Annotated in this window: 56 protein-coding genes and 3 tRNA genes (1 of these 59 cut by a window edge); 21 read left to right on the plus strand and 38 right to left on the minus strand. The window is 68.8% G+C overall.

Annotated elements, in window-relative coordinates; all coding sequences use genetic code 11:
• The first annotated feature begins 624 nt into the window (after positions 1-624).
• Entirely contained in the window at positions 625-849 is a 225-nt protein-coding gene (locus ABZ406_RS04410) for a hypothetical protein (protein WP_357755930.1), read from the plus strand.
• Between the two features lie 4 nt (positions 850-853).
• Here ABZ406_RS04410 and ABZ406_RS04415 read toward each other — a convergent pair whose 3' ends face one another.
• The 6 genes from ABZ406_RS04415 to ABZ406_RS04440 form a co-directional block, all read right to left on the minus strand.
• Positions 854-1,651, minus strand: coding sequence for a carbon-nitrogen hydrolase family protein (locus ABZ406_RS04415; protein ID WP_357755931.1), 798 nt, complete (start codon positions 1,649-1,651; stop codon positions 854-856).
• A gap of 137 nt (positions 1,652-1,788) precedes the next feature.
• Positions 1,789-3,084, minus strand: coding sequence for an ATP-dependent Clp protease ATP-binding subunit ClpX (gene clpX / locus ABZ406_RS04420; RefSeq protein ID WP_030333537.1), 1,296 nt, complete (start codon positions 3,082-3,084; stop codon positions 1,789-1,791).
• Positions 3,085-3,293: 209 nt separating this feature from the next.
• Positions 3,294-3,956 (minus strand): ATP-dependent Clp protease proteolytic subunit, encoded by a 663-nt coding sequence (locus ABZ406_RS04425; protein ID WP_357755932.1) that lies wholly within the window; start codon positions 3,954-3,956, stop codon positions 3,294-3,296.
• 10 nt (positions 3,957-3,966) lie between these two features.
• The gene (locus tag ABZ406_RS04430) at positions 3,967-4,608 is read right to left on the minus strand and encodes an ATP-dependent Clp protease proteolytic subunit (protein WP_007464111.1); all 642 of its coding nucleotides are present in this window, start codon (positions 4,606-4,608) and stop codon (positions 3,967-3,969) included.
• 247 nt (positions 4,609-4,855) lie between these two features.
• Complete coding sequence (gene tig / locus ABZ406_RS04435) at positions 4,856-6,202, minus strand: trigger factor (RefSeq protein ID WP_357755933.1); 1,347 nt, start codon at positions 6,200-6,202, stop codon at positions 4,856-4,858.
• Positions 6,203-6,340: 138 nt separating this feature from the next.
• Positions 6,341-6,414: transfer RNA gene (locus tag ABZ406_RS04440), tRNA-Pro, on the minus strand.
• Between the two features lie 181 nt (positions 6,415-6,595).
• Here ABZ406_RS04440 and ABZ406_RS04445 point away from each other — a divergent pair.
• Complete coding sequence (locus ABZ406_RS04445; RefSeq protein WP_357755934.1) at positions 6,596-7,039, plus strand: hypothetical protein; 444 nt, start codon at positions 6,596-6,598, stop codon at positions 7,037-7,039.
• Between the two features lie 135 nt (positions 7,040-7,174).
• Positions 7,175-7,248: transfer RNA gene (locus ABZ406_RS04450), tRNA-Gly, on the plus strand.
• A 100-nt stretch (positions 7,249-7,348) separates the two neighbouring features.
• Here ABZ406_RS04450 and ABZ406_RS04455 read toward each other — a convergent pair.
• Entirely contained in the window at positions 7,349-8,251 is a 903-nt protein-coding gene (locus ABZ406_RS04455) for a site-specific integrase (protein WP_357755935.1), read from the minus strand.
• A gap of 122 nt (positions 8,252-8,373) precedes the next feature.
• Between ABZ406_RS04455 and ABZ406_RS04460 the strand changes: the two genes are divergently transcribed.
• Positions 8,374-9,216: an IS5 family transposase gene (locus ABZ406_RS04460; protein ID WP_357755936.1), complete on the plus strand. Its 843-nt coding sequence runs from the start codon at positions 8,374-8,376 to the stop codon at positions 9,214-9,216.
• On the plus strand, positions 9,213-9,632 hold the full coding sequence (locus ABZ406_RS04465; protein WP_357755937.1) for a hypothetical protein: 420 nt from the start codon (positions 9,213-9,215) through the stop codon (positions 9,630-9,632). The genes ABZ406_RS04460 and ABZ406_RS04465 overlap by 4 nt, the downstream gene beginning before the upstream one ends.
• A gap of 120 nt (positions 9,633-9,752) precedes the next feature.
• Here ABZ406_RS04465 and ABZ406_RS04470 read toward each other — a convergent pair whose 3' ends face one another.
• On the minus strand, positions 9,753-10,007 hold the full coding sequence (locus ABZ406_RS04470; RefSeq protein ID WP_357755938.1) for a hypothetical protein: 255 nt from the start codon (positions 10,005-10,007) through the stop codon (positions 9,753-9,755).
• Positions 10,008-10,745: 738 nt separating this feature from the next.
• Between ABZ406_RS04470 and ABZ406_RS04475 the strand changes: the two genes are divergently transcribed.
• Genes ABZ406_RS04475 through ABZ406_RS04485 form a run of 3 tightly spaced genes read left to right on the plus strand, consistent with a single transcriptional unit; the run spans position 10,746 to position 16,908 of the window.
• A complete protein-coding gene (locus tag ABZ406_RS04475; RefSeq protein WP_357755939.1) occupies positions 10,746-12,257 on the plus strand; it encodes a class I SAM-dependent DNA methyltransferase in 1,512 nt (503 codons plus the stop codon).
• Positions 12,257-13,438: a restriction endonuclease subunit S gene (locus tag ABZ406_RS04480; protein ID WP_357755940.1), complete on the plus strand. Its 1,182-nt coding sequence runs from the start codon at positions 12,257-12,259 to the stop codon at positions 13,436-13,438. Before ABZ406_RS04475 ends, ABZ406_RS04480 begins: the two co-directional genes overlap by 1 nt.
• A 41-nt stretch (positions 13,439-13,479) precedes the next feature.
• Positions 13,480-16,908 carry a DEAD/DEAH box helicase family protein gene (locus ABZ406_RS04485; protein WP_357755941.1) on the plus strand — a complete coding sequence of 1,143 codons (3,429 nt, stop codon included), beginning with the start codon at positions 13,480-13,482 and terminating at the stop codon, positions 16,906-16,908.
• Positions 16,909-17,435: 527 nt separating this feature from the next.
• Here ABZ406_RS04485 and ABZ406_RS04490 read toward each other — a convergent pair.
• Entirely contained in the window at positions 17,436-18,926 is a 1,491-nt protein-coding gene (locus ABZ406_RS04490) for a hypothetical protein (protein ID WP_357755942.1), read from the minus strand.
• Entirely contained in the window at positions 18,923-19,312 is a 390-nt protein-coding gene (locus ABZ406_RS04495) for a hypothetical protein (protein ID WP_357755943.1), read from the minus strand. The genes ABZ406_RS04490 and ABZ406_RS04495 overlap by 4 nt, the downstream gene beginning before the upstream one ends.
• A gap of 341 nt (positions 19,313-19,653) precedes the next feature.
• Between ABZ406_RS04495 and ABZ406_RS04500 the strand changes: the two genes are divergently transcribed.
• Entirely contained in the window at positions 19,654-20,745 is a 1,092-nt protein-coding gene (locus ABZ406_RS04500) for a hypothetical protein (protein ID WP_357755944.1), read from the plus strand.
• 243 nt (positions 20,746-20,988) lie between these two features.
• Positions 20,989-21,067: transfer RNA gene (locus tag ABZ406_RS04505), tRNA-OTHER, on the plus strand.
• Here the strand turns inward: ABZ406_RS04505 and ABZ406_RS04510 are convergent.
• Positions 21,036-21,827, minus strand: coding sequence for a hypothetical protein (locus ABZ406_RS04510; protein WP_357755945.1), 792 nt, complete (start codon positions 21,825-21,827; stop codon positions 21,036-21,038). The two genes, ABZ406_RS04505 and ABZ406_RS04510, sit on opposite strands and share 32 nt — an antisense overlap.
• A gap of 210 nt (positions 21,828-22,037) precedes the next feature.
• On the opposite strand from ABZ406_RS04510, the gene ABZ406_RS04515 reads away from it, so the two are divergent.
• Entirely contained in the window at positions 22,038-24,191 is a 2,154-nt protein-coding gene (locus ABZ406_RS04515) for a M14 family zinc carboxypeptidase (RefSeq protein WP_357755946.1), read from the plus strand.
• 154 nt (positions 24,192-24,345) lie between these two features.
• Here the strand turns inward: ABZ406_RS04515 and ABZ406_RS04520 are convergent, their stop codons facing one another.
• Positions 24,346-24,891 carry a hypothetical protein gene (locus tag ABZ406_RS04520; protein ID WP_357755947.1) on the minus strand — a complete coding sequence of 182 codons (546 nt, stop codon included), beginning with the start codon at positions 24,889-24,891 and terminating at the stop codon, positions 24,346-24,348.
• A 139-nt stretch (positions 24,892-25,030) separates the two neighbouring features.
• Between ABZ406_RS04520 and ABZ406_RS04525 the strand changes: the two genes are divergently transcribed.
• Positions 25,031-25,369: a hypothetical protein gene (locus ABZ406_RS04525; RefSeq protein ID WP_357755948.1), complete on the plus strand. Its 339-nt coding sequence runs from the start codon at positions 25,031-25,033 to the stop codon at positions 25,367-25,369.
• Between the two features lie 11 nt (positions 25,370-25,380).
• Here ABZ406_RS04525 and ABZ406_RS04530 read toward each other — a convergent pair whose 3' ends face one another.
• The 4 genes from ABZ406_RS04530 to ABZ406_RS04545 all read right to left on the minus strand — a co-directional run bounded on the left by ABZ406_RS04530 (position 25,381) and on the right by ABZ406_RS04545 (position 28,539).
• Positions 25,381-25,848 carry a ribose-5-phosphate isomerase gene (locus tag ABZ406_RS04530; protein ID WP_357755949.1) on the minus strand — a complete coding sequence of 156 codons (468 nt, stop codon included), beginning with the start codon at positions 25,846-25,848 and terminating at the stop codon, positions 25,381-25,383.
• An 87-nt stretch (positions 25,849-25,935) separates the two neighbouring features.
• Complete coding sequence (locus ABZ406_RS04535; RefSeq protein ID WP_357755950.1) at positions 25,936-27,135, minus strand: DUF1015 family protein; 1,200 nt, start codon at positions 27,133-27,135, stop codon at positions 25,936-25,938.
• 79 nt (positions 27,136-27,214) lie between these two features.
• A complete protein-coding gene (locus tag ABZ406_RS04540) occupies positions 27,215-27,730 on the minus strand; it encodes a hypothetical protein (protein WP_357755951.1) in 516 nt (171 codons plus the stop codon).
• 182 nt (positions 27,731-27,912) lie between these two features.
• Positions 27,913-28,539, minus strand: a complete 627-nt coding sequence (locus ABZ406_RS04545) for a DsbA family protein (RefSeq protein WP_357755952.1) — start codon at positions 28,537-28,539, stop codon at positions 27,913-27,915.
• Positions 28,540-28,762: 223 nt separating this feature from the next.
• Between ABZ406_RS04545 and pepN the strand changes: the two genes are divergently transcribed.
• Both pepN and ABZ406_RS04555 read left to right on the plus strand, forming a co-directional pair.
• Positions 28,763-31,312, plus strand: coding sequence for an aminopeptidase N (gene pepN, locus ABZ406_RS04550; RefSeq protein ID WP_357755953.1), 2,550 nt, complete (start codon positions 28,763-28,765; stop codon positions 31,310-31,312).
• An 83-nt stretch (positions 31,313-31,395) separates the two neighbouring features.
• Positions 31,396-31,959 (plus strand): Uma2 family endonuclease, encoded by a 564-nt coding sequence (locus tag ABZ406_RS04555; protein WP_357755954.1) that lies wholly within the window; start codon positions 31,396-31,398, stop codon positions 31,957-31,959.
• Positions 31,960-32,022: 63 nt separating this feature from the next.
• Here ABZ406_RS04555 and ABZ406_RS04560 read toward each other — a convergent pair whose 3' ends face one another.
• From ABZ406_RS04560 to ABZ406_RS04635, 16 genes are all read right to left on the minus strand, one after another.
• A complete protein-coding gene (locus tag ABZ406_RS04560) occupies positions 32,023-32,430 on the minus strand; it encodes a DUF5130 family protein (RefSeq protein ID WP_357755955.1) in 408 nt (135 codons plus the stop codon).
• The gene (locus tag ABZ406_RS04565; protein ID WP_112584149.1) at positions 32,417-32,713 is read right to left on the minus strand and encodes a hypothetical protein; all 297 of its coding nucleotides are present in this window, start codon (positions 32,711-32,713) and stop codon (positions 32,417-32,419) included. Before ABZ406_RS04565 ends, ABZ406_RS04560 begins: the two co-directional genes overlap by 14 nt.
• Before the next feature lie 75 nt (positions 32,714-32,788).
• A complete protein-coding gene (locus ABZ406_RS04570; RefSeq protein ID WP_357755956.1) occupies positions 32,789-34,252 on the minus strand; it encodes an amidase in 1,464 nt (487 codons plus the stop codon).
• Between the two features lie 56 nt (positions 34,253-34,308).
• Entirely contained in the window at positions 34,309-34,737 is a 429-nt protein-coding gene (locus tag ABZ406_RS04575) for a PIN domain-containing protein (RefSeq protein ID WP_357755957.1), read from the minus strand.
• Positions 34,734-34,952, minus strand: a complete 219-nt coding sequence (locus tag ABZ406_RS04580; RefSeq protein ID WP_357755958.1) for a type II toxin-antitoxin system VapB family antitoxin — start codon at positions 34,950-34,952, stop codon at positions 34,734-34,736. Before ABZ406_RS04580 ends, ABZ406_RS04575 begins: the two co-directional genes overlap by 4 nt.
• A 28-nt stretch (positions 34,953-34,980) precedes the next feature.
• Positions 34,981-35,991: an amidohydrolase family protein gene (locus ABZ406_RS04585; protein ID WP_357755959.1), complete on the minus strand. Its 1,011-nt coding sequence runs from the start codon at positions 35,989-35,991 to the stop codon at positions 34,981-34,983.
• Positions 35,991-36,515, minus strand: a complete 525-nt coding sequence (locus ABZ406_RS04590) for a 3-hydroxyanthranilate 3,4-dioxygenase (protein WP_357755960.1) — start codon at positions 36,513-36,515, stop codon at positions 35,991-35,993. The genes ABZ406_RS04585 and ABZ406_RS04590 overlap by 1 nt, the downstream gene beginning before the upstream one ends.
• Positions 36,512-36,934 carry a RidA family protein gene (locus ABZ406_RS04595; protein WP_357755961.1) on the minus strand — a complete coding sequence of 141 codons (423 nt, stop codon included), beginning with the start codon at positions 36,932-36,934 and terminating at the stop codon, positions 36,512-36,514. Before ABZ406_RS04595 ends, ABZ406_RS04590 begins: the two co-directional genes overlap by 4 nt.
• Entirely contained in the window at positions 36,931-37,704 is a 774-nt protein-coding gene (locus ABZ406_RS04600; protein WP_357755962.1) for a fumarylacetoacetate hydrolase family protein, read from the minus strand. The genes ABZ406_RS04595 and ABZ406_RS04600 overlap by 4 nt, the downstream gene beginning before the upstream one ends.
• Positions 37,701-38,765 (minus strand): 4-hydroxy-2-oxovalerate aldolase, encoded by a 1,065-nt coding sequence (gene dmpG / locus ABZ406_RS04605; RefSeq protein WP_357755963.1) that lies wholly within the window; start codon positions 38,763-38,765, stop codon positions 37,701-37,703. The genes ABZ406_RS04600 and dmpG overlap by 4 nt, the downstream gene beginning before the upstream one ends.
• A complete protein-coding gene (locus tag ABZ406_RS04610) occupies positions 38,762-39,697 on the minus strand; it encodes an acetaldehyde dehydrogenase (acetylating) (RefSeq protein ID WP_357755964.1) in 936 nt (311 codons plus the stop codon). The genes dmpG and ABZ406_RS04610 overlap by 4 nt, the downstream gene beginning before the upstream one ends.
• A gap of 76 nt (positions 39,698-39,773) precedes the next feature.
• Entirely contained in the window at positions 39,774-40,571 is a 798-nt protein-coding gene (locus ABZ406_RS04615; RefSeq protein WP_357755965.1) for a fumarylacetoacetate hydrolase family protein, read from the minus strand.
• A 20-nt stretch (positions 40,572-40,591) separates the two neighbouring features.
• Positions 40,592-42,073, minus strand: a complete 1,482-nt coding sequence (locus ABZ406_RS04620) for a 2-hydroxymuconic semialdehyde dehydrogenase (RefSeq protein ID WP_357756288.1) — start codon at positions 42,071-42,073, stop codon at positions 40,592-40,594.
• 23 nt (positions 42,074-42,096) lie between these two features.
• Positions 42,097-43,434 (minus strand): NAD(P)/FAD-dependent oxidoreductase, encoded by a 1,338-nt coding sequence (locus tag ABZ406_RS04625; protein WP_357755966.1) that lies wholly within the window; start codon positions 43,432-43,434, stop codon positions 42,097-42,099.
• Positions 43,431-44,741, minus strand: a complete 1,311-nt coding sequence (gene kynU / locus ABZ406_RS04630) for a kynureninase (RefSeq protein WP_357755967.1) — start codon at positions 44,739-44,741, stop codon at positions 43,431-43,433. The genes ABZ406_RS04625 and kynU overlap by 4 nt, the downstream gene beginning before the upstream one ends.
• Positions 44,742-44,755: 14 nt before the next feature.
• The gene (locus ABZ406_RS04635) at positions 44,756-45,658 is read right to left on the minus strand and encodes a tryptophan 2,3-dioxygenase family protein (protein WP_357756290.1); all 903 of its coding nucleotides are present in this window, start codon (positions 45,656-45,658) and stop codon (positions 44,756-44,758) included.
• Positions 45,659-45,806: 148 nt separating this feature from the next.
• Between ABZ406_RS04635 and ABZ406_RS04640 the strand changes: the two genes are divergently transcribed.
• The 3 genes from ABZ406_RS04640 (at position 45,807) to ABZ406_RS04650 (ending at position 47,742) form a co-directional block, all read left to right on the plus strand.
• Entirely contained in the window at positions 45,807-46,271 is a 465-nt protein-coding gene (locus ABZ406_RS04640) for an Lrp/AsnC family transcriptional regulator (RefSeq protein ID WP_357755968.1), read from the plus strand.
• 97 nt (positions 46,272-46,368) lie between these two features.
• A complete protein-coding gene (locus ABZ406_RS04645; RefSeq protein WP_357755969.1) occupies positions 46,369-46,893 on the plus strand; it encodes a hypothetical protein in 525 nt (174 codons plus the stop codon).
• Between the two features lie 75 nt (positions 46,894-46,968).
• Positions 46,969-47,742 (plus strand): class F sortase, encoded by a 774-nt coding sequence (locus tag ABZ406_RS04650; RefSeq protein WP_357756292.1) that lies wholly within the window; start codon positions 46,969-46,971, stop codon positions 47,740-47,742.
• Positions 47,743-47,765: 23 nt separating this feature from the next.
• Here the strand turns inward: ABZ406_RS04650 and ABZ406_RS04655 are convergent, their stop codons facing one another.
• From ABZ406_RS04655 to ABZ406_RS04665, 3 genes are all read right to left on the minus strand, one after another.
• Complete coding sequence (locus tag ABZ406_RS04655; protein ID WP_357755970.1) at positions 47,766-48,176, minus strand: type II toxin-antitoxin system VapC family toxin; 411 nt, start codon at positions 48,174-48,176, stop codon at positions 47,766-47,768.
• A complete protein-coding gene (locus tag ABZ406_RS04660; RefSeq protein ID WP_357755971.1) occupies positions 48,173-48,451 on the minus strand; it encodes a type II toxin-antitoxin system prevent-host-death family antitoxin in 279 nt (92 codons plus the stop codon). The genes ABZ406_RS04655 and ABZ406_RS04660 overlap by 4 nt, the downstream gene beginning before the upstream one ends.
• Before the next feature lie 89 nt (positions 48,452-48,540).
• Positions 48,541-49,272 (minus strand): TioE family transcriptional regulator, encoded by a 732-nt coding sequence (locus tag ABZ406_RS04665; protein ID WP_357755972.1) that lies wholly within the window; start codon positions 49,270-49,272, stop codon positions 48,541-48,543.
• A 96-nt stretch (positions 49,273-49,368) separates the two neighbouring features.
• Here ABZ406_RS04665 and ABZ406_RS04670 point away from each other — a divergent pair, with 96 nt between their 5' ends.
• Complete coding sequence (locus ABZ406_RS04670) at positions 49,369-50,946, plus strand: DUF6194 family protein (protein WP_357755973.1); 1,578 nt, start codon at positions 49,369-49,371, stop codon at positions 50,944-50,946.
• Between the two features lie 6 nt (positions 50,947-50,952).
• Here the strand turns inward: ABZ406_RS04670 and ABZ406_RS04675 are convergent, their stop codons facing one another.
• Positions 50,953-51,489: an HNH endonuclease gene (locus tag ABZ406_RS04675; protein ID WP_357755974.1), complete on the minus strand. Its 537-nt coding sequence runs from the start codon at positions 51,487-51,489 to the stop codon at positions 50,953-50,955.
• A gap of 274 nt (positions 51,490-51,763) precedes the next feature.
• Positions 51,764-52,414 (minus strand): hypothetical protein, encoded by a 651-nt coding sequence (locus tag ABZ406_RS04680; RefSeq protein WP_357755975.1) that lies wholly within the window; start codon positions 52,412-52,414, stop codon positions 51,764-51,766.
• 151 nt (positions 52,415-52,565) lie between these two features.
• Between ABZ406_RS04680 and ABZ406_RS04685 the strand changes: the two genes are divergently transcribed.
• The 3 genes from ABZ406_RS04685 to ABZ406_RS04695 all read left to right on the plus strand — a co-directional run bounded on the left by ABZ406_RS04685 (position 52,566) and on the right by ABZ406_RS04695 (position 55,720).
• The gene (locus ABZ406_RS04685; protein ID WP_357756293.1) at positions 52,566-53,576 is read left to right on the plus strand and encodes a mechanosensitive ion channel family protein; all 1,011 of its coding nucleotides are present in this window, start codon (positions 52,566-52,568) and stop codon (positions 53,574-53,576) included.
• 232 nt (positions 53,577-53,808) lie between these two features.
• Complete coding sequence (locus tag ABZ406_RS04690) at positions 53,809-55,194, plus strand: MFS transporter (protein ID WP_357755976.1); 1,386 nt, start codon at positions 53,809-53,811, stop codon at positions 55,192-55,194.
• 106 nt (positions 55,195-55,300) lie between these two features.
• Complete coding sequence (locus tag ABZ406_RS04695; RefSeq protein WP_357755977.1) at positions 55,301-55,720, plus strand: globin; 420 nt, start codon at positions 55,301-55,303, stop codon at positions 55,718-55,720.
• Between the two features lie 21 nt (positions 55,721-55,741).
• On the opposite strand, the gene ABZ406_RS04700 is transcribed toward ABZ406_RS04695, so the two are convergent.
• Positions 55,742-56,014: the 3' end of a YbjN domain-containing protein gene (locus ABZ406_RS04700; RefSeq protein WP_357755978.1), read on the minus strand. It continues 312 nt past the right edge of the window; the window shows 273 of its 585 coding nt (coding positions 313-585); its start codon lies off the right edge, out of view; it ends in the stop codon at positions 55,742-55,744.

Genomic DNA, 56,014 nt, shown 5'->3' on the forward strand with positions numbered 1-56,014 from the left:
TGACCAGTCCGGGGTATAAATCATAATTGGCACTGGCTTTACAAGCACCCTGTTGAGTTCTCAAAGAACAACCACACACCAACCAGAAACCCCACCACCGCAGGGCCCCGACCGGGGCTTTTCCGCACCCATGACCAGCGCTATCAGCGCCAGGCACTCTTACTACGTTACCCGCTCGTTTCCGCCGTGTCAAACCGATATTTCGCGGTTCGTCGTGCTTCACCCGGCAATGCGGATAGTATTGCTCGCTCAACTCCACGATGACGCACGTCGTTGCCGACGTTCGTTTCTGTCGTGGGAAGCCGCAGACCGGCCGATCGCCGCTTCGCGGCTTTCCGCCCGGCTCCTGCCGGCTTCGAAACTCTACCCGGTCGGCTTCGCGTTCGCAACCCCGTTTCCGGAGTGTTTCGCACCGCCCGATCCTCAGTCTCGCTCGGCGTTCCCGCCACGAGCCTGGCGCCCGTTCTCGGCCGGTTTGTCCGGCCTCCCCCGTGCAGAGAGAAAGTTACGCGGACGGCCCGAAGAAGGCAAATCAGGGTTCATCACTGGTTCGGACGAAGAGCGTTCGCCGGTCCCCGGCACAGCCGAGGACGCGGGATGCCTCGACGTGCCAGAGTGTCAGTCATGGATGAGTCCAGGCACGGTGCCAGAGTGTTCGCCGAGCAGGCGCTGCTCGGCCTCGTCGGGCCGTTCTGGCAGGTGGTGATCGGTGCGGTCGTGCTTGTCGTCCTCGTGCTCTCGGTGGGACGACTGGCCCGACGAGGCAGGTCCCGGATGACCACGGCGCTGCTGGTGACGGCGGCGGCCATCGCCGGGTTCGCGGTGATCGGCGTCCTACTGGAAGGCTGACAGGTCAGAGCCGGCGATTCGCCAGGCTCGGCAGCTCGGCGCGGATCGTGGCCAGCCGTTCCAGGTCCAGGTCGACGACAGAGACACCCGGGCCGTCCGGCACCTGGCCGATGATCGTCCCCCACGGGTCGACCACCATGCTGCGGCCGAAGCAGGTGCGACCCGGCTCGTGGTCGCCGGTCTGGCCGGCCGCCGCCACGAAACACTGGTTCTCGATCGCCCGTGCCCGCAGCAGGACCTCCCAGTGATCCCTGCCGGTGTGCATCATGAACGCGGCCGGAACCACGAGAAGCTGCGCACCCCCGTCGGACGCGAGCAGCCGGTACAGCTCCGGGAACCGCAGGTCGTAGCAGATCGACAGGCCGACCCGCAGCCCTTCGACGTCGACCACCACCGGTTGAACCCCGGGGGCGACAGTCGCCGACTCCAGGTAGGAGACACGACCGGGGATCTCCACGTCGTACAGGTGAATCTTGCGATAGCTCGCGGCCAGGCTGCCGGCGCGGTCGAAGACCAGCGAGGTGTTCCAGGTGTGGTCAGGGTCCGGGCCGGCCTCGTGGAACGAGCCGGCCACCAGCCAGATCCCGAGCCTCCGGGCGACCTCGGCGAAGAAGCTGCCCACCTCCCCGTCGACCGGCTCCGGGTCGGGCAGCCCCGCGGCAGGACCCAGGTAGTCCACGTACTCCGGCAGGACGGCGAGATCCGCGCCGTCGGCGGCGGCCCGCTCCAGCAGGGCCTCCGCGGCCTCCAGATTGGTCTTACGGTCGTCCCGGGCGTTGAGCTGGCAGACGGCGACACGCATGAGCAAAGAGTACGGCTGGAGCCCGCTGACGGACAGCGTCACGGTCTGGCGAACGCCGCCGTGGTCACGGGCGGGCGCGGCCGGACACGATCACGCCGGCCGCTCAGGATCGAACGGCCGGCGTGATGCGGGAGAGATCAGGCGGACTTTTCCTCGCGGTCGCGCCGGGCCCGGCGGCCGGTGAACTCACGCGGCACGATCGTCGGGTTGACGTTCTCCAGGACGACCTCGCGGGTGATCAGCACGCGGGCGGCGTCGGGGTTGCTCGGCACCTCGTACATCGCGGAGAGCAGAACCTCCTCGATGATGGCCCGCAGACCACGGGCACCGGTGCCCCGCAGCATCGCCTGGTCGGCGATCGCCTCCAGTGCCGGCTCGTCGAACTCCAGCTCGACACCGTCCAGCTCGAACAGACGCTGGTACTGCCGGACCAGGGCGTTGCGCGGCTCGGTGAGGATTCGCACCAGGGCGCTGCGGTCCAGGCTGCGCACGTTCGTGATGACCGGCAGTCGGCCGACGAACTCGGGGATCAACCCGAACTTGAGCATGTCTTCCGGCATGACCTGGCTGAAGATGTCATCGGTCGACCGCTCGGACACCGACCGGAGCCGGGCGCCGAAGCCGGTGCCACCCTGCCCGGTGCGGGACTCGATGATCTGGTCGAGACCGGCGAACGCGCCACCACAGATGAACAGCACGTTCGTGGTGTCGATCTGGATGAACTCCTGGTGTGGGTGCTTGCGCCCGCCCTGCGGCGGCACGTTCGCCACCGTGCCCTCGAGCATCTTGAGCAGTGCCTGCTGCACGCCCTCACCGGAGACGTCCCGCGTGATCGACGGATTTTCCGACTTGCGGGCGATCTTGTCGACCTCGTCGATGTAGATGATCCCGGTCTCGGCACGCTTGATGTCGTAGTCGGCGGCCTGGATCAGCTTGAGGAGGATGTTCTCCACGTCCTCGCCCACGTAGCCCGCCTCGGTGAGCGCGGTGGCGTCGGCGATGGCGAACGGGACGTTCAACATCCGGGCCAGGGTCTGCGCCAGGTGGGTCTTGCCGCACCCCGTGGGGCCGAGGAGCAGGATGTTGGACTTGGCCAGCTCGACGGCATCACTGCCGGAGCCTGGCGCGCCAGCCGCCTCGGCCTGGATCCGCTTGTAGTGGTTGTAGACCGCGACGGCGAGTGCCTTCTTGGCCTGATCCTGACCCACGACGTAGGTGTCGAGGAACTGGCAGATCTCCATCGGCTTGGGAAGCTCTTCCCACTTCACCTCGCCGGACTCGGCCAACTCCTCTTCGATGATCTCGTTGCAGAGATCGATGCACTCGTCGCAGATGTAGACCCCAGGGCCCGCGATGAGCTTCTTGACCTGCTTCTGCGACTTACCGCAGAAGGAGCATTTCAGTAGGTCGCCGCCGTCACCGATCCGTGCCACCTACGTTCTCCCTGCACTCATCGGCCGGAGACCCGGCCCTGACCTGCGGACGTTGCGCGCCGCCCGACTTTCGTTCGCGCCGCCGGCCAACCGGCGAAGCGGTACGGACCCGACGTTACCCGCTGGCGGGGCATTCTCCGACCCCCAAAACGGGTGTGTCAGAGGTCGGCCGGGAACGGAGCCCCGGCCAACCTCTGACCCGGTACAGCTCAGCGGGCGGCGTTGGCCGCCAGCAGACCCTTCTTGCGACTGGTCAGGATCGTGTCGACCAGCCCGTACTCCTTGGACTCCTCGGCCGTCATGATCTTGTCACGGTCGATGTCCTTGCGAACCTGCTCGGCCGGGCGGTTGCAGTGGCGGGACAGCATGTCCTCCAACTGCGTCCGCATCCGCAGGATCTCCCGGGCCTGGATCTCAATGTCCGAGCCCTGCCCGTAGCCGCCCTCGGTGGCCGGCTGGTGGATGATGATCCGCGAGTTCGGCAGGGCCATCCGCTTACCCGGGGTGCCCGCCGAGAGCAGCACCGCCGCCGCGCTCGCCGCCTGCCCGAGGCAGACCGTCGAAATGTCCGGACGGACGTACTGCATGGTGTCGTAGATCGCCGTCATGGCCGTGAACGACCCACCCGGCGAGTTGATGTACATGATGATGTCGCGGTCCGGATCGGTGCCCTCGAGCGTCAGCAGCTGGGCCATCACGTCGTTGGCCGACGCGTCGTCCACCTGGACGCCGAGGAAGATGATCCGGTCCTCGAAGAGCTTGTTGTACGGGTTCGACTCCTTGACCCCGTACGACGTGCGCTCGACGAACGACGGCAGCACGTAGCGGTTGTGCACGGCCGCGAACTGGGGCGGCAGGCTCAGATCGGTCATCGTCAGCTCCTCAGCTCAGGGTCCCGGCGCCATCCGGAACCTGTGCGGCCCCGATGATCACCTTGTCGATGAAGCCGTAGTCCATGGCCTCCTGGGCGGTGAACCAACGGTCCCGGTCCGAGTCGGCCTCGATCTGCGACTGGCTCTGGCCGGTGTGGTGCGCGACCCGCTCCTGGAACATCCGCTTCGTGTAGAGCATCTGCTCCGCCTGGATGGCGATGTCGGACGCCGTGCCGCCCAGACCACCGGACGGCTGGTGCATCATGATCCGTGCGTGGGGCAGGGCGTACCGCTTGCCCTTGGTGCCCGCGCAGAGCAGCAGCTGACCCATCGAGGCAGCCATGCCCATCGCCACGGTCGACACGTCGTTGTCGATGAACTGCATGGTGTCGTAGATCGCCATGCCGGAGTAGACCGAGCCACCCGGCGAGTTGATCCACAGGTTGATGTCGCGGTCCGGGTCCTCCGCGGCGAGCAGCAGCAGCTGCGCGCAGATGCGGTTGGCGACCTGGTCGGTCACCTCACTGCCCAGGAAGATGATGCGTTCCTTGAGCAACCGGTTGTAGACCGAGTCGTCGAGGTTGCCAATGGAGTCGCCACCGCGCGCGTCAATCGCCCGGAGCGACTTCTTGGGGATGTGCATGTCGGTCATGGCAGCCCTTCGCTCTCCGTACCGTCTTTCCCGACACTAACCGCTGTGCGGGGCGGCAGAGTCCCGGTCGGGGCACTGTTCGCTCTCAGCGCAGCAGTGTCGGGGTACCCGCGGCGCGGGCTTCCGGGCGTACCTCGGCAGCTCCTGCTGCCCGGCGTACCCGGCAGTGCCAGGTGCCCGGGCGTACCCGGGAAGGGAAACGGCCGCCGTCCACCGCTGAGCGGCGGACGGCGGCCGCACCCGACGATCAGTGGTCGTGGTTGTGCTCCGCCTCGTTGGCGGCGCGCAGGGCGTCGAGGGTGATCCCGTTGCCGGCCGCGTCCTTGATCGTGATCCGCTCCATGACGGCCGCGAGCGCCTTGCCCCGCCGCACGTCGCCGAAGACCGCGGCGGCCGCGCCGGAACGCACCAGCTGGTCGTAGTACTGCTGCGGGGCCATGCCGGCGCGCTGCGCCCGGTGCACGATCTCGTGCCCGAACTCGTCGTCGGAGACCTGCACGTCCTCCGCGTCAGCGAGCGTGTCCAGCAGGAGCTGGACCTTGACGCCCTCGGTCGCCGCCTCGGTCAGCTCGGCGTCGATCTGCTCCTCGGTCTTGTCCTCGGCCGCGAGGTACTCCTCCATCGAGGCGCCGATCCGCTCCAGCTGGTCGACCATCGCCTGCTTGCGGCTCTCGACCTCCTCGCGGACGACACCCTCCGGGGCCGGGATCTCGGCGGCCTCGACCAGCTGGGCGAGGGCCTTGTCCCGAGCGGCGTAGATCTGCTCGACCTGCTTGCCCTGGGTGACCCGGTTACGCAGGTCGCCGCGCAGCTCCTCGATCGTGTCGAACTCGCTCGCCATCTGGGCGAACTCGTCGTTCAGCTCGGGCAGCTCCTTCTCCTTGACCGTCCGCACGGTCACCGCCACGTCGGCGTCCCGACCGGCGAAGTCGCCGCCGACAAGCTGGGTGGTGAAGGTGGTGTCGTCGCCGGCGGCGAGGCCGACCACTGCCTCGTCCAGGCCCGGCAGGAGCTGCTTGCTGCCCACCTCGTGGGAGATGTTGCTCGCCTGGCCGCCCGGCACGTCCTCGCCGTCGACGGTGGCGTTGAGGTCGATCTGGACGTAGTCGCCCTCGGCGGCGGCCCGCTCGACGGTCTTGAGGGTCGCGAAACGCTCCCGCAGGTTCTTCACCTGCTCGTCGATCTCACTCTCGTCGATCTGAAGCTCGTCGACGGTCACCTCGATGGTGCTCGCGTCCGGGATGGTGATCTCCGGGCGGACGTCGACCTCGGCCGTGAAGTTCAGCGAGTCACCGTCGTTGAACTCGGTGATCTCGACCTCCGGGCGCCCCAGCGTCTTCAGGTCGTGCTCACGCACCGCGGCGAGGATGTTCTCCGGGATGGCCTCCTGGACCGCCTCGTTGAGGACGGTGCCCCGGCCCACCCGCTGGTCGATCACCGCGGTCGGGACCTTGCCCCGGCGGAAGCCCGGAACCTGGACCTGCGAACCGATCTCCCGGTACGCCTTCTTGAGGCTCGGCTCGAGCTCGACGAACGGCACCTCGATGGCGAGCCGCACGCGCGTCGGGCTCAGAGTCTCGACGGTGCTCTTCACAGGCGTACTCCTTGACGGATCTCAGTTGAGTCTGGGCGTGATTCAGCCCATCGAGTGTAGGCGAGCCGGCCTGACGCTCCGGCATCGCCCGGGAGCCGCACTGGGCGGCACCCGGGGCGGCCCGGCCGCGGACGACAGTCGGGGTGGCGGGATTTGAACCCACGGCCCCTCGCTCCCAAAGCGAGTGCGCTACCAAGCTGCGCCACACCCCGTGGCGACGTGCAGTCTATGCCGTCGCCACGCCTCAGTCGGTGCCGGGGCATCAGCCACCCGGACAGAACCCTCAAAACTTACCATTCCACCCGGCGTGCGCGCCGCCGTGCTCCCACACCATCACGCTGTCCGACCCCACGGGTACCGCCACACAACCAGGCATGGGATAGCGTCGATGGGATGGCGACGACCCTTCATGCTGATCCGCGCCCGTCCGCCTCGCGCCGGTCGGCACGACAGTGGTTACTGGTCGCCGTCGCCGGATTGACCGGCGCCGCACTCGGTGCCCTCGCCTGTTACGCCCTGTTGACGCCCCGCTGGGGGGTACCGCACGCGGTCGCGGGCACCGTCGTAGCGGTCAACGCCGACGCCAACACGTTCGTGCTCCGGCCCGAAGGGCGGCAACCGTCGGCGAACAAGGCCGACGAAGGCGGCCAGGGCTATCGACTGGGCCCGGTGGAGTGGGTCGACTACGCCGGTCAGACCCACCACGAAGGAACACCCGTCTGCCTGGCTCCGCTCTCCGACGGGGCCAAGGTCGAGCTGATGGTGGTGGATGTGCGCGGAAACACCGGTGGGCCGGACGCGCTGATCATCCGGGTCCGTTGCCTGAGCGCCGGATGATCGACCGACCGCTGACCCTGGGACGCCTCGCTGCCGGGTCGCGGGCGACGCGGCATCGCGGAGCGGTGGCGCGGTTACGCGTCAGGCTTCGGCATTGGGTACGCTAGGGGCGCGTCCTGTTTCGGCGGGAAGCACGCGGGCGTAGCTCAATGGTAGAGCTTCAGTCTTCCAAACTGACTACGCGAGTTCGATTCTCGTCGCCCGCTCCACGTGTTGCAGCAGGTCAGAACATGATCGAATCGCCTTTGCATCTATGCCTGTCGACTATTGACCCCGCTTGCTAGGGAAATGCTAGGGATCTTGGTCTTGCTACCCCGCCTGGCGTCGGGGAACCACGGCCGCCGCAGCCTCGGCGGCCGTCTTGCCCACGGATCCGATCAGGTGCCCGTAGGTGTCACTAGTCAAGCTGATCTTGGAGTGGCGGAGTCGCTTCGAGATCACCGCGATGTCGACGCCAGCCTCGATCTGCAACGATGCCGACTCGTGCCGCAGGTGATGCAGAGGAACATCCGGCATTCCATGCCGCCGAATCAGGCGCTTGAAGACCTTATAGACCTGGGCCGGATCGAGGGGCGAACCGTCGGCGCTGGTGAACACTAGGTTGTGGTCGTTGCGGTATGCCCGTCCCAGCGACAGCCGCTCCTTCGCCTGATCCCGACGCCACCTGCGCAAGACCGATATCGTCTCCGAATCCAGATCGACGGGCTGGTCCTCCCCTTCGCTCGTCTTCAACCGGACTCGATAGCTGATCTTGTGACCTTGCTTCTCAGCGGCCTTTGCCTTGCGATAGCTGATGCCAGTCACCTGCCATCCGATGATTAGCCGTCCGGCGTCGAACTCGACGTCCTCCCAGCTCAGACCGCACAGTTCGCCTCGGCGAAGCCCGGCGAATGCACCCAGGTGGTACAGGGGGTACAGCCGCTCCCCCGCGATGACATCGAGCCAGGCGCCGAGCTGCTCCGGCGTCCAGGGCTTCACGCGCCGGCGTCGTTCTATCGGCTTCTCGGCGAGCGCGGCGACGTTGCGCGGTACCTCCTGCGCCCTCATTGCGGCGTTGAGCGCAGCTCGTAGGGTGGCGTGGACCCGGAGGGCAGTCGCCGGACCAAAGGGACGGGGCACGAGGACGGTCTTTGGCTTCACCCGGCGCTTGCGGCCTGCGCGCTTGCGCTTTTCATCTGCGGCTGCCGCTTCCGCCTCATAGCGGGCCTTCACCTCCAGGGCAGCAGTGATCTGAGAGGGCGGTTCGGCAGCCTTTGCCCATTGTGGGTTTGGCTTGGTATCTGAATGCGAGCGGGGGTCGTAACCGGTGGGGTCCCCGCCGCGTTGGGCCGATCATGGGCGAGCGAGCGGCGTACCCGAGCGACCTGACCGACGAGCAGTGGGCGGTGGTCGGACCGTTCCTGCAGGTGTGGAAGGATCGGCATCCGTCGGTGTCGGGGCATCAGGGCCGTTACGAGCTGCGGGAGATCGTGAATGCGATCTTCTACCAGAACCGGACCGGTTGTCAGTGGGCGTACCTGCCGCACGACCTGCCGCCAAAGTCGGCCACCTACTATTACTTCGCCCTGTGGCGTGACGACGGCACCGACCAGGTGATTCATGATTTGCTGCGTTGCCAGGCGCGGGAGAAGGCGGGCCGGGCGGAGGACCCGACCGCGGTGGTGTTGGACACCCAGTCGATCCGGGCCGCCAACCACGTGCCGGCCGCGACGACCGGCAAGGACGCCGGTAAGAGGGTCCCGGGCCGCAAGCGGGGCCTGGCCGTCGACGCGCTGGGGTTGATCATCGCGGTGGTGGTCACTGCGGCGTCGGTCACCGACAACGCGATTGGCGTGAAGCTGCTGGACAACGTCGTGGCGCACACCCCGACGGTGACTAAGGCATGGGTTGACGGCGGCTTCAAGGACGACGTGCAGATCCACGGTGCCGTGAACGGCATCGACGTCGAGCGGGTCAAACGCTCCGACACCACGGCCGGGTTCGTGCCGATCGCCCGCCGTTGGGTGGTGGAGCAGACCAACGGCACCCTGATGCTGCACCGCCGCCTGGTCCGCGAATACGAAAGCCGACCCGCCTCCGCGGTGTCACGCACCTGGTGGGCCTCGACGGCGAACCTCGTGCGCCGGCTGACCGGCACCACCACGCTGTCCTGGCGCGACCCAGGCCGCCAGCGGTGACCCAGCCGCCGCTGCTGACCCTGCTCACCGAACGCGAAACCGCCGCCGGCCTCGCCGTCGAGCGGCTCCGCGAGCAGATCGCCTCCCTCAGCGACCAGCTCACCGCAGCCGAGACCGAGGTGGCCGAACTCGCTGTCACCCGCAAGACGCTCCTGAGCCTCGGCGGACACCTCGACACCGCACCACCTGCCGACGCGACCATCGCCAGCCCGGCCTACCAGCAGATCCTCGCCGTGCTCCAGCACACCACCGCGCCGATGCGCGCCAAGGATATCTGCCATGCCCTCGGCACCAGCACCACCGCCAAGGACACCGAGAACCTCCGAGCCAAGCTCAAACGCCTCGTCGCCCGCCAGATTCTGACCGAACCCGAGGCCGGCCTGTTCACCCTCGCCCCGTCATCGTCAGCGCCGTAGCTTCACGAGCAGTGCTTTCACCTGCAGCCAAACCCAGAACGGACATACATTCCGAATCATCTTTTCGGCGGTGGGCCCAGAAGGCCGCGAGGAGAATCGAAACGGAGCTGGCGGTAGCCATCAGGCGTTGCCCAGTTCACGACTGGCCCGGTTGAGCCACGCCAAGGCCCGAACGCTGTCGTACGTACCCGCCTTCAAAAGTGCCGCAGCGTCGGATGCGGCTTGGTAAATGCGCTCGGCTTCGGGCCTGCCCTTGCACTCTATGGCGAGCACGGCGAGGGATTCGACGCTCTCCCAGGTTCCCGGCTTCAAGGACGCGGCGGCTTCCAGAGCACGTTGCAGCGGCAGGGCCTCATCGTGGCGGTGTCCGAACATCGGGGTCCCTTCCGTGAACTGCTGCGTTGGAGTGCAGGGTGGGTCAGGCCCGAGGTATGACTACAGCGTTGGCCCGGAATCCGTCAAGATCGGCGGGACCAGTGGGCGCACCGCCACCGCACCGATGCGCGCAAGGACATCCGCCGCGCCCTCGGCACCGGTACCACCACGAGGAGCACCGAACGGCTCCGCGCCACGCTCAACTGCCTCGTCGCCCGCCAGATCCTCACCGATCCCGAGGTCGGCCTGTTCAACCTCGCCTCGAACAACGCCGTCCGCGCAACACCTACCAACAAGGCATCTCACGGCCCTTACGTCACATCGGACATAGGCTCCCGAACCACCCTCTCACGGACACGGCATGGCCATTAAGGACCAGGTGAAGAGGCGATGAGGGGCAGCGCGGACCACGCGGTGGCACGTCCGGCGACGGGCGTAGGGCCGGACGGGGTGGAGCCGGGCCGGATACAAACGGCAGTACGAGGGCTAAACGCCCCGGCCCGTTCCGGTGGTTCGGGACCCCGACCGTGCCGGCGCTGGTGACGCCTGACGACCGGCACGCCGGGGCTCTGCCCAGGGTGGCGTCGGGGATCCGGTCACGGCCACGGCCACGGTGCGGCGGCTGGCCGGTCGCGGGCGTCGCCAGCAGAAATAGATCCCTTCGTGACCGCGAACATGAAATCGAACGGCGCAGGTCGGCTGCTGTAGTGCCTGGTAGGCCGTCGGTAAGCTTCGCCAGTGATTACCGGAGATCTCAAGAATAAGATCGACAGAGTGTGGGACGCCTTCTGGTCGGGGGGCATCTCGAACCCGCTGGAAGTCATCGAGCAGATCACCTACCTGATGTTCATTCGGCGGCTCGATGACATCCAGACCCGCAAGGAGCGCGTCGCGAGTCGCACAGGCAAGTCGATCGAGGGTCCCCTCTACACTGCGGAGACCGAGGAACTGCGGTGGAGTCGGTTCAGCGGGCTGGGATCGCCGAAGGCGATGCTGGACACAGTGCGGGACAGAGTGTTCCCTTGGCTACGCCAGCTTGGCGGCGAGGAGTCCACGTATTCCAACCACATGCGGGATGCACGATTCACGATCCCAACGTCGAACCTCCTGGCCAAGGTCGTCGATCTACTCGACGACATCCCCCTCGGCGAGCGGGACACAAAGGGTGACCTGTACGAGTACATGCTTGGCAAGATCGCGACGGCGGGCCAGAACGGGCAGTTCCGTACGCCTCGGCACATCATCCAGCTGATGGTGGAGATGATGGCCCCGGGCCCGAAGGAGGAGATCTGCGATCCGGCGTGTGGCACGGCGGGCTTCCTGGTCGCGAGTGCCGAGTACGTAAATCGCACTCATAAAGACGCCCTACTGGAGGCTAAGCAGAGGCAGCACTTCAACCGCAGCATGTTCCACGGCTTCGACTTCGACAACACCATGCTGCGTATCGCAAGCATGAACATGCTATTGCACGAGGTTGAGCAGCCCGACATCCGCTACCGAGACTCGCTTGCCCAGAGCGCAGCCACCGAGGCCGATCGGTACACAATGATCCTGGCGAACCCGCCGTTCGCCGGCAGCCTCGACTACGACGCTACCGCCAAGGACCTGCAGGCGGTTGTGAAGACCAAGAAGACAGAACTCCTGTTCCTGGCGCTTTTCCTACGGCTACTCAAACCAGGCGGTCGCGCGGCCGTTATCGTGCCAGACGGCGTGCTGTTCGGCTCGACGAAGGCGCACAGGGAACTGCGGCGCACACTCGTCGAGGACCACAAGCTCGACGCCGTGGTGAAGCTGCCGGCTGGGGTTTTCAAACCGTACGCCGGAGTGTCGACCGCGATCCTCTTCTTCACGCGCACAGACAGTGGGGGCACCGACAGCGTATGGTTCTACGACGTGACTGCCGACGGCTGGAGCCTCGACGATAAGCGTGCGCCGCTATTGGCCGAGGAGAAGCTAGGACCAACGGTTATTCTTGCCGAAAAGGATCACGCCAAGAATAACCTGCCCGACGTTCTTGTGCGTTGGGGCCTCCGCAATGGCAGTGAACGTGAGCGAGCCAAAACCGAACGAAGCTTCTGCGTTTCAAAAAACGAAATTGCTGGGCAAGGTTACGACCTAAGCATTAACCGATATAGAGAGGTCGTCCATGGCGACGTCAAACACCGATCGCCAGCGGAAGTTCTGGAGGAACTTGAACACATCGAGGCCGAGATCCAACAGGGAATTTCTGAACTAAAGGGGATGCTCTGATGACCTGGCCCGTTGTTTCTTTGGGAGAGGTCTGCACCGTTGTTGCCGGAGGCACACCTTCGCGAGCGAATCCCGCATACTTTGACGGCGACATCCCTTGGGTCAAAATCGGAGATATGCTGCAAGGGATTGTTACGAGCACGGATGAAACCATTACTGACGCTGCCGTTAAAAGCAGTGCCGCTAAGGTTCTTCCCGCCGGAACCGTTTTAATTTCGATCTTTGCAACCATCGGTCGAACTGCAACACTGGGAGTGGATGCAGCAACGAATCAAGCGATCGCAGGTGTGATACCGCGTGATCCAAGTACGCTATCGCCAGCATTTTTGCGGCGCTATCTGGATAGCATTGCTGCCGAACTTACACGAAAAGCTCAAGGCGTCGCCCAGGTAAACATCAACTCGACGGTATTGCGACAATTACAAATTCCTTTGCCTCCAGCAGGAGCGCAATGGCGAATCGTGGAGATGCTGGGTCAAGCGGATGCGTTGTGCTCCATGCGGCGAGATGCCATCTCCCGCCTCGATGAACTGGCGCATTCCACCTTCCTTGATATGTTCGCTGACACGGAAGCTTGGCCGCGGCTGACTGTTGCCGATCTAGCGAAAAACGAAAGAGGTTCAATTCGCACCGGCCCATTCGGCAGTCAACTTTTGCGCGAGGAGCTCGTAAGCGAGGGCATTCCGGTGCTTGGGATCGACAATGTCGTCACAAATGAGTTCGCTTGGGATAAGAGGCGATACGTTACTCCTGAAAAGTATCGACAGCTACAGCGTTACACGGTGCGTCCCGGTGATGTTCTGATTTCAATTATGGGAACGTGCGGCAGGTGTGCTGTAGTTCCGACTGACATCCCCTTGGCGATTAGCACAAAGCATCTATGCTGTATCACGCTTGACCCCGGAAAGTGCTTGCCCGACTTCCTCCACGCCTATTTCCTGCAACACCCTTCCGCGAAATCATACTTAACACGGACTGCAAAGGGCGCCATCATGGCGGGCTTGAATATGCAAATCATCAAGGACCTACCTGTCGCTCTGCCGCCACTCATTCATCAAGAAAAATTTGTCGAAAAGCTGAACGCGATAAATTCAGCAAAATCGGCTCACGTACGTCAGATAGGTAAATTGGTCGAGTTGTTCGACTCTTTGCAGTATCGCGCGTTTCGCGGAGGGCTGTAAGCTAACTGTTGCGTGCGGCATCGTCTGGCGGAAGGGTGGGCGTGAGCAACTTCGGGTTTCTGCGGGCTGAATGGCCTGACCTGCATGAAGAGGCGACACACGCGGAGCGGATCGCCGTCGCCGACGCAAGGGCATCCTGCTTCTACGCCCGTCGTTGCCTGGAGATTGCGGTCACCTGGTTGTTCCAGGCCGACGGCACCCTCCGGTTGCCCTACCGGAATGATTTGGCGGCGAAGCTGTCCGAGCCCACGCTGGTGAATCTGGTCGGCCCGGCAATCCGCACCAAGATGGAGGTGATCCGTCGTCAGGGTAACGCGGCGGTTCACCGGCCCGGTCCGGTCACCGCCAACGACGCGCTCAAAGTGGTCGCGGAGTTGTTTCAGGTCATGTACTGGATCGCCCGGAAATACTCGCGTAACCCGGCAGATCTTCCGGCAACCGGCTTAGCCTTCGATCAGTCACTGATCCCCCGGCCAGTGCCGGCCGAGGTACGCCTGCAGCGGCAAGTGGAGTTGCAGGCTAAGGCCGAGGCGTTCGCCAAGCAGCAAGCCGAGGAAGCTGACCGAAAGCGCCGGCACGCGGAACTCGATGCGGAGATTGTCACGCTGCGGTCGGAGATCGCGGCGGCCAAGGCCGCGAACGAAGCACGGCCCGATATGCACGACTACAACGAGGCGCAGACCCGTACCTTCATCATCGATCTGTTGCTGAAGGAAGGCGGCTGGGTGCTGGATCAGCCGCAGCATCGCGAGTTCCCGGTGACCGGGATGCCAGACGCCAAGTCGGGCAAGGTCGACTACGTGTTGTGGGATGACAACGGCAAGCCACTCGGTGTAGTGGAGGCCAAGCGGACAACGCGAGACGCCCTGGCTGGTCAGCAGCAGGCGAAGCTGTACGCGGACTGTCTTGAGCAGATGTTTGGGCAGCGGCCGGTCATCTTCTACACCAACGGCTACCAGACTCACATCTGGGACGACCTCAATTACCCGCCTCGCCTGGTGCAAGGCTTCTACACGAAAGAAGAGTTGCGCCTGCTGATCCAGCGTCGAGCCAGCCGTCAAGCGTTGGCCGGTGTGCAGATCAACGGAGAGATCGCCGGACGGCATTACCAGAACCGGGCGATTCGGCGGATCGGGGAGGCGTTCGAGCGCGACAAGCAACGAGACGCGCTGCTGGTGATGGCTACCGGCGCCGGGAAGACCCGCACGGTGATTGCATTGGTGGATCTGCTGGCACGGGCGAACTGGGTGAAACGGGTACTGTTCCTAGCCGACCGCAAGGCGCTGGTGACGCAGGCGGCGAACGAGTTCAAGCGACTTCTGCCGGGTGTGCCCACGGTCAACATGCTCACTGAGAAGGACCCGAACGGTCGGGTGCTGGTGTGCACGTACCCCACGATGATGGGCCTGATCAACGAGACCGATGGAGACCTGCGCCGATTCGGGCCGGGCTACTTCGATCTGATCGTGATCGACGAGGCGCACCGGTCGATCTACCAGAAGTACGGAGCGATCTTCGACTACTTCGACGGGCTGCTGGTCGGGTTGACCGCGACGCCGAAAGACGAGATCGACCGCAACACCTATCGCCGATTCCACCTCGAAGACGGCGTTCCGACCGACGTCTACAGTCTCGATGAGGCCGTCGCTGAGGGCTACCTGGTGGCGCCACGCACAGTCGACGTCCCATTGAAGTTTCAGCGTGAGGGCGTCCGCTACGACGACCTGTCCGAGGAGGAGAAGGAGGCGTGGGACGCCGCCGAATGGGACGAGGACGGCACGATTCCGCAAGAAATCTCCTCAGAGGAGCTGAACAAGTTCCTGTTCAACGCCGATACTGTCGACAAGGCCCTTGCAACGTTGATGGAGTTTGGACTCAAGGTTGCCGGTGGTGACCGGCTCGGCAAGACGATCATCTTCGCGAAGAACCAGGCGCACGCGAACTTCATCGCCGAACGCTTCGATGCCAACTATCCGCATCTGCGTGGCGACTTCGCCCGAGTGATCACGCACCAGACGGGCTTCGCCCAGGACCTGATCTACAAGTTCAGTGACTCGGCCAAAGATCCGCAGATCGCGATCTCGGTAGACATGCTCGACACGGGCATCGACGTGCCCGAGGTCGTCAACCTCGTATTCTTCAAGCTCGTGCGCTCCAAGACGAAGTTCTGGCAAATGATCGGCCGGGGCACCAGGCTGTGCCCGGACCTGTTCGGCCCGAACCAAGACAAGCAGGGCTTCTTCGTCTTCGACCTCTGCCAAAACGTCGAGTTCTTCAACCAGGATCTTGAACCCGCCGAAGGCAAGCTGGCGCCGTCCCTTAGCCAGCGGCTCTTCACACGCCGCGCCGACCTAATCGTCACCCTCGACCACCAGTACCCCCACGAGCCGCCGCCCGCGGACGATGATCCGGACGGCACTCAGAACGAAGTCGGACTGCGCTGGGACACAGCGCACCGGCTGCACCAAGAGGTGGCCGGCATGAACCCGGACAACTTCCTGGTACGCCCACAGCGCCAGCACGTCGACTTCTACGCCGACTTCGCCAACTGGCACACGATCAGCCCGGAACGGCACGCCGAGGTCACCCAACACCTCGCTCCGTTGCCGACCGCGTTCAAGGAGGACGAGAACAGCGAGGAGGCCAAACGCTTTGACCTGCTTGTACTGCGCCTTCAACTGGCACACCTCGGCGCCGAGCCCGGCTACGACCGGCTCCGCGAACAGGTCCAGGAGATCGCGGGTGCATTGCTCAACCAGACGACCATCCCGGCCGTGCGCGCACAGCAGCACCTCCTCGACGAACTGACCACCGATGACTGGTGGCAGGATGTCACCTTGCCAATGCTGGAGTCGATGCGCCGCCGCGTCCGCGGCCTGGTCAAGCTGATCGAGAGGACGCGCCGAGGGGTCGTCTACAGCGATTTCGAAGACCAACTGGGTGAGCTGACCGAAAGCATCCTGCGCGGCGTCGCGCTCGGCACAAACAAGAGCCGCTTCGAGGCCAAGGTCCGCACCTACCTGCGCAGCCACGAAGATCAGATCGCCGTCCAGAAGCTGCGACGAAACCGTCAGGTCACCACCTTCGACATGAACTGGTTCGAGAACGCCTTCGTCGAGTTCGGATTTGGCACGCACCAGGACATCGAGCTCGTCGCCACCGAACACGACGGCCTTGGCCTCTACCTCCGGTCGCTGACCGGCCTTGACCGAGAAGCGGCCAGCGCCGCCCTTGACCGGTTTCAGTGGAGCAGGAACCTTAACGCCAGCCAGCTGCACTTCCTTAACATGCTCACCGACGTTCTCGCCAAGAACGGCATCGTCGACGTCGGCCAACTCTACGAGGCGCCCTTCACAGCACTCGCTAGCGGTGGGCCGGAAGACCTGTTCCTCGAGACGGAGGTCGACGCGATCGTTATCGCTCTTCGCGAGGTGCGATCGACAGCGATACCTGTCGCGGAGGCGATCTGAGCACACGTCACCCTGTGGCTGATCGGTAGCGCGCGATTTCTCGTCGGCGCCCCCGGCGGACCGCCGAGCTGCCAAAAGATGGTTCGCTCGTCGGGCCGTGACCACCACCCCCACCGGGTGGACGGTCCGAACATGAATCCAGCCAGGTACTGGGGCGGCACGAGCAGGGCTGACCGCGCCGAGCGATTCGGCAGCAATGGGCTACTCCTGCGGAACCGGACGCCGAAAGGGACGTTGACTCCGGGCCACGACAGACCGCGGCCATTGTGGTAACAGAGTGTGGCGCGGTAGGAGCAAAGCGATGAGGGACGGACGATCGGCACTGGCTTGTCCTCAGCCCAGCTGCTTGAACGTTCCACGACGCCAGTGGACTACGAACGCCAGGTCAGGCCCGCAGAAGCGGTGGCAGCGGGTAATCCGCCTCGATGTTCAGCACACCCCGTGGGGTGGCGCAGTTCTTTTTGGTGCCGCCGGCAGGGCACCAACCTGCGACAGGCCGCCGCTGGGCGGCCCCGGGAGCCGGCTTGTCAGCGGCTGGTGTGCTCGTAATCATCGAGGTGAAGGACGTCTTCGCACATCGTCGTCATCCAGGCTTGGCTGAGATCGGCGGCCGACCTGCCACCCGCGTTGGCCGTCGCCGACGCGAGGAACCACGGCGGCGTCGTCGTCCCAGGGATTCGGGACATCGAAGTCAAGTCCACGATCTCGGCCATGTCCGTCTTCGTCGAGATCGCGACCGCCACACGGGCCGCAGGTTCTGCGGCAAGGTCGGCACCGAGGCGAGTCAGGAAGGCAGCGACCTCACCCGTGCGCTGCAACCAGGTGGTGAACGTCTGTTCCCACTCGGCAAGCGTCATCACTTTCCGAGCGGCCCCACCGTCCAGGTGGCGAACGGCGATCATCAGGTCAGCGCAGCCCAACTCGCGGCCGAACAGCGAGTGTTCTTCGGTCGGCGGCGTATTAAACCGCGCCCAGGCCGTCGGCTCGCCGGTGTCTTCGCCTGCACGTAACAGCGAACCGAAGCTGGTCCGTCCATGGTCCCCATGCCGTGTCCAGGTCAGTTCGGCGACCTCGGCGTGCCGAGCGACGGTGCCCATCACCGCCGGGCCGCCGAGCAGGCCGATGAACGCATCAGAAATCAGCTTCGATCGCTGCGACGGCGGCAAGGGTGAGCAAGCGAGTCGCCAGATGAATCGGTATTCAGTCTTCGGGTCGTGCGACGCGCTTGAGAAGTGTGGGCTTGTCCAGTCGCGAGCGGACATCGCGAGCCGTGCTTGTGGGAGCACCGCCCACCGCTCGAATTGAGGCGAAGTAGCGGTGCCGCCCGATTCTTCACGTTCGCGCGGCACTGCAATAGATGCGGCTTCCGAATTCGGCCGGACAGGCGAGGCGTGCTGTATGACGTCGCGGTTCCCCACGTTGAGCGATCCGTGGTTGTCGCCCATCACGTTTATGACAGTGCCACGGTCGGACCTCTCGGAGCCCTGCTCTTCGAGGTGTCGTTTACCTAGGGCCGTCAGGGACACCAGGATGACCGGTATGGCGTCAGGACCTGTGCCATCCGTGACGCACAGGAGCCCCTCGTCAACGAGGTACATAACGGCAGCCTCGATGTCACTTTCACTGAACACAGCGCCCTCGTGCGTCGCACGCGCCGAGGACAAGAAGCCGGTCACTGGTGCGGCCCCGTTCAGCCCGTACGCCCAGTGCAACAGCCCGCGACGGCACGCCGTGGTTCGCTGAAGTGGATCATCACGCCGTTCGTGCCGCTCCAGGGTCTCTACGCGGCCTCGGCCGGTGAGCCAGAACATGCCGGCGAAGAACCCATAGACAGGTGCGGTCTGGATGAGTCCCCGTTGCTCAAGATCGTGAAGTGTCTCCATCCATAGGCCCTCATTGCCGACAGGCGGATCCCCGCCAAACATCTCCGCCAAGGAGTACCCGCCCGCCGGATCCCCTGTACGTCGGTCGACGAGCCAGTCGAGGAGGGCGTACTCGCGCCGCGTCGCGTCGTTCACGGGCCGGGCTCGACGCCGAGCTTCAATTCGAGGTACTTCGTCAGCACGACGGGCAGCACCGTACCCGCGGTGCGTCCGAGCAGCCGGATCACTTTGCTCCCCAGCGTCTTCACCTGCTCCGCGTCGGGGTCAGCGGCTTCAAGCTCGTACTGCGCCGACTCCGCTGTCCGCACTAGTTCGTCGCGGTCGCGCTCGGTCAGCCCCAGCGATCCAGCGGTCTCGACCACCGCCTTCATGATCTCCGCGATGTCGATGGCGGCCAGTTGGTTCTGGGTGGCTGCCATCTGGGTGACATCCCGGTTGCCTGACGCGATGTTCCCGCTGTTGTTGCCCTGAACGGTCACCTGGTGGTGCGTTCGCGCAAGCCATTGGTCGTGGTCGGTCACGAGCGGATCCCTTCCCGAAGTCGTCACCGAGTGTAGCCCTCACGGGGTCCCCTGAGGACGGAGAGCACCTTGGCCTCACTGCTCGACAGTGGCTCGCGATGGCAGAGGCGAGCGGGCCGCGAGTTGGTTGGATCAGAGCCGTGCCGAACCCGAGCCGACCTGCTTGGGTCCGTCTTGGTGGCCCGTCTGATGGCTCTCCAACTCGGTCGCTGAGTGCAACATCCGCGGGTGAGAGGTCGTTGTCTGCGAGTAGCTACGGCAGTACGGCCGCTAGAAACGATGTGTCGTACGTCGGGAGTACCGTGTCCCGACAGGTAACCGTTGGTGCCCCAGGGGAGCGCATGGCGAGCGGATTTAAGATCAACAAGCAGGGTATCCGAAAGATGGCCCGGGAGATTGAACGAGAATTCGCGAAGACTCCAGTGCGGCTTCCGGTCAATGGTGAGATCAGAGCTACCAGTGGCGCGGGCGACAGTGCGGTCACCGGCTCGGAGCTGGGGTTGGTGGCCGGCTGGTTGCTCGACTGGGGATTCACCTACTCCAACGTCAAGCCGGGGCTCGTGCCATCCGTCTCCGAGATGATGACCGACGTAGGAACCGAAGGGTTCGAGTCGATGGTCAGGCCACACGTTGAGGTGGCCGTTGCCCTGCTTGAGGAGGCGGGGCTGCTCAACGGCTCGGCGAAGACCTACGGCAGTCAGGGAATGAACCTCCCAGTGTGGCTGACCGACTCGGGTCGCCGTGAAGCGGCATCTCGAATCGAGCGCCGCAAAGACAATCGTTCCCGCCGCAGTGCGTGTCGCGACGCGCTGCTCCGATGGGTATACGAACGGGACGCGACTGGAGAATCGACGGAGATCACCGAGATCGCCACCTCCCCCTACGGCTGGTTCAATGGGATCTTGTTCACCGCCGCCGATCTGGCAGAGGCCGTCGAATACCTCCGAGAGCGGCGACTCTTGGGCGGAATGGCCGAGAGGCTGTCCATAGCGCCGGCCGGAACTGAGTGTATCGAGCAGTACGGCAGCGTGGTGGAGTATCTGAACCGGAGAGACGCTGCCGGTGTGAACGTGATGATCCTGGGCGACAACAACGGGCAGCTCGCCGTCGGGAACCGGGACGTGGCTCAGGACCAGACGAACACCAATCAGGAGAAGGCGCTTGCCGTATTCGTCAATGCTCTCCGCGAGTTTGGCCAGCTCGTTCCAGCTAGCCAGCAGCCTGAGTATGAGGAGGTAGCTGCCGCGCTGGAGCGGGAGGCAGCCAAGGCCGAGCCCAATAGAGGCTGGGTTGAGGCGCTGTTCGACCGCGTGACGGGCTTGCTCGAAGGCGCCCCGCCTAATCTGCAAAACCTGGCCCAAGTGATGAAGGTAGCGTTCGACATCTATGGCCAGACGGCGGGCTGGACCTTCGGCTCCGGCCCTGCCGCTTGAGCGGAATCTCCGCCAGATCGAGCCTGGAAGCGACGACGCGCACAGGACGCCTGCGGCGGTCCAGCCTACGGCGTACCAGTCGTTGCTTGCCAGCAAACCATCTGGGATGGCGCTGCGGCGCATGACATCAGCCGGGACGATGCTAGGGATCTTGCTAGGGAACCGTTTGGGATCACCCGGCCGACCCCAGGATCAGCCGGGACGAGCCCGTAACGAACAGGCAGGTCAGCGGCATGATCCGGGGCCGGGCGGGATCATCGGGGATGATCGGCTTGTTGCTTCCAAACTGACTACGCGAGTTCGATTCTCGTCGCCCGCTCCAACGCCCTCCGGCCCAGGTCGGGGGTGATTCGACACACAGCTTGGGCCCAGGTGGACCGCCTGCTCGCGGCACACTGGTCGAGCCGATCGTCGTCATCAGGTCGGACCACCACGCCCACCCGCGTCGCGCCGACGGTCTCGACCCGACACTCGCCCCGCATGCCCCAGAACTTCTGGGCCAGGTCGCACGGCTCGGTCGGCAGCGGGTTGCCGGCACCGTGCACCTCGACGACCACGCGCCCGGTGCCCTTGTTCTGCGCCACCGCGACGGAGGAGGAATAGCTCCACACGTCGACGCCGTTCACCCTGTCCTCGAACTGCGCCTGCTGGGTCCGCAGCGTCGGATCGGACCGGCCCGGCGGGTCCTCCGGGGCGGTGAAGCCGGCGGGCACGATCGAGACGGCCTCGGTGAGCAGGTGGATTCCCTGCTCGTACCTGGTGCCGGCCCGCGCGGTCCGGTCCTCCTGTGGTTGCCCGTCCGGCCCGGTCGGCCACGGCTCCTTGGTGTCCCCCGACGCGCCCGGAGAAGCTATCGGCCACTGGCCCGCCGGTTGGTAGACCTGGCCGTCCGGAGTGGCGACGACCGCGAAGCCGGTGACCGCCAGCACGACGGCCGCCGATCCGAGGGACGCCGACACCGCGCGGCGGCGGAAGTGCGTCCTCCGTGCCGCGCCGAGCGCCGCTGTCGTACTCAATGGTGGTGGCGGGGTGGTGACCGCCATCCCGCTGCGCAGCCCCTCGCGCAACTCTTCCTCGTTCATCGCTCCCCCAGTACTCGGCGAACGCCTCGTCGCGATCGCTCATTCAGGCCTCCGATCCCCGTTTCGAGATAGTCACGCGGGGTCCGGCCCAGGGGGTTGCTCCGGAACTCGCTGACATCTCAGGGGATCAACGCACGACCACCTTGACAGGTGTCGATCTGTGCACTGGTGTAAGGACCAAGCACATCGACGTCCGTCACAGGAGGGCACATGATCGTCCGACGACGGTGGACAGCTGCCGCCACCACAGTGATCCTGTTCAGCGCAGTGTTGTCCCATCCCGCCTCCGGGGCAGCGGCACCCGCCGCCCCGATCACCCTGAGCGCCACCGAAACCGCACTGGTCCGGGTGCAGCTTCGTGATCAGGCCCAGTTGGACCGGCTCGTCGCCACCGGCGCGGACCTGGCCAACCGGCCCCGCATCCGGGACGGCCGGATCCTCGCCGACCTGGTGCTCAGCGGCACGCAGCTCGCCGAGTTGACCGCGCAGGGCGCGACGGCGGTACAGATCGTGCAGCGCGCCGGTGACGGTGAGCGGCACTACGCCGAGAGCGTCCGCGCGGCTCAGGCCCGTACCGCGGCCGGACTGCGTGCGCCGGCCACCGGCCAGCGTTCCACAGCAGCCGCTGCCGTGGACACCCTCCAGGTGCAGCAGGCGTACTGGTGGACCACCACCGGGCAGACCTTCCTACAGGCCCAGGTGGCCACCACCGCCACCGACGACCCGGATGTGGAGATCACCGTCAGCTGGCGGACGGCGGACGGCGCCACCGGCTCGTTCCCGCTGTACCGGTTCGAGGACTCCGGCGAGTACCAGTACCACTACGCGCTCCCCCAGCCGGTGCCCGGCCGACCGGTCCAGCTGAGCGCCACCTCCAGCCTCGGTGGGGCCAGCCGGGCGGTCACCCCGACCCTCTGGCCCAACGCCACGCCGCCGCCGCTCCCGGCCGGCTACCAGAAGGACTTCATCGACGCGTACCTGACGCCGACCGACATCCAGGCGCGGATCAAGCGGCTGGCCCGCCAGTACCGGGACCTGGTGGACGTGATCGACCTGCCGAACAAGACCCAGGGGTACCGGCGCAACGCGGTCGCGTACCTGGGCAACCCGGCGGCGGCGGCAGTGGTGGTCGAGTCGGTCCGGTTCGGGGACCAGGGCATGAACGGCGTGCAGGTGCGCACCGTCGACCCGGGCCGGGCCAACCGACCGCTCACCGTCGGCTACCGCGACCGCGTCCTCACCGTGTCGCTGGCCACCGACACCGCCGGCAAGGCGGTGAGCACCACCGACGAGGTCGCGGCGGCGATCAACGCCCGCCAACCGGACCGGTTCCGGGCCACCGTCGAGGACGGTTCGGCGGGGCTGCCCATGCCGGTCGCCGGCCCGGCCCGGCTCGACGACGGACTCCAGGGCACCGAGGTGCCGGCCCGGCCGTGGACGGTGCAGGCGCTGCGTCTCGGCGTACACCGGGACGGCTCCCGGGTGGGCGTGCTCGCGTACTCCCAGGAGCACGCCCGGGAGTGGGCCACGCCGCTCGTGACGCTTGAGTTCGCCGAGCGGATGCTGGCCAATTCCCGCACCGACCCGGCCACCCGTGAGCTGCTGGAACAGGTCGACATCTTCGTCATCCCGACGGTCAACCCGGACGGCGCGAACTACTCGTTCAACGACTTCGCCATGCAGCGCAAGAACCTTGTCAACCACTGCGTCGGCGCGGCCCGCGACCCGAAGTACCGCACCTCGTGGGGCGTCGACATCAACCGCAACTACACCGTCGGGTCCTACTTCGACGGGTACGTGGGTGCCAGCGCCAACTGCCTGTCCGGCACCTACGCGGGCACCGCCGAACTGTCCGAGGCGGAGAGCGGCAACGTGATCGCGCTCGCCCAGACCCACCCGAACATCAGGTTCGCGATGAACGTGCACTCCTACGGCGGGTACTTCATGTGGCCGCCGGGGGCGTACCGGGCCGACGGCAGGGTCACCCTGCCGCGACCGTCGATCGACGAGTCGACGTTGTTCCTCGGCAGCGCCCGACGGATCGTCGGCGCCATCGCCCAGGAACGCGGCACCGTCACCTGGCCGTCACAGACCGGGCCGGTGGCCGACGTGCTCTACTCCGCCGCCGGCAACTCGGCCGACCAGTTGTACTACGAGCTGGGCATCTTCGCCTGGGACTTCGAGGTCGGCAACGACCTGTGGAACCCGGCGACCAACCAGTGGGAGGGCGTCGGCTTCCAACCGCCGTTCGACGAGGCGCACGGCGAATCCCAGGAGTACGCCGGCGGGCTGGTGGAGATGGTCCGGGTGGCCCGCGACTACGCCGCTGCCGAATCCGCCGAGGGGCACGGCCGCACCCACTGACCGGGGATGGCCCGAGCCCACGAAAGGGGGTACGGGTTGGAGAGGCCGGCAACGGATGAACCGCGGCCGGCCGGGTAAGCAGCGACAGTGCCTGGTGGGGACGACGGGTGCACGGGTGGGCGGTCACGGACCGGTCCACCCGTGCACGCTCCGGTCAGTTCGAGGAGATCCAGTTCCAGGCCGACACGACCCACTCGGTCTGCTGGAGCCACGCCACCCCGAGGCCGACGAGGAACACCGCCGTCGCCAGGTGGGCACCTCGTGCGCTGCGCCGCACCCGTCCGAGCTGACGCTCCCACACCACCCGGCCGACCAGCCGGGACAGGGCGAACAGGCCAACCGCCACCAGCAGGCTGAGCACCAGCACCAGCAGCGGGCCGCTCAGGTCACCCTCACCGGACAACGCCCAGATCCCCCAGCACACGAACGCGAAGAGGCCAGCCGCCGCGCTCCACTCACCACCACGCCGCAGTTGCGCCATCCGCGAGCTCAGCGAACGCTGGGGCACCGGCCCGCCCGGCCAGCCGGTGCCGGTCGGCTCCTGCTCGACCACCGGGAACGGCTCCGTGCGCGGGGTGCGTGGCTGGCCCACCGGAGCGACACCCCGGCGAAACCCGTCGCGCTGCGGCGGCACCCCGACGCCCGCCTGCGGTGGCACCTCCACGGTCCGCTCCGCCCACGGCTGCGTCTGGTCTGCCATCTCGTCCTCCCCCTGACCGACGGCAACAGCACCGCCTGGATCCGAGGGTAGCCAGCCGGCAAATCGGTCGCCGACCCCGGCCGGGACGCGAGACCGCACGACGGGTGCCGGAACAACCCGACCAGGGTACGGTCGGCTGATGGGTGACCCCGACCGGCGACGGCGACGGCTGCGCCACCACGCCGACACCGAAACGGCGCGACCGGGCGCCGACGGCTCGACGGCCAGCACCCAGGGCGTGCATGACGGCGACGACCCGCCGCCCCGGCGCAGGAACACAGGTGACGAGCGCGACGGCGAGCGGGGGCTGCGCGGGTTGGTCGGTTCCGGCTCGTCCCAGGTGGGGCTGAGCGCCGCGCTGCGGGCCCGGGACGCGGCCCGCCCCACCGACGACGACCTGGCCGAGGCGGAAGCCCGGGTGGTGGTCGTCAGGCGGAACTGGGTGCCCCGCGAGGAGCTGCCCCGCCCGCCGCGCTGAAAGCTGGACGGTCAGGGCAGGTCGGGCAGCTTCCGGGTCCGCTCGTACTCGGCCACCTGGGCGATGCGCCGGGCGTGCCGCTCGTTGCCGGAGAACGGCGTGTCCAGGAACGCCTCGACGATGCCGGTCGCCTCGTCCAGGGTGTGCTGGCGGGCACCGATGGCCATCACGTTCGCGTCGTTGTGCTGGCGGGCCAGCTGGGCGGTCTCGACGCTCCAGGCCAACGCGGCGCGGACGCCAGCGACCTTGTTCGCCGCGATCTGCTCACCGTTGCCGGAGCCACCGATGACCACACCGAGGCCCGTCTCGTCGGCCACCACCTGGTCGCCGGTGTGCAGGCAGAACGTGGGGTAGTCGTCGTCCGGGTCGTAGCCGTGCGGGCCGACGTCGACCACGTCGTATCCCTGCATGGCCAGGTGGTTGGCCAGGTGCACCTTCAACTCGAAACCGGCGTGATCGGATCCCAGATAGACGCGCATACCGGGCAGTCTGTCAGGCCGCGCTCGGGGACGTCACAGGGGCGGCGTCCCCGAGCCGAGTTCGTCACACGGTGGTGGGGATGACGCTCACCGGGGCAGCTCGGCGACGACCAGCCCGCCGCGCGCCTTCGGGGTGAACCAGGTGCTCTTGCGGGGCATCTTCTCCCTGGCCAGGTTGACAGCGACGAAGTCCGCCACGGTCACCGGCGCGATCAGGATGGCCAACTCGGCCCGCCCGGCGTCGACCTCACCGGTGAGCCAGCTCGCCGGGTAGTCACCGCCGACGTAGGTGATCCGCTTGTCGCCCGGGTCCAGACCGAGAGTGTCGCGCAGCACCAGCCGCTCGACCAGGGCGTGGTCGAGGTTCTCCAGGCGGGCGGAGGCGGTGGCGGGCAGACGCACCGCGTACCCCTGGCCGTCGAGGCGCAGGTGCACGGTGCCGCCGGCAGCCGGGACCTCGACCGGGCCGTCGATCGGCTCGACCTCGGCACCCGCGGCCCGCAGCCGGTCGAGCAGCTCGGCCGGGGTGGTGGTCAGCTCGCTGATCAACCGGTTGTACGGCTGGATGGCCACCGACGCGGGGGTGGTGACCACGGCCAGGAAACGCGGCAGCCCTCCGGTCTGGGCGGCGAGGCTGCGGTGGTTGCCGTCCGCGACGACCAGGTCCCCGCCGCCGGCGAGAGCGGTCAGTGTGGTCTGCTCCGGGCCGGGGCCGAGCAGCCAGATGGCGTGCGTGCGCCCCGCCTGGTCGGTGTCCGTGGCGGCGGGCGCGCCGGCCGCGTCGGTCGCCGTCGCGAGCGCGGCGTGCAGCTCGTCGCCACGCCCGGTCTGCAGCAGGAGTACGGGTGAGAGCAGGTGGCCCAGCGCGTCGGCGAGCGCCACCCGCTCGCGCACCTTGGCGATGAAGACGTCCTCGTTGCGAATGACCAGGCCGGGCTCGTCCGCCCGGGTTGATATCTGATCGGTGTCCACCATCGCGAACAGCCCGTACGCCGGTTCCTCACCGGGTGCGCTGATCCGGTAGAGCACCACCACCTGCTCGGCGGGGGTGTAACTGCCGTCGGCCTTGGCCTCGGCGAGGCGGGCCACCGCGTCCGGCAGCGCGTCGAGGAACGATGTGCCCAGGCTCTGTGGGGCGCGGTGCGGCATCTCGATGCCGAGAGCACTGTGCGGGTTCGACTCGATGATCGCGGTGATCTCCGCGTCGTCGGCGAACTCGTCGTAGTTTTGCGCGCCGGTGCCGCCAGTGGTGACCCAGGCCCGGGAGATCGGATGCACGACCGTCATGCCCACTGACGCTACCGGCGACGGTGTCGCCGCCGACGGGGACCCGCGGGGCGTCCACCAGATGAAAGGGCCCGGGCGGTCAGCCGGCGCGGTCGGAGGTGCCCCGACGGTGCTTGCCCGCGCTCACCGGCCCACCGTTGCCGCGTCGACCGGTTCCGATCGGCCCGGCGTTCAGGGCGCGGCGGGGAGACGCGGGTGGCCCCGGCACGGGACGGTCCGGAGGTGGCGTGGGCACCGGCCGCGGGCTCAACGGCGGCGTCGGCACCGGGCGCGGCGGAGCTGGCGCCGGCGGCGGAGGCGCCGGCTCGGCGGGTGCGGCTCCCGACGGCACCAGCGCCGGCACGTCGGCCGGCACGGCGTCGACGGGCGACGGCAACGGATCTGTCGACGCGGGCGGAGTGAGCCGGGACGTCACCGGGACCCGTGCCACGCCCACCACGATGGGCGGCGCGAGCAGATCCACCAGGTGGGCGGGCAGGTCCGGGCGGACCGTCGGCCAGCGGGAGCCGTCAACGGACCAGTAATCCGCGTCAGTGCTCTCGATCACCCCCTGCCGGGTCAACTGATCGTCACCGGACGCTCGGTGCTTGGCCATCGGGATTTGCCTCCACGAACTGCGGCGCGCGGCCCTGCGGGTCGCTGCGGCGGACACCGAGGGAAACGACGCCCCCCGCCTCCCGGTGACGCCACGACCGTCGGCCAACCTCGGCACCCGACCGCAGACGCCCCCGTCCGCGCCGCAGACGCGGCACGGACGGGGGCGCGGTGGCCATCGCCTCAGTCGAAGATCGGGCCCTGCTCGCGGGTGCGCTTGAGCTCGTAGAAGCCCGGGGTACCGGCGACCAGCAGTACGCCGTCCCAGAGTCGGCCGGCGGCCTCCCCCTTCGGAGCCGGGGTGATCACCGGGCCGAAGAACGCGACAGGGGTGCCGTCCGGGCCGGGCGCGTGCACGACCGGGGTGCCCACGTCCTGCCCCACCGGGCGCATGCCCGCCTCGTGACTGGCCCGCAGGGCCTCGTCGTAGTCGGTGCTGTCGGCGGCAGCGGCCAGTGCCGGGTCGAGGCCCACCTCGGTGAGCGCGGCCACGTACAGCTCCGGGCCCCGCTCCTGCTTCTGCAGGTGGATCCGGGTGCCGAGCGCGGTGTAGAGCGGGCGCAGCACCTCATTGCCGTGCAGTTGCTCGGCGGCGATGCAGATGCGGACCGGGCCCCAGGCGGTCTTCAGGAACTCCTTGTACTCCTCCGGCAACTCCTCCCGGCCGTCGTTGAGAACGGCCAGGCTCATCACGTGGAAGCGGATGTCCACGTCCCGGACCTGCTCGACCTCCAGCAGCCAGCGGGAGGTGATCCAGGCCCACGGGCAGGCCGGGTCGAACCACATGTCGGCGGTGACACGCTCGGTCACGGTGAGATCCTTTCGCGACGGGTGGCGCCGGCAGCGGTCGGCGTCTCCGACGAATCTTCACCCCGCAGCACGTCGACCGGCACCCGAATGAGAGCGTGACCTCGGCCACCGCGGGCTGCCCGTACATGGAAGACTCGAAACGGGCCGGCCGTCACGAGCGGTAGGCGAACGGGCGCCGCCGGGCGTACGGCGACATGTGGGATGGAGACGAACAGTGCCGGGAGTGCGCAACCTGACGCAGGTCGAGGCGACCGAGCGGGCACGCCTGCTCAACGTGACGGGGTACGACATCAGTCTGGACCTGTCCAGTGCCGTGCTGGCGGCCGACGGCCGCACGTTCCGGTCGACGACCGAGGTCCGGTTCCGCTGCTCCGAACCGGGCGCGAGCACCTTCATCGAGTTGGCAGCCGATTCGGTGCGATCCGCGACGCTCAACGACACGCCTGTCGACCTCTCCGGCTGGTCCGCCGACAAGGGCCTGACCCTGTCGGGGTTGAGCAGCGACAACGTCCTCGTGGTCGACGCCGACTTCGGTTACTCCAACAGCGGCCAGGGTCTGCACCGGACTGTCGACCCGGTGGACGGCGAGACGTACCTCTACAGCCAGTTCGAGACCGCCGACGCGCAGCGGGTGTTCGCCTGCTTCGACCAGCCCGACCTGAAGAGCGTCTACACCTGGCACGTCACGGTGCCGGCGCACTGGCGGGCAGTGTCCAACATGCCGGTGCAGCGCGAGGAGTCGGCTGGTGAGGCGCTCAAGACGCTCCACTTCACCGAGTCGCCCCGGATGAGCACCTACATCACGGCGATGTGCGCCGGGCCGTACCACGAGGTGCGCGACGCCCACGACGGCATCGACCTGGGGGTCTTCTGCCGGGCCTCGATGGCGCGCTACCTGGACTCCGACGACCTGTTCCTGATCACCAAGCAGGGCTTCGACTTCTTCCACGAGAAGTTCGGCGTGCGCTACCCGCTGCCGAAGTACGACCAGCTGTGGGTGCCCGACTTCAACGCCGGCGCCATGGAGAACTTCGGCTGCGTGACGCACGCCGAGTCGCACTACCTGTTCCGCTCGCAGGTCACCGACTTCGAGTACGAGCAGCGGGCCAACACGATCCTGCACGAGCTGGCCCACATGTGGTTCGGTGACCTGGTCACCATGCGCTGGTGGAACGACCTGTGGCTGAACGAGTCGTTCGCCGAGTGGGCCAGCCACTGGTGCAACACCAACGCGACCCGGTTCACCGAGGCGTGGACGACGTTCCTGTCCATTCGGAAGAACTGGGGCTACCGGCAGGACCAGCTCTCGTCCACCCACCCGGTCTACACCGAGATGCCGGACATGGAGGCCGTGGAGGTCAACTTCGACGGCATCACCTACGCCAAGGGTGCGAGTGTGCTCAAGCAGCTCGTCGCGTACGTCGGTGAGGAGCCGTTCGTGGCGGGGCTGCGGGCCTACTTCGGCAAGCACGCCTGGGGCAACGCCACCTTCGACGACCTGCTCACCGAGCTGGAGGCCGCCTCCGGGCGGGAGCTGCGCAAGTTCGCCGCGCAGTGGTTGGAGACCGCGCAGGTGAACACCCTGCGGCCGGAGGTGACCATCGGGTCGGACGGCACGTACGAGCAGGTGCTGGTGCGGCAGGAGGCGCCGGCGGCGTACCCGACGCTGCGCACGCACCGGATCGGCGTGGGCCTGTACGACCTGACCGACGGGCGGCTGGTCCGTCGGGAACGGTACGAGGTGGACGTGACCGGCGAGCACACCGACGTCGCCCCGCTGCGAGGGGTCCGGGCCGCCGACGTGCTGCTGCTCAACGACGACGACCTCAGCTACACCAAGCTGCGCCTCGACGAGCGTTCGATGGCGACAGTGGTGCAGCACATCGGTGGTTTCGACTCGTCGCTGGCCCGCGCGCTCTGCTGGACCGCCGCGTGGGACATGATCCGCGACGCCGAGTTGTCCGCCCGCGACTACGTGGCGCTGACGCTGAGCGGGCTGCCCGCGGAGACCGACATCAACCTGGTGACGGCGACCCTGCGGCAGGCGACCACCGCGCTCACCCTGTACGCCGACCCGGCCTGGGCGCCGACCGGCTGGGCCGACCTGGCCCGTACCGCCCGCGACGCCCTCGCCGCCGCCGAGCCCGGCAGCGGGTTCCAGCTGGCCTGGGCGCGCGCGTTCAGCTCGGCGGTCCGCTCCGAGGACGACCTGGCGACGCTGCGCGGTTGGCTGGACGGCACCGGCGCGCCGGCCGGGCTGACCGTCGACACCGAGCTGCGCTGGTCGGTCCTCGCCGCGCTGGTGGCCAACGGTGCCGCCGGTGCCGCCGAGGTCGAGGCGGAGCTGAGTGGTGACCGCACGGCCAGCGGTGAGCGGGAGGCCGCGTACGCGCACGCGTTGATCCCGACGGCCGAGAACAAGGCCGCCGTGTGGGCCCTGCTCACCGGCCCGGACGCGCTGCCCAACTGGCGGCACCGGGCGCTGTTGCAGGGCTTCGCCCACCCGACGCAGGTGGAGCTTGTCGCGCCGTACCGGGAGCGTTACTTCGCGGCGGTCGGCCAGGTGTGGGCCACCCGGGACAGCGAGCCGGCCCAGGAGTTCGCCCAGTTGGCGTACCCGACCTACCTGGTGGACGACGACACGGTGGCGGCCACCGACACGTGGTTGGCCGGTGACGGGCACCCGGCGCCGCTGCGTCGGCTGGTGGCCGAGGGCCGCGACGGTGTGGTGCGGGCGCTGAAGGCCCGCGCGAAGGACACCGAACAGAGCTGACCAGGCAGTAACCGGCCCGTGCCGGCGTGGGTGCGAGCCGACGCCGACACGGGCCGTTATGGTTGCGGAAGGAGGTGAACGTGATGGCACAGCCGACCTACGAGTGGCGGCCCCCGGAGCGGGGCTGGCGCGAGCAGGACCTGTCCGACCTACCTGCCGACGGTAACCGCTACGAGATCATCGACGGGAGCCTGCACGTGACCCCTCCAGCCGGTCCGGAGCACCATGAGCTGGCCGACGAGATTCGGATGGCGATTCGCCAGGCGGCTCCCACCGGTTGGCGCGCGATCCGGGAGATCGGGGTGCAGGTCCCCGGCGGGAATCTCATCCCCGACCTGACGGTGTTGCGACCAGGCGCACCCCGCGGGCGGATGTGGGCCGAACCGGTGAACATCGCGCTCGTCCTGGAAGTCGAGTCGACGGGGAGTCGTCGCCACGATCGCTTCACCAAACCCGCCCTCTACGCTGAGGCAGGCATCCCGCACTACTGGCGGGTGGAACGGGGCGACTTCGGCCCGGTGATCTACCGCTACCGCCTCGGCAAGGGGGACCACTACGAGCTGCTGGGCACCATCGGTCCGGACGACGCGGTGACCTTGGACGAGCCATGGCCAATGAGGTTGGACCCGAGCGCCTGGCCGCGCTGAGACACCCCGGAACACTGAAGCCCGGCCCGCTTTTCAGCGGGCCGGGCTTTCTCGCGTGTGGGGTCAGCCCTTGCCGGCGTGGCTGGCGAGCTGGTCGAGGCCGTTGATGATGCCGCCGGCCAGGTCACCGCCGCTGAACGCGCCGACCATGGACAGCGCGGCCAGCTTCGCGTACGTGTCGGGGATGCGCTTGCGGGCGTACCGCCCGGTGATGACCTCCAGCTGACGCTGGTTCGGTGACACGGCGATCAGCACCGACTTGTCGGGCTCGGCGAGCTGACGGTGCAGCCGCTGGGCGTGTTCGCGGACCGGCTCGTCCAGACCACCGACGAAGACCGAGAAGACCAGGCCGGTGCCCTTGTCGGCCAGGCGCAACGCCTCGTCGATGCGCAGCAGCTGGCGGGTCGAGAACGGCCCGTCGAGCACCTCGGGCGGATTTTCCGACCCGGTCTGCTTCTCACCAACGGTCACTTGCGCCTCCGGTTCCACCGGCCGGCGCCTCGACGCTGGCCTGCTCGAGCTTGTGGCTGGTGAGCGCGGGCGCCTGCGCCCCCGCCGTCAGCGCGGTGCCGGCCGAGTCGGCCAGCTGCTCCGGGCGGCCCAGGAACCAGACCGGAGTGAAGTCGAAGGGCCGGCCCGGACGGTAGCGCTTGGCGCCACCGCCACCGCCGGTGGCACCCCCGCGGCTACCTGCGTACGACAGGCCGGCGATGACCAGCACCGCGGCCAACGGGATGCCGACGAAGACCAGCAACGTCTCGGTAACAGACAATCCCAACGCCCCCAGGCGGAAGAAGGACGACAGTGAACAACCTTGTCGGATGGACGCTCATGCTGCCGACCGCCCGACTCCGTCGCCATTCACGTTAGCGGAGTCGACGGCTCGCCAGATTGCGGGGTGCCGATCCCATCCGTCACTCGAGTTCTCCAGTTGCGCAGCGGTAGCGATAAGCCGCGCGTCGTCGCCGTACCGGCCGGTGAGCAGCACCCCGACGGGCAGGCCGTCGGTGGTGGTGCCCAGCGGCAGGGAGACGGAGGGATCGCCTGTGACGTTGAAGATGGCGCAGTAGGGCGAGAATCGGCGTTGCCTGTCGAAGTCGGCGGCCGGGTCCGCGTCGGCGGTGAACCAGCCGACGGGCGCCTGCGGGGTGGCCAGTGTGGGACAGAGGAGCAGATCGCAGCCGGCGGTGCGGCGGGTGCCGAGGCGGACCTGGGCCTGCAACTCACCGAGGGTGGCGGAGAGGGTGGCGGCGGAGAGTTCGGCGCCCCGGGCCCGGAGCAGCCGGGTCAACGGCAGCAACTCCGCCTCCCGCTGCGGCGGCACCGGGGACAGCGCCAACACGTACCAGAGGATCTCGAACAGCGGCCACGCCGCCGGCCCGAGCGGCGGCGGCACGTCGACCACCTCGTGCCCGGCCGCCGTGAGCAGCGCGGCGGCCCGGTCCACGGCGGCCACGCAGTCGGGGTGCACCGGTTCGTCGGCGAGCATCGGCGTGGTGAATCGGCCGATCCGCAGCGGGCCGGGCTCGGCCCGGCGCGCGACGGCCAGGTAGCCGCCGGTCGGCGCCGGCGGCGGCAGGTAGGGCTCGCCGGGCACCGGGACGGCCAGGACGTCGAGCAGCGCGGCGACGTCGGTGACAGTCCGCCCGAGGGGGCCGCTGATGGGCAGGCCGAACGCGCCGGAGCCGATCGGCCCGCCGGAGACGAGGCCCCGGCTGGGCTTGTAACCGACCAGGCCGCAGAGCGACGCCGGGATGCGCAGCGACCCACCGCCGTCGGACCCCTGGGCGACCGGGACCAGCCCCGCCGCGACGGCCGCCGCCGCACCTCCGCTGGACCCGCCCGCCGTGTACGCCAGTTGCCACGGGTTGCGGGCCGGCGGCGCGACCCGGCCCTCCGAGTAGAGCGAGCAGCCCAGCTCGGAGGTGGTCGTCTTGCCGAGGCTGACCAGACCGGCGGCCTTGATGAACCGGACCACGTCCGCGTCGACAGGCGGGACGAAGTCGAGGAAGGCGGCCGAACCGAAGGTGGTGCGGACCCCGGCGGTGAGGGTCAGGTCCTTGATCGCGGTCGGCACGCCGTGCAGCGGGCCCCGCTTGTCGGTCGGCACCGCGTCGGCGGCCCGTGCGGCCTGCCGGGCGAGGTCCGGTGTGACGGTGACGAACGCGCCGACGGTGTCGCCGAGCGCCGCCACCCGGCGTAGGGAGTGCTCGACCAGGTCGACGCTGGACAGCTCGCCGCGGCTCATCGCGGCGGCCTGCTCCAACGCGGTCAGGTCGTGCGGCTCGGCCATGCCCCCATCCTGCCCGCTGGGAGGGGCTGTCGACGGGCCGACACGGCGTCCGAACGTCAGTCCAGCGTGCCCGCCGGCGCCACCCATTCACTGCGAGGCCCACCGATGTCACTGATCAGGTCGAAATCCCGGTCGTAGTGCAGGACGGTAGCGGAATATTCGGCGGCGGCCGCAGCGACCAGGACGTCGACCGGGCTGGCCGCCCGATGGTGGCCGCGAGCTGTCAGCGCCAGTTGCAGGTCACGGGCCCGGGTGGCGACGGCCGGGGTGATCGGAAGTTCGATCATCACCTCTGCCCGACGTGCGCGTATCGTCATGGCGTCCCGGAAGTCGCGGGCACTCCGCCCGTCCTCAAGGTCGAGTGGCACGCAGGTCGCGGCGAGCCCTTCCGCGAGGATCGTCCTGATTCGTTTGCCGGCGATCGGCTGACGAAGGCGACTCCAGGCTGACGTGTCGATGAGGTACAGCCCGGCCGGTGGCGTCACGCCGCGTCCTGCTCGCCCCGCGGAATCTTGTCGTCCTCGACCAGACCGGCCCAGTCCCGGTCAATGGACATGAGCTCTCGGATCGCCTCCATCCGCTCGCTGCGCTCGGCGACGAGCCGCAGCGCGGCATGGATCGTGTCCTTCTTGCTCTTGGTGCCGAGCTCGAGACGGGCCCGGTCGAGCAGCTCATCGTCAAGATCGATAACGGTCTTCATGGATGGAGTATATCCACGAGCACATTCTTTATATACCCGACTCGCCGAGAAAGCGCAGCGCGTTGCGGGAGAGAAGCTTCTGGCGTTGGGCGTCGGTGAGGAAGTCGGCAGCGTGGACCACCGCGCCGGCCGGCCGTTCGCCGAGCGGGTACGGGTAGTCGCTGCCGACCAGCACCCGGTCCTCGCCCAGCGTGTCGACGAGCAGCCGCAGCGCGGGTGGCGCGAAGACCACCGAGTCGACGCTGAACCGGTCGAGGTAGCTGCTGGGCGGGCCGGCGGACGCGCCCCGGACCAGGTCGCCCCGGCGGTGCCAGGCGTTGTCGGCGCGGCCGAGCCAGAACGGGAAGCTGCCTCCACCGTGCGCGAAGCAGATCCGCAGCGACTCGGGCACCCGGTCGAAGACACCACCGAGGATCATCGCCAGCACCGAGAGGTGCGTCTCGGCGGGCATCCCGGTGAGCCATCGGGCCATCCAGCGGTCCAGTCGCGGCCCTCCCGGCATGTCCCACGGGTGCACGAAGACGGGGGCGCCCACGTCGGCACAGTGCTGAAGGAAGGTGACCACACCGGCGTCGTCCAGGTCCCGGTCACCGACGTGGTTTCCGATCTCCACGCCCACGTGCCCGTTGGCGAGGCTGCGATCCAACTCGGCGCAGGCCGCGTCCGGGTCCTGGAGTGGCACCTGGCAGAACGGCACCAGTCGGTCGCCGCCGGCCGCGGTGACCTCGAGGGTCAGGTCGTTGAAGATCCGGGCGACCTTCACCGCCTGGTCGGCCGGGCGGTCGTAGCTGAAGAAGACGGGCGTGGGCGAGACCACCTGAACGGCCACGCCGTCGGCGTCCATGTCGGCCAGTCGCCGCGACGCGTCCCAGCACTCGGCGCCGACCGGGCGGAACTCCGTCTCCCCCACCATGATCATGGCGGCGCGCTCGGAGTCGACCCGCAACCACGGCCAACCGGAACCGCCGCACGCCGCGCCGAGGTCAGGCCAACCCTTGGGTACGACGTGCGTGTGCACGTCGACGACGCCTGCCGGCATCAGCCCTTGCCCGGGTGCACTGTGCCGCAGTTGGCGCAGGTGCGGGCCTGCTCATCCTCGTAGAACGCCGTGAACACCGGGGGCAGGTCGGCGGCGATGTCGCGGACCTGCAACTCCACCTCGTGCACCTTGTTGCCGCACTCCGGGCAGTACCACTGGAACGTCTCCAGGGTGCCCTCCTCGCGGACCCGCTCGACGACCATGCCGATCGAGCCGGCCTCCGGCCGCTGCGGCGAGTGCGGGGTGTTGCGCGGCAACATCCACATCTGCCCCTCGCGCACGTGCACCGTACGCGGCCCCTCCGGGGTGACCAGGTTGATGTGCATGTTGCCCTTGACCTGGTAGAAGAACTCCTCGTACGGGTCCACGTGGAAGTCGGTGCGCTGGTTGGGCCCGCCCACCACCATCACGATGAAGTCGTCCCCGCCGGGGAACATCTCCCTGTTGCCCACCGGGGGCTTCAACAGGTGCTGGTTGTCGGCGATCCAGCCCGGAAAGCTGAACGGCTCGGCGATCTCACTCACGACTGACCTCCCGAGGGAAGAAGGGCCACGGCCTGGATTTCGATGAGCAGGTGCGGGTGCGGCAACTGGTGCACCGCCACCGTCGTACGGGTCGGCCCGGAGGCGTCGAAGAACTCGGCCCACACCTCGTTGTAACCACCGAAGTCGTTCATGTTGACCAGATACGAGGTCACCTGCACGAGGTCGCCGAGGTCCGCGCCGACCGACCGCAGCAGGTCCCGCACGTTCTCGATGACGGCCCGCGTCTGCACCCGGATGTCGAGGTTCGTGGTGCCGAGTTCGTCGACGGACACGCCGGCGAAGGTGTTGTCCGGGCGTCGCGACGACGTACCGGAGACGAAGACGAACCCGCCGGCGACCTTGACGTGCGGGAAGGCCCCCCGTGGGACGGCCTTTCCGGCCACCACCCGGGCGGTCACGACGACGCCCGGAGCGAGGCCGTGCCGAGCTTCTCGACAACGGCACGGACATGGGCACCGGGACGTAGCGGAACGGCTGCCGTCGCGGCGCCGGCCAGGAAGACCCACCCCGACTCCAGCCGCACCCCGTGCCGGCCGGCCAGCCGGATGCCCTCGTCGAGCGCCCGGCGCGGGTCACCCAGGATCGCCGCCGTCGAGCCCACCTGCGCCACCCGCCCGTCGACCTCCAGCAGCACACCCAGGTTGTCCAGACCCGCGGGCACCGGCGACCACGGACCGATCACGAAGGCTGCCGCCGACGTGTTGTCAGCGATCACGTCCGGCAGCGAGAAGCGGAAGTCCGCGTACCGCGAGTCGATCAACTCGATGGCCGGGGCGACCGCGCGGACCGCCGTGGCGAAGTCGCCGACCGGCTCGCCCGGCTCGGGCAGCCGGTCCAGCAGGAACGCCACCTCCGGCTCGACCCGGGGATGGATGTACGCGGCCGGATCCACGGCACCGCCGTCGGGCACCCGCATCGCGTCGGTGAGCCGCCCCCAGATCACCTCGTCCACGCCGACCTGGGCCATCTTCGCCCTGCTGGTCAGCCCCATCTTCAAACCGACCAACCGCTCACCGGCGTCCAGCCGGCGTTGCAGCAGCGCGGCCTGCACGTCGTACGCGCTGTCCACGTCCAGGCCGGTCTCGGCGGCGAGTTGCGGGATCGCGGTGGCCGTGCCGGCAGCCGCGCCCAACTTCTCGGCGATCCCGACGATGTCTACGCCGATCATGAGTGCTGCTCCTTGTCGGCCAGGTCGAGTGCCACGTCCACGATCATGTCCTCCTGGCCGCCCACCATCCGGCGGCGGCCCAGCTCGACCAGGATCGACCGGACATCCACGCCGTACTTCGTGGAGGCCCGCTCGGCGTGCCGCAGGAAGCTGGAGTACACCCCGGCGTACCCCAGGGAGAGGGTCTCCCGGTCCACCTGGACCGGCCGGTCCTGCAACGGGCGGACGATGTCGTCGGCGGCGTCCATGAGCGCGAACACGTCGCAGCCGTGCTTCCAGCCGTGCAGCTCGGCGACCGCGACGAAGACCTCCAGCGGGGCGTTGCCGGCGCCCGCGCCCATGCCGGCGAGGGACGCGTCGACGCGGACCGTCCGGCCGTGCGCCGCATCGGGGCCGACCGGGGCGGACCCGGTGACCCGGCCGTGCTCGACGGCGAGCACGCTGTTGGCCACCCCGAGCGACAGGTTGTGGTGCGCGTGGATGCCGATCTGCGTCTCCGGGTCGAGAACCTGCCGGTACGCGTCGACCCGCTGCGCCACGTCGGACATCAGCAACCGCCCGCCGGAGTCGGTGACGTAGACGCAGTGCGCGCCGTACGACTCCATGAGCTTGGCCTGCCCGGCGAGCCCGGCCGCATCGAACATGTGCGACATCATCAGGAACCCGGCCACGTCCATGCCGTTCTCCCGCGCCCAGGAGATGTGCTGGGCGGAGATGTCCGCCTCCGTGCAGTGGGTGGCGATCCGAACGCTCGTCACCCCGAGCGCCTTCGCGGCCTTCAGGTCGGCGATGGTGCCGATGCCCGGCAGCAGCAGGGTGGTCAGTTTCGCGGTGGTCAGCACCTCGGCCGCCGCCGAGATCCACTCCGCGTCGCTCGCGGCGCCGTGGCCGTAGTTGACGCTGGAGCCGGCGAGGCCGTCCCCGTGCGCCACCTCGATGGCGGCCACCCCGGCGGCGTCCAGCGCCGCGGCGATGGTGCGCACCTGGTCGACCGTGTACTGGTGGGCGACGGCGTGCATGCCGTCGCGCAGTGTCACGTCCTGGATGTACAGGTCGGTCATGGCGCGGCCACCTCCGAAGAACGCCTCGCGATCAGCCGCTCCGCCGTGCGCAGCGCGGCCGAGGTCATGATGTCCAGGTTCCCGGCGTACGCGGGCAGGTAGTGCCCGGCCCCGGAGACCTCCAGGAACACCGACACCTGAAGGGCGGTGAGCCGCCGGCCGAACGTCGGCAGGTACGCCTCGACCCGGTCGAACTGGACGTCCTGCTTCAGCCGGTAACCGGGGACGTACTCCTGCACGGTCGCCACCATCTCCGCGACGGAGGCGGCGATCGCGGCGGTGTCGGCGTCGACGTCCGGGCAGAGGCAGTAGACGGTGTCGCGCATCAGCAGCGGCGGGTCCGCCGGGTTCAGCACGATGATCGCCTTGCCCCGCTCGGCACCGCCCACCACCTCGATGGCGCGGGCAGTGGTCTCGGTGAACTCGTCGATGTTGGCCCGGGTGCCCGGTCCGGCGGACTTCGACGCGATCGACGCGACGATCTCCCCGTACGCCACCGGGGTGACCCGGCGCACCGCGGCGACGATCGGCACTGTGGCCTGCCCGCCGCAGGTGACCATGTTGACGTTCGGCTCGTGCAGGTGCTCGTCGAGGTTCACCGGCGGCACCACGTACGGGCCGAGCGCCGCCGGGGTGAGGTCGACCACAGTCCGACCGTGGGCACGCAACACCTCGTCGTGGCGCTGGTGCGCGCCGGCCGAGGTGGCGTCGAACACCAGCTCGACCTCGGCGAACTCGGGTAGCGCGACGAGCCCGTCCACGCCGTCCGCGGTGGTGGCCACGCCGAGCCGGCGAGCACGCGCCAGGCCGTCGGAGGCCGGGTCGATCCCCGCCATCGCCACCATCCGCAGGCTGTCACTCAGCCGCAACACCTTGATCATCAGGTCGGTCCCGATGTTCCCGGAACCAAGCACCGCCACTCCGACGCTCATGCCGACACTCCGCTTCGCTCCGTGCCACCCTCAGCGCTGACAAGCCTGCGCCGATGGTTTGCTCGCTGACGCTCGCTCACGCGGAAACCTCCTTGCTGAAGCAGGTGCGCACCGAACCGAGCCCGGAGATCCGGGCCTCGTACGCGGCACCCGGGGTGACCGGCACCATCGGGCCGAGTGCCCCGGAGAGCACCACGTCCCCGGCGCGAAGCGGGTCACCGGCGCGGGCCAGGGTGTCGGCCAGCCAGTGCAGGGCGTGCAACGGGTTGCCCAGGCAGGCGGCGCCGGCACCCACCGAGACCGGCTCGCCGGCGTGCTCCAGCACCATCCCGCACAGGCGCAGGTCGACGTCGGCCAGCCGGCGCGGCGTGGTGCCGAGCACGAAGAGCCCACTGGAGGCGTTGTCGGCGACGGTGTCCACTATGGAGATGTCCCAGGCGGCGATCCGGGAGTCGACGATCTCGATCGCCGGCAGCACGTGGTCGACGGCGCGGATCAGGTCGACAGTGGTGAGCTGCGGGTTCGGGAGATCCTTGTCGAGCACGAAGGCGATCTCCGCCTCGACCCGGGGCTGGAGCAACCGGTCGATGGGCACCTCGACCCCGTCACCGACAGCCATGGCGTCGGTCAGCATGCCGAAGTCCGGCTGGAACACCCCGAAGGTCTCCTGCACGGCCCGGGAGGTCAACCCGATCTTCGCGCCGACCCGGCGTTCGCCACGGCCCTGCCAGGCCCGCGCCTGGAGCTGCTGCACCTGGTACGCGGCATCGACGTCGCCCTCGGGCAGCAGCCGGCCCCGAAGTGGCGCGCACGGCTTGCCGGTGCTGCGGGCGTCGGCCAACTCCCGGTTGGCGGCCTCGATGTCAGCTTCCATGCCTGCTCCCTCGCTACGGCTCACGACAGGTCCACGCAGACGTTCGTGAGTTCGGAGTAGAAGTTCAGCGAGTGCACGCCGCCCTCGCGACCGATCCCGGACGCCTTCACCCCGCCGAACGGGGTGCGCAGGTCACGCAGGAACCAGGTGTTGACCCAGACGATGCCGGCGTCGAGCCGGGCGCCGGCCCGGTGCGCGACTCCCACGTCCCGGGTCCAGACTGTCGCCGCCAGGCCGTACTCGGTGCCGTTGGCGAGGGCGTACGCCTCGTCCTCGGTGTCGAATGGCGCGACGTGCACCACCGGGCCGAAGATCTCCTCCCGGTTGGTGCGGGCGTCCGGGCCGAGCCCGGTGAGCACCGTCGGCTGCACGTACGACCCGCCGTCGCGGATGTCGCCGAAGGTGGGCGTGCCGCCACCGGTGAGCACCTCGGCCCCCTCGGAGCGGGCCAGCTCGTACGCGCCGAGCACCTTCGCCCGGTGCTGGTGGGAGATCAGCGGCATCGTGGCGGTGGCCTCGTCGGTCGGCCACCCGAAGGCCAGGTCGCCGGCCCGCTTCGCCAGTCGGGCGGTGAACTCCTCGAAGACCGGGCGCTGCACGTAGATGCGCTCGGTGCAGAGGCACACCTGCCCACCGTTCGTGAAGCTGGACCGCACCGAACCCGCCACCGCGGCGTCCAGGTCGGCGTCGGCGAAGACCAGGCCGGCGTTCTTGCCGCCGAGTTCGAAGCTCACCGCCTTCACCCCGTCGGCGGCGGCCCGCATGATCGCGCCGCCGGTGGCCGACTCGCCGGTGAAGGTGATCGCGTCGACGCCCGGGTGCCGGGTGAGGAACTCGCCCGCCGAGTCCGGTCCGAAGCCGTGCACCAGGTTGAACACCCCGGCCGGTACGCCAGCAGCAGCCATCACCTCGGCGAGCACCGTCGCCGAGGCAGGCGTCTCCTCGCTGGGCTTGACCACCACCGCGTTGCCGCAGGCCAGCGCCGGTGCCACCTTCCAGGTGAGCAGCAGCAGCGGCAGGTTCCACGGCACGATGACAGCGACCACGCCGACCGGCTTGCGCAGCGCGTAGTTGAGCGCCCGGCCGCCGGTCGGTGTGACAGTGGTGAACGACTCGGTGGGGGCTGTCGCCACGATCTCCGCGAACGCCCGGAAGTTCGCCGCGCCGCGGGGGATGTCCAGCGTGCGGGCCTGGGCGATGGACTTGCCGGTGTCGGCGACCTCGGCGGTGACCAGGTCGTCGAAGCGCCGCTCCAACTCGTCGGCGACGCGGCGCAGCACCCCGGCGCGCTCGCGCTCCCCCATCCGGCCCCACGGCCCCCGCAACGCCGCCCGGGCGGCGGCCACCGCGTCATCCACAGTGGAACGCGATGCCTCGTCCACCTCGAAGACCTGCTCCCCGGTGACCGGGCTCGACTTGGCGAACGTCTTCCCGCCGTCGACGAACTCGCCGGCGACGAAGTTGCGCAACCGCTGCGGGCCACCCGGCGCGTGGCCGGCCATCAGGTGTGGATCCCAGTTGCCGGTCATCCGCGCCTCCCTCGGCTCACGGCCGCACCTAGCGCGCCGACCAGCAGCAGCGCGGCCCCGCCGACGACCGCCCCGAGCACCCGGTGCTGTCGACGCACCCGGCGGCGGACCTCCGCGTACGGGGTGGTGGAGAACGACACCAGCTCGTACTGGGAAACGTACCGGCCGGGCAGAGCCCGTTCCAGTGCGTGCTCCACCCGTCGACGGGTCTGGAAGACCGGGGAAGCGACCTTGTCCCGCATCTCCACGAAGTTGGTCAGCGCCATCGTCGCGATGGCCTCGGCGTTCTCCTGTCGACGCCGCTGGAACAGCGGCAGCGCCGCCAACCAGTCGTCGGCGCACTCGTCCAGGCAGCGGTCCAGCTCCACCACGTCCTCGAAGGCGCAGTTGGCGCCCTGGCCGTAGAACGGCACGATGGCGTGCGCCGCGTCGCCGAGCAGGCCGACCTTCCCGTCGACCTGCCAGGGGGTGCAGCGCACGGTGCCGAGCACTCCCACCGGGTTGTGCTGGTAGTCGTCGACCAGGTTCGGCGCCAACGGGATGACGTCCGGGTAGTGCTGGGCGAAGTGCTCCTCGATCGCCGTCGGGTTGTCCAGGGCCGCGAAGCTGCCGGCACCGTCGTTGGGCCAGAACAGCGTGCAGGTGAAGGAGCGGTCCGGGTTCGGCAACGCGATCATCATCGACGTGCCGCGCGGCCAGATGTGCAGCGCGTCCGGGTCCAGGGCGAAGTCCCCGCCCAACGGCGGAATCGTCAGCTCCTTGTAGCCGTAGTCGAGGAAGTCGACGCTCTCGTTGAGCAGCCCGTACGCCAGCAGTTGCGCGCGCACCGCGGAGCCGGCGCCGTCGGCACCCAGCACTACCGACGCCTTCGCCGCGACCGGGCCCTGTGGGGTGTCGAAGCTCAGGGCGCCGTCGGTGGGGTCGAGCCCGACCAGCCGGTGGTCGAAGACGACCCGCACCCCCGGCAGCGCGGCGGCCTCGTCCAGCAGGGCGTTGTTCAGCGCGCCCCGGCTGATCGAGTTGATCGCCCGGTCGCCGGCCGCGCTGTACGACTGGAACTGCTGCTCGCCGTCGACCGGGTGGATCATCCGGCCGCGCATCGGCAGGGCGTCGGTCATCACCTGCTCGGCCAACCCGATCCGGCGCAACGCGTCCAGGCCGCGCTCGGAGAGCGCCAGGTTGATCGAGCGACCGCGCTCGGCGGTGCCGGCGCGGGGGTCGGAGCGGCGCTCGTAGAGGGCCACCGGATAGCCACGCCGGGCCAGGAAGCAGGCCGCCAGGCAGCCGGCCAGCCCGGCACCGATGATCGCGATCTCGTCGCGCTGCGCGGTCATGCGGACTCCTGCCCGACGGTCGCCGCCAACGCGGCAGCCGCCCGCCAGCAGTCGAGGTACGTGGAGTACAGCGGCACCGGGGCGAAGCGGACGACGTCCGGTTCGCGGGCGTCGGCGATGACGCCGTGTTCGTACCGTAGGCGTTTGGTCAGCTCGGCGGCGCTGCCGGAGCCGATCCGCACGGAGAGCTGGCAGCCCCGGCGGGCCGGGTCGCGCGGGGTGACCACCCGCAGCGGCCGGCCGACTGTCACCTCGTCGAACAGCGACTCCAGCCACCCGGTGAGGCGCTGGCTGCGGGCGCGCAGCGCGGCCATCCCCACCGCGTCGAACAGCTCCAGCGACGTACGCACCGGGCCCATCGCGAAGATCGGCGGGTTGGAGATCTGCCAGGCCTCCACAGTGGCGGGTGGCCGGGACACCGGCGTCATCTCGAACCGGGTGGCCGCCGCCGTGCTCCACCACCCCTCGAACCGGGGCACTGTCTCGTCGCCGAGGTGCCGCTCGTGCACGAAGACGCCAGCCAGGGCACCCGGGCCGGAGTTCAGGTACTTGTAGGAGCACCACGCGGCGAAGTCGACGTCCCAGTCGTGCAGGGCCAACGGCACGTTGCCGACCGCGTGAGCCAGGTCCCAGCCGACGACCGCGCCGGCGGCCCGGCCGGCGGCCGTGATCGCCGGGATGTCCAGCAGCTCACCGGTGAGGTAGTTGACCCCGCCGAGCAGCAGCAGCGCCACCCGGTCGCCCTCGGCGGCCAGGTAGTCGGTCACGTCCTCGGTGCGCAGGGCGTCCTCACCGGCACGCGGACGCAGCCGGACCACTGCGTCGTCCGGGTCCAGGCCGTGGAACCGGGCCTGGCTGCGCACCGCGTAACTGTCCGACGGGAACGCGGCGTCCTCGATGACGATGCGGGTGCGCGCACCGGCCGGGCGGTAGAAACTCACCATCAACAGGTGCAGGTTGACGGTGAGCGAGTTCATCACCACGGCCTCCGTGGGCCGGGCGCCGACCAGTCGCGCGGCCGGCCCGGTCAACAACTCGTGGTACGGCAGCCAGGCGCGCTCGGCCTCCAGGTGCCCCTCCACGCCGAGCCGCCCCCACGCGTCCAGGTCGGCGAGGAGTTCGTCGCGGGTGGCCCGAGGTTGCAGGCCGAGCGAGTTGCCGGCCAGGTACGCCGACTCGCTGTGGTCACCGCCGTCGGCGGGCGGCACGTGGAACAGGTGCCGGTGACCGGGGTCGGCCTCGTCGCGGCGATGTGCTTCGGCCTCGCCGCTGGCGAGGGGATGTGCTTCGTTTTCTGGGGTGTGCATGTCTCGCTCTCCGGTCACATCGCGGTGCGGGCCGACCACAGCTCCGGGAAGACCACCCGGGACATGCTGCGCTGCAACCACGCCAGGCCGGCGGAGCCTCCGCTGCCGACCTTGGCGCCCATCGTCCGCTGCACCGCCTTGACGTGGTTCCAGCGCCAGTCGCCGAACTCCTCGGCGACTGCGCTCAGCGCCTCGCCGAGGAGCCGCAGGTGGTTGTCCGGGTGGGCGTCGTCGTAGATCCGCACCCAGGCCGCCTCGACCAACGGGTGCGGGTCGTGTTCGACGGCGACGTCCCGGCCGAGCAGGTCGGCCGGAAGGTCGAAGCCGCGCCGGGCGAGCAGCGCGAGCACATCGTCCCAGAGGCTCGGGGTCGCCAGTGCGGCGCTCAGCTCGGCGTGCACCTCGGCCTGCCGGCGGAACGGGCGGATCAGCGTCGGGTCACGCAGCCCGAGCAGGAACTCCAACTGCCGGTACATCGCCGACTGAAAGCCGGATGCCTCGCCGAGCAGATTGCGGAACCGGTTGAAGTCGGCCGGGCTCATCCAGCGCAGGCCCTGCCAGGCGGCGTTGAGCCCCTCCAGGTGCAGCTTGGCCCGGCCCAGCGGCGCCAGCGCCTCCCAGACCTGGTCGGTGTGGACCAGCCGCTGGGCCTCCCGCAGCTCATGGCAGGTCAGCCCGAAGTACAGCTCCATGATCTGGCTGACCATCAGGAAGGACATCTCGCCCGGGTCGCTGCTGAGCGGGTGCTGCATCTTGTGCAGGGCGCTGGCCTGCACGTACGCGTCGTACGGCACCATGTCGGCGAACTCCAGGGTCGGCTCGCCACCGGTGCGCGCCGCCTGCGCCGCACGCTCCCCGGGGGTCACCGGTTGCACCACGGCACGGCGGTTCGGCGCCCGCCGCTGCGTCTGATCCACCATCTCGTCTCCCTCCCCCGGACTAGCCGACGTCATGATCTCGCGGTCAGATCGGCCTGCGGAATGCCGAATCAACGGCTCTCACCGCCTTCTCCTGGCAAACCAAAGGCAACTAGGCGAAGTCGGTTCACGAAAGTAAGGTCTGAGCGTGGACGACATGGACTGGGCGCTGCTGCGCGAGTTGCAGGCCGACGCGCGGCTCTCCTTCAGCGAGTTGTCCCGGCGGGTGCACCTGTCCCCACCGTCGGTCGCGGAGCGGGTCCGCCGGCTGGAGGAGGCCGGGATCGTCACCGGCTACCACGCCCACGTCGACCTGAGCCGCGCCGGCCGTACCGTTGTCGCGCTGATCCGGATGTCCTGCTACGGCGCGCGCTGCATCCTGCACGACCCGACGGTGGCCGACTGGCCGGAGATCCTGGAGATCCACCGGATCACCGGGGACGCGTGCAGCGTGCTGAAGGTCGCGGCCGGCTCGATCGGCGCGTTCGAGGGGGTCATCGACCGGCTCGCCCCGTACGGCCAACCGTCGAGCACGATGGTCCTCTCCTCCCCGCTGAACTGGCACCCGATCACCCCCCTCCCCGCCACCGGTCCCGTCCCCCGCCCCCGCTGACCACGTCCACCCTGCGGGTTTGCCCCCGCGCCAGCGGGAAAGCAGCGCGCGAGCCCAGGGGAGGGTTCCGGCGGTCGTCGCCGGTTGGGGGGAAATCATGCAGGCAGTCCGCACGATCAACCGCGCGTTCTCGTCCGCACTGACACTTGTGGGGCTGGTCGGGGCGTTCGTCCTGTTGTCGGTCGCACCGGCGCGGGCGGGCGAGAACGTCTTCGTCGAGGTGACACCGAACAGCGTGCAGGCCGGCAGCCGGGTCAGCATCAAGGCGAGCTGCGACAACGACAACAACAACCGGCAGTCGAACGTGCACTCGGACGCGTTCGGGCACGTGATGCTCAAGCCGGACAAGGGCTTCCTGACCGGCCAGGTGACCGTTCCGGGGGACAAGGCCGCCGGTAACTACCCGGTCGACCTGCGCTGCGAGAACGGCCAGACGTCGTCCACCACGTTGACGGTGCTGAACATGGCCTCACCGAGCAAGGGGCCGGCGACCGGTGGCGGTGGAATGGCCGGCGGTCGCGGCACCGGCTCGCTGCTGGTGTTCGGCGGCGTGGCGTTGGTGGCCACCGCGGTCGTGCTCGGGATGGCCGGCGGCCGACGTCGAACGGGAGCCGGCTCCTGAGCCGGATCACCCATGAGCCGCAGATCCGCGCGTGCGCGGCCGGATCGCCGCGCCCACCTTCGGGCCGGCCCGGCGCTGCGCGCGTCCGCCCGGCTGGTGGCCCGCGCCTCGCGGCGACTGCGCCGGGTGGCTGGCCAGGCCGGGTCGGCGAGCGTCACCACCACCGATCCGGCCGCCCGCCCGCTGCCACCGAGGCGCCCGGCCGGGCCGGGGTCGACCCGACACCGATTCGCCACGAGCCCCGGGTTGCCGGTGCTGGCCATCGCCGCGTTGATGGTGCTGATCGTGGCGATGCTCGGCGTCGAGCAGGTGACCGGGATGAGAGTGCTGCCGGACCGGCTGAGCGCCGGCCTGCGACCACCGCCGAAGAAGTTCCCGGTGCTGCCGGCCAGCCACCCGACAAGCCTCGCCATCGACAAGATCGACGTGCGGGCACCAGTCCACGACGTGGGCATCGCCCCGGATGGCACGATCGCCGTGCCGGACGCGGCCCGCGCCCAGGAGGCCGGCTGGTACGACCAGGGGCCCACCCCCGGCCAGTACGGCCCGGCCGTGATCGTCGGGCACGTCGACACCACGAGCGGACCGGCGGTCTTCCACAAGCTCCGTGAGCTGCGCGCCGGTGACGAGATCGAGGTCACCCGCACCGACCAGCGCGTGGCGGTCTTCGAGGTCAACTCGGTGGAGAAGTTCGACAAGGGCCGGCTGCCGGTGGACGAGGTGTACGGCGACTTCAGCCGCCCGAGCCTCCGACTGATCACCTGTGGTGGTCAGTGGGTCGGCGGCGAGACCGGCTACGCGGACAACGTGGTGGTCTTCGCCTCGCTGGTCAAGGCCCGTGCAGGGTGAGGCGGACAGACCGGAAGTAGGGGTCAGTTCTGGCCTGGGCTCGCCACCGGGAACCCTGCGGCCTTGGCAGCGTCGAGCAGCCGTCGGTCGTAACTGACGAATGCGACAAGTGTCGTTCCGGACTCGTTCGTCAGCACCTGGGCCGTGGCAAGGTGGATGGCGTCGAGGCTGCGTAGCATCGGTTCGGCGAACGCCGCTGCTGTCGCGCGGACAGTGCTGTCGATCTCCAGGCGGAAGAGGCGTCCGACGGCGGCCGGAACTCCGATCAACGCTTGCGGGGCTGATCGGCGCAATGCTCGGGGAACCTCGACCTCGACAAGGGCGGAGGAGGCCAGCGGGACCTCCCCGTGACTGTTGAGCCACGAGACGAGGTCGGCACTGCATTCCTCCTGCCGAACCAGCTTGACGACGGCGGCGGAGTCGAGATAGATCACCAGCGCTCCTCGTCCCGCATCTTGGCGAGCGTGGAGGCGACGTCCACATCCTCAGCACCGAGGGTGGGCGGTAGCGGGACAGGACCACCGCCGGTTGGAGCGACTGCCCGCCCCGCCGCCACGAGCTTGGCAAGCACCGACCTGTCGTCGTCGACAGGGACGAGTCGGGCGACAGGGCGCCCGCGATAGGTGATCTCGACCGTCTCGCCACCACTGACCCGAGCCAGGACCTGACTCGTGTTCTGGTTCAGCTCTCGGACCCCGATACGCTCCACGGACAAAGTGTAGAACTAAATGTTCTACACTGCGAGCGCATTCGCCTCGCGTCGAGAAGATGGTGCCAGTGGGTCGGCGGCGAGACCGGCTACGCGGACAACGTGGTGGTCTTCGCCTCGCTGGTCAAGGCCCGTGCCGGTGGTTGACAGGCGTCGACGTACTCGGCGAGCCGGGCGGCACCGGTGAGCATCGCCCGCCCTCGCTCGGTGAGGCGTTGCCGCCACTGGCCCAGCGAGGCGGCGAGCGGTTCGGCACCGCCGGCGTCGCGCACACGACGCAGCAAGCCGGCGATGTGGTCGAGCCGGTACCCACCGCGGCGCAGCAGGTGGGCGAGTTCGGCGTCACGAACGTCGTCGGGCAGATAGAGCCGGTAGTGGGTCACCGGGTCACGGACCGGCAGTAGGACCCCGGCCCGCTCCCACTTGCGCAGCGTGGCCGGCCGCAGAGCGAGCCGGTGCGCCAGCACGCTGATCGGGACGGCCTGGTGGAGCTGCGGTTGCGGGCTCGTCCCGGTGAGCGTCGCCACCGCCGCCTCGACCGCGTCCAGGGTTTCCCGATCGCGCTGGAGCAGGGCATGCCCCTGGTCGATGGTGCGCAACGCCGTGTCGATCTCGCCCCGGTTGACGGCCCGCATGATCTCGCCGCTGGCCGCGTGGCCGTGGCCGGCGATCAACGCGAGGTAGGCACGCAGGGCCGTCACGTGCAGTTCGGAGAAGCGCCGGTAGCCGGTCGCGCTGCGCTGGGCCGGAGGCAGGACGCCGTCGCGCTCGTAGTTGCGGACCGCCTGCGCGGAGAGGCCGTGGGCGCGCGCGAGATCCACCGGTCGGCGTACACCCAGGTTTGAAGGTTGTGGGGCTCTCACCGTGCTCCGATGCTCGCAAGTCTCCACCGCTGGTTCAACGATACGGTTCATGGAATGGCATCTTTTCTCGACCTGCTGGCGGTACCCCCGGACCTGCTCGCGCTCGGCGAACCGACACATGGTGAGTCCGCCTTCCTCCAACTCCGCAACGACGCCTTCCTGTCGCTGACCGAGCACGGCTACCGCTCGATCGCCGTCGAGAGCGACCGGGCGGCCGGGCTGGTCGCCGACGCGTTCGTGCAGGGCGTCGCCGACGTGACGCTCGACCGGGCACTCGCCGAAGGGTTCAGCCACGGCTTCGGCGCGGCTCCGGCCAACCGTGACCTGCTGCTGCGGATGCGGGAGTGGAACGCCGGACGACCGGCCGCGGAGCGCCTGACGTTCCACGGCTTCGACGCCCCGGTGGAGATGGAAGGCGCCCCGAGCCCGCGCCACCACCTCAACCAGGTGTGCCACTTCCTCGACCTGGACCGGTCCGCCGAGATCGACGACCTGATCGGGGACGAGGCGCTGTGGAGTGACCCGGGCGCGATCTGGGAACCGGGCCGATCGGTCGGACGCTCCACCGACGCCCAGCGGCTGCGGGTGCTCGCCGACGACCTGCTGACCGAGTTGTACCTGCGGGCACCGGGTAGGTCAGCCGGCTGGTCGGCGGCGTTCGTGCACGCCACCGCCGCAGTCGCGTTGCTGCGCTACCACGCCGCGGCCGCCGCGCCACTAGCTCAGGAGGAACGCTTCGCCCGCCTGGCCGCGGTCCGGGACGCGCTGATGGCCGAGAACCTGCTCGCGATCCGATCGGCCGAGGCGCACCGCGGGCCCACCCTGGTCTTCGCGCACAACACGCACCTCCAGCGCCACCAGGGCACCATGACGCTTGCCGACCTGCAGGTGTCCTGGGCCGGCGCCGGGGCGATCATCGCGTCGTTGCTGGGCGACAGGTACGCGGTGATCGCCGGCAGCCTCGGCGTGAGCCCGGCGCTCGGCATCGGGCCGCCCGGTCCCACCACGTACGAGGGCAGGCTCCAGCAGGAGAGCGACCTCCCCCGGTACCTGCCGGCGTCCGACATCGCGGCGGCCGAGCAGCGGACGCACGACCACCGCTACTTCCCGCTCGACCAGGCCACCATCGACAACGCCGACGCGATCCTGCACGTCCCGACGGGTGTCGACGCGGCAGTGCTCGCCGACCGGATCCTCGCGTTGCCCGGCGTCCAGCACCTTTTGGCGAGCGAGGAGAACGGATCACCCGAGGCGGCCTGGGGCGACCGGTTCTTCTTTCTCGGCCCGGACCGCCGCCACCCGTTCGCCACTATCGTCGAGCACGACGTGCCCGGCTTCGACGAGGCTGCGCAGCTTCACCGCCCCGGCGTCTTCCGCCTGAATGTGGACCTGGGCCGGGCCGAGTTCGAGCGACGGTTCGGCTTCCCGCCCACGGCGTTCGAGGAGCACCGACACGAGTTCGACTACGCCCGGCTGGACACCCTCGTACCGCACCCCGGCTACGCGCGATATGGCTTCGCCAGCATCGTCATGCCCGGCCCACAGGTGCTGCCCGAGGTGGACCGGCTGCTGACGATCGCGCACGACCGTGCGGTGCGTCGCCGCGAGCGCGCGGCTGGACAGCGGAACTGACCGGGGTCAGGCGGCGGCTTCGGACTCGCGCAGGTCGAGCCAGTCGGCCCAGCGGGGGTCGGGGGCGCGGTGCCCGAGGACCCGCCAGGCGGTGCCCTTCGGGGCGGCCGGCAAGGCGTGTAACCGCCACCCCATCTCGGCCGGGGTCTTGTCGCCCTTGGTGTGGTTGCACCTGGCACACGCGGCGACCACGTTCTCCCAGGCGTGCCGGCCACCCCGGCTACGCGGAAACACGTGGTCGATGGTCTCGGCCGGGCCCCGGCAGTACGCGCACCGCCAGCCGTCCCGGGCGAAGATCGCCCGCCGGGACAGCCCGACATGCGTCCGGTACGGCACCCGGACGAAGCGCGTCAACCGGACCACCGACGGCACCGGGAGCGCGTCCCGGGCGCTGTGCAGGATGCCGTCACCGTCGGCGACGCAGACTGCCTTGGCGGAGAGGACGAGGATCGCGGCGCGACGCACCGACACGACACACAGCGGCTCGTACGTGGCGTTGAGGACCAACGCGCCGGAGCCCACAGTGGGTCGTATGTCAGGCATCGCGCTCACCCTCCCGGTTCAGCGGCTGCTGCGGACCGCCGCCGACCAGGACAGGGCACCACTGCCCGCACTGTCGGCGTCGGGCCGATCACCGACGTCCGTTGCGCCAATAGTCCCTGATCGGACCCCGGATTGCACGCACTAATCCCGCATGGGGTATGAGGATCATCCGCATCCGGGCGGATCGCCGCTCCGGCGTGGGCGAACGCTGCTCTGCGGAGGTGGACAGGCCGCGAGCAACCGGTATCGCCACGGCTGGGAGGGCGGACCGAACCTAGGGGCCGACCGGTGGGGCTACCACCAGTTCGGTATCCGGGTCGTGGTCGATCGGTGAAGGGCCGGCGACGATCAGGGTGGCCCGGGACCACGGTCGTTCCCGCAGCATGAAGGGCAGTTCCTCGCGCAGCCAGTTCGTCACGTGCTCCTGCTGTTCGGCGGAGTCGCCGTCGCGAGCGACCAGCCGGCGCTCTTGTTCGTCGAGGTCACCCTGCAGGTACACCGAGGCGTCCAACAGTGGTGCGAGTTCGTCCCGGATGACGCCGGTGCCCTCGACCCAGACGAAGTCGGTGCCGCCGGGGACGGTGATCGACCCCGCCCGGTCGTGGCTGATCCAGGCATCGGGACGGAAGTTCACCGACTCCCCTCGGTGCAGGGGTTTCAGAATGCCCTCGGCGAGCACCGCGCCCCAGTCGAAACAGGCGTGGTTCCAGGCGACGTCGTCGGTGTGCACGATGGCGGAGTTGGACTCCACAGTGCGCAGCTTTTCCGTCAGCGTCGTCTTACCCGCGCCACCCCGGCCGTCGATCGCGATCAGCCGCGGGCGTCCGGTGACCCCTGGTGACGCGTCACGCAGGTGCCGGACGACGTCGGACACTGTCACCGGCCGCCAGCCGGCGGCCTCGGTCTCACCGGGATGTAGGCGCATCACCGGTTCGTACCCCCGGCACCTGCCGATGATGCCGCACCACGGGCTGTCACCGCCCGGCCCGCACGCGGGCCGGTGGGTCGGCGGCGGGCGCCCGGGCCCCCTACGGTACGAAGACAGGGTGAGTACCGCCAGCGTGACGCCAGTAGCCCTGTCCCACACCGTCTCGGTGAACTGCCAGGGCAGCACCTCCTGCGAGTGGATCTACGACATCACCAGGTCGTCCTGGTTCGCCGAGGGGAGCTACTGGATCCTGCTCAAGCCGCTGCGGGTGCTGCTGATCCTGGCGCTGGCGATGGTGGCCCGCTGGGCGCTGCACCGGACGATCAACCGGCTGGTCCGGACCACCACCGACGGTGCGGTGCCGACGATGCTGCGGCCACTGCGGGAGCGGGTGCCCACCGCCCCGGTCGACCCCGCCGAGTTCGTGCCCGAGCGGCGACGGCAGCGGGCCGAGGCGATCGGTTCGGTGCTCCGCAGCCTGACCACCGCGTTCGTCTTCGGTATCGCGCTGCTGATGATCCTGCGGGAGTTCAGCTTCGACCTGGCGCCGCTGCTGGCCAGCGCGGGCATCGCCGGCGTCGCGCTGGGGTTCGGTGCGCAGAGCCTGGTGAAGGACCTGATAGCGGGCCTCTTCATGCTGATCGAGGACCAGTACGGCGTGGGTGACAATGTCGACCTGGGCGAGGCGATGGGCGTGGTCGAGTCGGTCGGCCTGCGGGTCACCACTGTGCGCGACGGCCGTGGCGTGCTCTGGTACATCCGCAACGGCGAGATCATCCGGGTGGGCAACAAGAGCCAGGGGTGGGCCCTCGTCGTGGTGGACCTGCCGATCGGGTTCAACAGCACCGAGGAGGCCACCGCGGTGCTACGGACCGCTGCCGCCTCGGTCGCGATGGACCCGGAGCTGTCGCCGGAGATCGTGGAGGCGCCCGAGGTGCTGGGTGTCGAGCAGGTGACGGTGGACGGGGCGGTCATCCGCACCGTGGTGAAGACGACAGCGGACGGGCAGTTCGCTGTCGGCCGGGAGTTGCGTCGGCGTCTCGCCGAGGCTCTGGAGAATTCGGGCATCACCGCGCAGATCGCTGCCGCGCGCATCTATCCCGGTCTGTCGACCCGGCCGTTGCCCGAGGGCGAGACCGGCCAGGGCGGTGCCACCTGAGCCCTCGACACCGGCCGGTGATTCGGGGGTCGCCAGCCGGCCGGCCCCTCGGGTATCGTCCGTTCGTTCAGTCGGGGAGGCGACGAACGACCCGTTCGACCTAGCTAGTTGTCAGACGATCGGGCAGAATCCGGAGCACGCGTTCCCACCAAAGCGTGATCACATCCTCGCTGATCCGTGGATCTGACGAGAGCTTCCGGCCCGACTACCACGAGCGGTCGAGCCGGGGTCGATGGAGGCGACGGTGCCTGACGAGCGACCTTCCGTGGAAGGCCCCGCCACATTCCGCGAAGTGTTCGCCCAGCACGAGTTCCGGGCTGTGTTCGTGGCTGGAGCGCTCTCCTGGGTCGGCGACTACGTCGCGAAGGCAGCCGTCACCCTCCTCGTCTTCCAGCAGACCCGGTCCGTGGCGCTCTCCGCGGCCGCCTTCGCTGTCAGCTTCCTGCCCTGGCTGCTCGGCGGCCCGGTGCTCGCCGCACTGGCGGAGCGGTACGCGTACCGCCGGGTGATGGTGGCGTGCGACCTCATCCGCATGGCGCTGATGCTGCTGATCGCCATTCCCAGCCTGCCGTACCAGGCGGTGCTGGTGCTCATCTTCGCCGCCACGTTGGCCAACCCGCCGAGTCAGGCGGCGAAGTCCGCGCTGATCCCGCAGTTGCTCAGCGGGGACCGGCTGGTGGTGGGGCTGTCGCTGAACAGCAGCGTCGGGCAGGCCGCCCAGGTCGTGGGGTACGTCTTCGGCGCCGCCGTCGCCGCTGTCGACCCGGAGGTGGCGCTGCTGTTCAACGCGGCCACGTTCGGTCTCTCCGCGCTACTGGTGCGCCTCGGGGTGCGAGAGCACCAGGCGGTGATCGACCCGGCGCGCCGGAGCCACCTGCTGCGGGAGACCCACGAGGGTTTCGGCATCGTCTTCCGCACACCGGTGCTGCGGGCCATCGCCGTGCTGGTGTTCAGCGCCATGCTGTTCTCGATCGTTCCCGAGGGTCTGGCCGCCGCATGGGCGAACGACGAGAGCCGCGGCGCTCTCAGCGCGGGCACCGCGCAGGCGGTGATCATGGTGGCGAACCCGGTCGGCTTCATCCTCGGTGGGTTGCTGGTGAGTCGCCTGTTCGGGCCGGCGCGTCGGCTGAAGCTGATGCGGCCGCTCGCGGTGCTCGCCCCGTTGATGCTCGTACCAGTGCTGTTTGATCCCCCGCCGTTGGTGGTCGCGCTGCTCGCCGCGCTGTGCGGGTTCGCTGTCGCCGGCATGATGCCGATGGCGAACGGGCTGTTCGTCCAGGCCCTGCCGAACGGGTTCCGGGCCCGCGCCTTCGGCGTGATGGCCACCGGTGTGCAGGTCATCCAGGGTCTCGCGGTGCTGGCCACCGGAATGCTCTCCGAGCGGTTCCCCATTCCCATCGTGGTCGGGGTGTGGAGCGCGGCCGGCGTGTTGCTGATGGCGATGGCCACCCTGCGCTGGCCGGACCGGCAGACGGTGGACGACGCGATCGCCGCCGCCTCGCTGGCCAACGCCGGTCCGCCGCCCCCCGGGCCCGTCGGTCCACCTGGCGACCGCCCGGTGGTGGGCACTGCCGACCCGCACGCCGGCGACGGCCAGCGCCGGCACGCCGTCACCTGACCCCGCCGTTCCGGCGGGCCGGGCATTCGGGAGTGTCGAACCGGCGTGATCCGACGCACGCCGTGCGGGTCGGGTCGACCCCGGGAGCACCTGGCAGGATGGAACTGTGACTTCCGCAGGTGAATCCGACCGTTCGATGACCCTCTTCGAAGCGGTCGGCGGCGAACCCACCTTCCGCAAGCTGGTCGACGAGTTCTATGCCGGGATCGCCAGCGATCCCCTGCTGCGACCCATGTACCCGGAGGGCGACCTGGGCCCGGCCGCGGACCGGATGACACTGTTCCTGATGCAGTACTGGGGCGGCCCGAACACGTACTCCGCCCAGCGCGGGCATCCGCGACTGCGGATGCGGCACGCACCGTTCCGGATCGGCGCGGCCGAACGGGACGCCTGGCTGCGCAACATGCGCCGCGCCGTGGACCGCCTCGACCTGGAGCCGGAGGTCGCCGGCACACTCTGGGACTACCTGGAGCGGGCCGCGTACTTCATGGTCAACGTCGAGGACGACCCGGCTCACGGCGGCTGAGCCGCCGGAGCCGACCTGGCGTCAGAGCAGCGCGCCCTCGTCGTGCAGCCAGTCGACGAAGCTGGTGGCGACCGCCGCGCCGCAGTCGAGCATCTCGACCAGGAGCGCGTCGTGGGTGCCCGCGCCCAGCGGCACCTGAAGCTCCGCGTAGATCGGCAGTTGACCGCGCTCGGTCGGGTCGCCAATGTACGCCTTGCAGAACCGACGGGTGTGGTTCCACTCGTTGACCACCCGGTACGCCCGGTCGGCCCAGTCAGGTGGCACCGTGGCGTGCGGACGTGCCCGCATGACCAG

It is taken from the genome of Micromonospora sp. NPDC005710 (genome assembly GCF_040630995.1).
In the GTDB taxonomy this organism is placed as follows: domain Bacteria; phylum Actinomycetota; class Actinomycetes; order Mycobacteriales; family Micromonosporaceae; genus Micromonospora.

Excerpts from the sequence above, each read along its gene's own strand:
- ABZ406_RS04410 (WP_357755930.1), top strand. The coding sequence starts at position 625 with ATGGATGAGTCCAGGCACGGTGCCAGAGTGTTCGCCGAGCAGGCGCTG.
- ABZ406_RS04415 (WP_357755931.1), bottom strand. The coding sequence starts at position 1,651 with ATGCGTGTCGCCGTCTGCCAGCTCAACGCCCGGGACGACCGTAAGACC.
- ABZ406_RS04425 (WP_357755932.1), bottom strand. The coding sequence starts at position 3,956 with ATGACCGATCTGAGCCTGCCGCCCCAGTTCGCGGCCGTGCACAACCGC.
- ABZ406_RS04430 (WP_007464111.1), bottom strand. The coding sequence starts at position 4,608 with ATGACCGACATGCACATCCCCAAGAAGTCGCTCCGGGCGATTGACGCG.
- ABZ406_RS04445 (WP_357755934.1), top strand. The coding sequence starts at position 6,596 with ATGGCGACGACCCTTCATGCTGATCCGCGCCCGTCCGCCTCGCGCCGG.
- ABZ406_RS04460 (WP_357755936.1), top strand. The coding sequence starts at position 8,374 with ATGGGCGAGCGAGCGGCGTACCCGAGCGACCTGACCGACGAGCAGTGG.
- ABZ406_RS04470 (WP_357755938.1), bottom strand. The coding sequence starts at position 10,007 with ATGTTCGGACACCGCCACGATGAGGCCCTGCCGCTGCAACGTGCTCTG.
- ABZ406_RS04480 (WP_357755940.1), top strand. The coding sequence starts at position 12,257 with ATGACCTGGCCCGTTGTTTCTTTGGGAGAGGTCTGCACCGTTGTTGCC.
- ABZ406_RS04500 (WP_357755944.1), top strand. The coding sequence starts at position 19,654 with ATGGCGAGCGGATTTAAGATCAACAAGCAGGGTATCCGAAAGATGGCC.
- ABZ406_RS04510 (WP_357755945.1), bottom strand. The coding sequence starts at position 21,827 with ATGAACGAGGAAGAGTTGCGCGAGGGGCTGCGCAGCGGGATGGCGGTC.
- ABZ406_RS04515 (WP_357755946.1), top strand. The coding sequence starts at position 22,038 with ATGATCGTCCGACGACGGTGGACAGCTGCCGCCACCACAGTGATCCTG.
- ABZ406_RS04520 (WP_357755947.1), bottom strand. The coding sequence starts at position 24,891 with ATGGCAGACCAGACGCAGCCGTGGGCGGAGCGGACCGTGGAGGTGCCA.
- ABZ406_RS04525 (WP_357755948.1), top strand. The coding sequence starts at position 25,031 with ATGGGTGACCCCGACCGGCGACGGCGACGGCTGCGCCACCACGCCGAC.
- ABZ406_RS04530 (WP_357755949.1), bottom strand. The coding sequence starts at position 25,848 with ATGCGCGTCTATCTGGGATCCGATCACGCCGGTTTCGAGTTGAAGGTG.
- ABZ406_RS04535 (WP_357755950.1), bottom strand. The coding sequence starts at position 27,135 with ATGACGGTCGTGCATCCGATCTCCCGGGCCTGGGTCACCACTGGCGGC.
- ABZ406_RS04540 (WP_357755951.1), bottom strand. The coding sequence starts at position 27,730 with ATGGCCAAGCACCGAGCGTCCGGTGACGATCAGTTGACCCGGCAGGGG.
- ABZ406_RS04555 (WP_357755954.1), top strand. The coding sequence starts at position 31,396 with ATGGCACAGCCGACCTACGAGTGGCGGCCCCCGGAGCGGGGCTGGCGC.
- ABZ406_RS04570 (WP_357755956.1), bottom strand. The coding sequence starts at position 34,252 with ATGGCCGAGCCGCACGACCTGACCGCGTTGGAGCAGGCCGCCGCGATG.
- ABZ406_RS04580 (WP_357755958.1), bottom strand. The coding sequence starts at position 34,952 with ATGAAGACCGTTATCGATCTTGACGATGAGCTGCTCGACCGGGCCCGT.
- ABZ406_RS04585 (WP_357755959.1), bottom strand. The coding sequence starts at position 35,991 with ATGCCGGCAGGCGTCGTCGACGTGCACACGCACGTCGTACCCAAGGGT.
- ABZ406_RS04600 (WP_357755962.1), bottom strand. The coding sequence starts at position 37,704 with ATGATCGGCGTAGACATCGTCGGGATCGCCGAGAAGTTGGGCGCGGCT.
- dmpG (WP_357755963.1), bottom strand. The coding sequence starts at position 38,765 with ATGACCGACCTGTACATCCAGGACGTGACACTGCGCGACGGCATGCAC.
- ABZ406_RS04610 (WP_357755964.1), bottom strand. The coding sequence starts at position 39,697 with ATGAGCGTCGGAGTGGCGGTGCTTGGTTCCGGGAACATCGGGACCGAC.
- ABZ406_RS04615 (WP_357755965.1), bottom strand. The coding sequence starts at position 40,571 with ATGGAAGCTGACATCGAGGCCGCCAACCGGGAGTTGGCCGACGCCCGC.
- ABZ406_RS04620 (WP_357756288.1), bottom strand. The coding sequence starts at position 42,073 with ATGGCCGGCCACGCGCCGGGTGGCCCGCAGCGGTTGCGCAACTTCGTC.
- ABZ406_RS04625 (WP_357755966.1), bottom strand. The coding sequence starts at position 43,434 with ATGACCGCGCAGCGCGACGAGATCGCGATCATCGGTGCCGGGCTGGCC.
- kynU (WP_357755967.1), bottom strand. The coding sequence starts at position 44,741 with ATGCACACCCCAGAAAACGAAGCACATCCCCTCGCCAGCGGCGAGGCC.
- ABZ406_RS04645 (WP_357755969.1), top strand. The coding sequence starts at position 46,369 with ATGCAGGCAGTCCGCACGATCAACCGCGCGTTCTCGTCCGCACTGACA.
- ABZ406_RS04670 (WP_357755973.1), top strand. The coding sequence starts at position 49,369 with ATGGCATCTTTTCTCGACCTGCTGGCGGTACCCCCGGACCTGCTCGCG.
- ABZ406_RS04675 (WP_357755974.1), bottom strand. The coding sequence starts at position 51,489 with ATGCCTGACATACGACCCACTGTGGGCTCCGGCGCGTTGGTCCTCAAC.
- ABZ406_RS04680 (WP_357755975.1), bottom strand. The coding sequence starts at position 52,414 with ATGCGCCTACATCCCGGTGAGACCGAGGCCGCCGGCTGGCGGCCGGTG.
- ABZ406_RS04690 (WP_357755976.1), top strand. The coding sequence starts at position 53,809 with ATGGAGGCGACGGTGCCTGACGAGCGACCTTCCGTGGAAGGCCCCGCC.